Raw genomic sequence first — 42518 nt, 5'->3', positions numbered from 1 at the left:
TGAGAGAATCTTACGATATTCGGGACTCTCACTCAACATACAAAACAGTGAATTATCATTATAAATCAATATGTTGTCATGATAAAACAAAACTATGCTTTTGTGAAAAAATAAACATAAGAAGAGAGGCTAGAGGCAATAAAAGCGCAACGTGGATTGTATCTATGGGGGCAATAGATCGGTCTATTTCTAAAGATTGGGATTAAAAGGGAAATGAAGTGGCTGCCTCTCTCATGGGAGAATAATGATGTTGTAGAAGGTGGAGGTGAGGTGAAGTTTGGTGGGGTGGTGGATTGTTTTTAGTCGTGGAGGGATGTTTTTGAGAAAAGGAGGGGAAAAGAGCTTTGGGGTGGGGAAAGAGGATTGAAGGGGGTGGGGAGCGCTTGTTGCGCCGCATGGATGGTCAATCGGTGGGGGCTGAAGATTTGTTTTTGAGGGGAGATTAGATGTGAAGCCGTTTGGGGGGGAAGAGGTGATGTTTTTAAAAGAGCAGAGTTTGTAGGAGGGTGTGAAGCCCTGTCAGGGGCGCGCTAAAAGGTTAGGGGCGCTTTGAGTCACTGGATATCGGTGTGAGGGGAGAGGTTGTTTTTTCTGTCTTCACTTGGGTGAAAAAGCGTTTTTATATGTGGGCGTTAAGGTTTGCTAGCGTGGTCCCATTAATTGGATGACATGCCCCATTTTGCGGTGAGGGTGAGCAGTGCTTTTGCCATATAAATGGATCGAGGTGCGCTCTTGCGTGAGAAAATATTTTAACGTGCTCAAATTGTTACCAAGAAGATTTGTCATTTGGCAATCGCTATGGCGATAGGAACTGCCTAAGGAAAGTCCGCAAATAGCACGGATATGCTGTTCAAATTGTGAAGTTATGCATGCTTTTTGTGTCCAATGACCAGAATTATGGACACGCGGCGCTAATTCATTTACTAAAAGATGACCATCCGTTAAGACAAAAAACTCAACACAAAGAACACCAACATAATCGAGGGCATCCATTACTGTTAGGCTGATTTCTTGGGCTGCTTTTTGCACGTCAAGTGGAATATGTGATGGAACAAAGGATTTATAAAGAATCCCGTTTTTGTGTTGGTTTTCAGGGCAATCATAAAAAATATGTTCCCCTTGTTTTGTGCGAGCCGAGAGAACCGAAATTTCCGATAAAAAAGGAATTATTTCTTCCAAAATACAAGGTTGCTCCTGAAAAGTTTTTAAGGCTTCGTCAAGGGTTTGTTCATTGGGGCGATCAAGCTTGATCTGGTTTTTTCCATCATAACCAAAACGACGCGTTTTTAAAAGACCACGTCCGTCTAAGGCATCGAGCGCAGAAAGAAGAGAAGAAGAATCGTCAACAGCATACCATGAGGCGGTGCCAATCCCTTGATCACGTAAAAACTGCTTCTCAAAAAGTCGATCTTGCGTGATCCCTAATGCTTTGGAAGAAGGATAAACAGGCTTACTCTTCTCTATATATTGAATCGTTTGAAGCGAAAGATTTTCAAATTCATAGCTGACAACATCACACTGAGAAATAAAATGATCTAAAGCTGATGTATCATCATAGGAGGAAACAATATGGCTGTTTGCTGTTTGAGCGGCTGGGCAATCGGCCTCAGGGCAAAAAATAATTGTTCGAAATCCTAATTCTGCGGCCGCTATGGCGAGCATCCGTGCTAACTGTCCACCGCCCATTAAACCAATGACGCTGCCTGGAGGTAACATATTAGGTGAGGGGATGTTGGAGGAGGGAGGGGTGGAAAACGGTGCCATTTTAAACCTCCGTTACAGGCGTTTGGGCGACATTGGCTGTTTGTTGTTGACGCCAATCTTGTAAACGTTGAGCGAGATCATGATCATAAATGGCCATAACGGCTGCGGCTAAAAGTGCTGCATTAATTGCGCCTGCTTTGCCAATTGCTAATGTGCCAACGGGTATCCCTGCTGGCATTTGCACAATTGAAAGCAAAGAATCTTGACCAGAAAGAGAATGAGAATGCACTGGAACGCCAAAAACAGGAAGAGGAGTAAGGGCTGCTAGCATACCAGGAAGGTGCGCTGCACCCCCTGCACCGGCAATTAAAACTTTAAACCCTGCTTCTTTTGCTTCTTTTGCAAATTGATAAAGGCGTTCAGGGGTTCGATGTGCTGAGACAATATGCGAACTATGAGAAATACCAAGATTCGTCAAGATATCTGCACTATGGCACATCGTTTGCCAATCCGATTGGCTCCCCATTAAAATCGCGACATCACATGATTTTTTCATCATTTACCATCCTTTTCACAGGTTCAATGCGATTCTTTATCATTATTTTTTAAAGTTTTATATTCTCTTTGCAAAGCCAATTGATGATAGAGAAACAGTTATTTTTCAAATAAGATGGAAAGCTAAAAATTTAAAGAGGGATCTCGAAAGATGAAAAACTAAAGTATTGGAGGTTATGAAGCACTTTTTTTGAGGGGGAATGAAGGAGTGATGTTGGACCATAAGGCTGTTGAGCTGCGGGATTGTTGTTTATTTAAGATAAGAGGAAAAATACATTGGGGGAAAGCCATTGATTGTAAGTTTTTTTAAATGTTTCATTTTTTATTTGCTAAAATAAACACGATCACCTATTATACGAAATCTGTTTCAATTTGAAATACTGCTTATGAGAAAAAGAGATGGATATTTCTCGATTTCAAAGGCTATTCATTTTGCTGTTCAAATAATTCTTTTATGAGTGGGGGGAATATGCTCTTTATAATCGTTGATATATCTTTAATAATGGCTGATATAAAGGGAAGCGAATAATCAACGCTTTTGTGCTTTTGTTGAGATGTGTTTTTTAGCGATTATATGGTTCTGCGTTTTTTCACTTACAATATAATGACAAGAAAAGGGGATGACGAATTGTGCATAATAAATCCATGGTCTCTTTTTTGCCTAATTTTATAATATGGTGAACGCTGAAGTAAATTAAAAGTTAAACACTGGATGTAAAGGAGATTTAAAAGCCATGTTTTTTCCATTTTTAATCGCTTTAGGTACTGCAATAACGACTATGTATGGCAAAAAAAATATAAGTTATGTTTTGTGGGCAATTTTATTCGTTGTCATTCTTCTCACTTTTAATCATCACGCAACTTCTACTTTAAATTTATCTTTTTAAGAGAATAGCCATGGAACATGTTGAAAAAAATCCTCACTTCATCATATTTATGAATACGCTAGGACTCATTGGATTATCCATTGTCTTGGTGGTGGCTTTTTATTATCAATTGGTAAAGTTTGAGTTACCTTGTCCCCTTTGTTTGCTGCAGCGCGTTGGATTGATTCTGGCAGGGTGTGGGTTCTTGCTCAATATTCACCATAAGGTGAAAAATACCCATTATGGTATGGTTATTATCGGTTGTATGGTAACGAGTGCCGTTGCAGCACGGCAAGTATTTTTGCATATCACACCCGATGATTTGGGATATGGTTCAACATTCTTTGGATTGCATTTTTATACTTGGGCTTTCATTATTTCTGTTCTTTGTATCTTTGCTGTTTCATTTGTCATGATTTTAGGCGAATTGGCACATAAGTTCAAAGAATTTTCTCCTTTTCCATTCTTGAGTAAAACGGCAAGTTTCTTATTTGTGTTTTTGATTGCGGCAAATTTGGTTTCTACCATACTGGAATGTGGTGGTGGACAATGTGCCGATGATCCTGTAAGGTATGAATTGTTATCAAATTGGTTCCCTTCTCAGTCTTGAAATTTTTTAATAATCCCTCATCATAATTTTTATTGTTAAAGAGGCGGAAGTATTTAACCGCTTCTTTTTTATTTATTGGGAAGACGTTTCAGTAAGATTTTTGATAATTTGATCTTTTATGCTGACGCTGGCTTTTATGAGCGCTTGCGATTGATATTTTTTAAGCGAAGACTTGCTCTGTCAACCTTTTATACTGTCTTTTGAGGGAGATGAAGGGATTGGTTGGAGGCGTTTGTAGAGCAGCTCCAGATTGTTGAGTTGCGTGGGCTAAGAAGCCTCCTTTTTTAAGGCGCATTAACGATAAAAAATTTTTATTCTTGATTTTTTTTAACGTTGTACTAAATAAGTTTTTGTATTCATTTTGAAGCTTCTAAAGCATCTTGGTGCTTCTAAAGTATCTTTACTGTTTCTAGAGGGATTAATTTAAAATTTCGAAAATTATCTGAATAATTTTCTGCAGAGGTTTGTTTATTAAAGGCAAACCTTTTTTTTTTATCTAATTTTTAGATGTTTTCTTTCAGTGTGAAGCCTTTTTTAGAAAAAGGTAAAGCGTCTTGATGATGACTCTCTTCTTTGTTAATATATTGATTTATGGTGGTAAATTATCATTTTCAACGTGAAGCACAACGCTGAATATAATAAATTTTCTCATCACCAGTTCTCTTATATTGAATCAATTAAAATTACTTTCTTGTCCATCATAAGTGGGTGGGCCATGTGGATAAAAACTGTACAAGAAAGGCATGCCTTTAATGAATCGTCTTTCGAACCAAAGGCTTTCCGCAACATGGGGGGCTGGCGGGGTTTTTGTGATGGTGCTGTCGTGTTCTTCCATAAGCGTAAAGATAGAGGGCTGAATGGATTTTATATACTTCATGGGGGCTTTACCATTTCTTCACGGATAGCGTTCGCGAAATAGGTGTGACGAGCGTTGAAAGATCTGTCTTTAAAACAAGCGTGTGAATAGGCAACGCAAGTATATTCCTTTTGGCGCGTTTTGTATTACAAAAAAATATTGACTTATAAGGATAAGTGATCGTTGCGGATGTTGAATGAGAAAAACGAAAAGGTTTTCTCGTTTCAAATTTTCTTATAGTCAATCAAGTTACAAGAAAGCATTGGATGTAAATAAAAATTCTTTTAAAAGTCGTAAAATGCTTCTTATGAACCCTTTTGATAGCTAGAATTTGTTGAAAAGTTTATGCTGGTCAATACAATAATAGGGCGATTTATATCTATGATTTAAGTGAAATAGGGGGATTTAAATGAAAAGGGAGGCAAGATTTTAAAGACAGTTGTTGAAAAAGTTATTGTGGAATGCATTTTTACAGATTTTCTACTTTCTGTAAAGACGTAAAAGCGTAAAAACTGGAATGTGCAAAAAAAGGAAGCTGGGACTTTATGCGTGGTGTATGATTTTATCGTGGCATGGAATGTGGAGAGAAGATTGGGACGTGAAGATGAAGAGTCTATGGAGGGAGGGAGAAGTTGGGATGAAGAGGGGTGTTAAGCACGTTGATTGGAGAAGAGTGTGTGGGGAATATTTTAGGCTGGACTTATCTTTCTTGTCCGATAAAACAGCATTCTTTGTGGTGTCGTGATCTGAGATCAGCAGGGAAATTCGTTAGAGTAAGAAGCTGTATTGTTGACAGACTTGTGTTTACAAAGCGGTGCAAGGGGAATTTGAAAATCTCATTTGGCTTTATTCTGTAATGACGTAAAAGCGTAAAAACGTATATTCGTGAAAAAGGAGTAGAGGATTTGTGCATTGTGTATGCTTTTGTCATGGCATGGAATGTGGTGAGATAAATGGGGAAAACAGTCTCTGTGAATGGAGGGGGAAGTTGGGATGAAGCCGAGAGAAATTGACGAGAGTAGAGAGTGTGGGGAATGGAGGGGGAAAGTTTCGTTTTTGAAGAGCGATTGACCGGCGCTTTCAGTGATCTTACTTTAGGGTGGTGAAGGGGCAAGAATATTTTAGAATAGGACGTATTTGTCGTGTCTGATGAAACGGCGTGATTTAGAGGGGGGATCTGAAGTTTCTAGGGGGTGTTGGATATATTGGCAAATAATGTTGATGGTGCGCTTTTGCTTAATCAGAAATCAGCCACAAGATTGCTTTTTGTTTTTTCGGCTGGAGCTCTCTAAAGTTTTTTAAAAGGGTGTGTTCTTTTTCGCTGTATGTTTCTTGATCATAGTGTGCGGCATGTGTTGAAAGATTTTCTTTTGTGCCAATGTCTGCATAAAAAAAGCTCATGGGAACTTCTAGTTTTTGAGCGATTTCCAGCAAACACCCTGCGCTTACACGATTTAAACCTTTTTCGTATTTCTGGATTTGTTGAAAACTGACGCCTAAATAGTTTCCTAATGCTTTTTGAGAAAGCCCTATAGCAATTCTTCTTTGACGAATTCTTTTCCCTATCAAAATATCGATAAAATTTGGATTTTTGGTTTGCACTTCAAGCCCCCCTCCGGTTGCGAGCGCCCTCGCATTAGTATTCCGGGAGTTAAAGGTACTGAATCCGAGTCAGCTTTTTGCTTTTAGTGCTTAAAGCACCTGGACATAGCAAAATCTCCCGGAATCCCGGGAACCCCACAAGAGTGGGTTCATTTTTACGCTCGGATTTAGGACCTTTAATCCCTCTTGATCGGTGCGTAGACGATCAAAATTACAGTATTCCTTCATAAGGCAATTTCAGGAGATTGGCAAGAAAAATCAAAAACTTTCTATTCTATTATGCCGTAAAACACTGCTCTTTGAGAGGTGTGGTGTGTTGGTTTGAATTTGACTTAAAGGGGGTATATGAATGGAATAATGTCAATTGTTGCGCTTTTGCTTAATCAGAAATCAGCCACAAGATTGCTTTTTGTTTTTTCGCTTTGAGTTCTCTAAAGTTTTTCAAAAGGGCGTGTTCTTTTTCGCTGTATGTTTCTTGATCGCGGTGTGAGAGAGTTTCTTTTGTTAGGGTATCTTCTTTTGTAGCAATGTCTGCATAAAAAAAGTTTACGGGGACATCGAGTATGTTGGCGATTTTGAGTAAACATCCTGCGCTTACACGATTTAAACCTTTTTCGTATTTCTGGATTTGTTGAAAACTGACGCCTAAATAGTTTCCTAATGCTTTTTGAGAAAGCCCTATAGCAATTCTTCTTTGACGAATTCTTTTCCCTATCAAAATATCGATAAAATTTGGATTTTTGGTTTGCACTTCAAGCCCCCCTCCGGTTGCGAGCGCCCTCGCATTAGTATTCCGGGAGTTAAAGGTACTGAATCCGAGTCAGCTTTTTGCTTTTAGTGCTTAAAGCACCTGGACATAGCAAAATCTCCCGGAATCCCGGGAACCCCACAAGAGTGGGTTCATTTTTACGCTCGGATTTAGGGCTTGTTTTCCCTCTTGATCGTTGCGTAGACGACCAAAATTACACTTTAAGTGATAAAGTAATTTCAGGAGATTGGCAAGAGAAATCAAAATAATCTCTAAGACTATAAGATTGGGTACTTTTTAAAAAAGTGCGAAATATGGATTATAAATCGCGTTTTTTGCTTAATCAGAAATTAACCAGAAGATTGCTTTTTGTTTTTTTGGCTGGAGTTCTCTAAAGTTTTTTAAAAGGGCGTGTTCTTTTTCGCTGTATGTTTCTTGATCGCGGTGTGAGAGAGTTTCTTTTGTTAGGGTATCTTCTTTTGTAGCAATGTCTGTGTAAAAAAAGCTCATGGGAACTTGTAGTTTTTGGGCGATTTTGAGTAAACATCCTGCGCTTACACGATTGAAGCCTTTTTCATATTTTTGGATTTGTTGGAAACTGACACCCAGATGGCTTCCTAATTCTTTTTGGGAAAGCCCTATTGAAATGCGTCTATGACGGATTCTTTTGCCTATCAAAATGTTGATAAAATGTGGATTTTTAGTTGGCACTTCAAGCCCCCCTCCGGTTGCGAGCGCCCTCGCATTGGTATTCCGGGAGGTTGAAAATACTGAACCTAAATCAGCTTTTTGCTTTTAGTGCACAGATGCACTTGGACATAGCAAAAACTCCCGGAATCCCGGGAAACCCACAAAAGTGGGATAAATTTATGTTTAGGTTTCGGGTCTTCAACTCCCTATTTGATCGTTGCGTGGACGATCAAAATCACAGGACTATCAATAAAGTAGTTTCAGAAGCTTGGCAAGAAAAATCAATATGTCATAAAACGCCGTGATTTGGAGGGATGGTGATATCAGGTATATCAATTTATCACGATGTAGAGTGTGTGGTGAATATTTTAGACTGGATTTCTTTGTCTTGTCTGATGAAATAGTCTCGTTTGAGGGGGGATGATCTGAAGTGCGTGGGAGGGGGAGATGGGCTAGGCAAGAAGCTGGGTTGTAGAGCCTTGTTTACAGAATAGCGCGGGTGGGGTGGAAGTTTCATTTGGCTGCTTTCTGTAATGACGTAAAAGCGCGAAAACGGAAATGTGCAAAAAAGGAAAGGCTTTATGTTGTTAGGGGCGTTGTGGTTAATGATACGGAAGGTATAGGGATCGTGTTCTCAAAAGTGGGGAGAGCAACATAAAGAGGGTGCCTTAGATGAAGTGTGTGGAGGAAAAATGAGTCAGGCTGGAAGGGAAATGCATAGAAAGTGGAGAGAGGTTGTAGAGCATATCGTGGATGGATGTGGGAAGAATGAAGGATGTTTTTGAAAAAAGGAGGGGGCTTCTGGATGGGGGAGAGGTGTTTGCCTTTATCTAAATGGCGCATGTTTAGGGTGTGGAAGGTGAGGAAAAGTTGGAGGGATGATGATTGTTTGTAAGTCGTGGAGGATAGTCAGAGGCGTTGGGAAAATGCTTGAGGGAGAGAAAATTTAGCGTAATTTCTCGTCACTCTGAAACCAATATAATCATAAAAATTGGAGAAAATGGGCAGGTAAAATTGGTGGAGAGAAAGTTTTGAGTCTCAATGTGTGTGTGGTGATGTTTTTTGAGAACATGAGAGACTAAACTTGAAAAACCTTTCCCTTTTTGTTGAATTTTTATTCACAAACTTAAGAAAATAGGATATGAACGCTGGAATAACGCACAGCTTAACAAAAATGTGCACTGTAAAGGAAATGTTTGTTTATGTCAAAAGAAGAAGTTTTAGAATTTTCTGGTATCGTTACTGAACTCTTACCTAACGCAATGTTTCGCGTGAAATTGGAAAATGATCATGAAATTATTGCGCATACTGCTGGTAGAATGCGGAAAAATCGTATTCGAGTGTTGGCAGGTGATAAAATCATGGTGGAAATGACACCTTATGATTTGACAAAAGGGCGCATTACATATCGCTATAAGTAGCCTAATGGGTGGCTTGCGCTTCTTTCTAAAAGCCATCATATTATTTCTATTATTTTTCAGCAGTTTTTTAGCTTGCTTTTCATGAGTGAAAAAAGGTGAGTGTTTGAATGCCCTTGAAAAACTGTAAATTAATGCGGAAAAAGGATAAGGAGACCAATAGCGCTTAAAATGGGGCACTTAAAAGGGGGCGAGAGGGAAGTCGATTGTGAAGGGGTGGAAATGAAAAATATAAGAGAGTGGGGGAAAAAACGTTTGGCAGATACTCTTACAGAAGAAATTCATTTGGTGCTTGCTTCTGCTTCGCCAAGGCGTTTAGCGCTCTTAGCACAAATAGGGATTGATCCTCAGCAAGTTTGTGCAAGCGATATTGATGAAACGCCAAAATTAAAAGAACATCCTGCAAATCTTGCCAAACGTTTGGCAAAAGAAAAAGCGCTGAAAGCCCAAGAAATTTTGCGCTGGTACAATCAGAATGGTCAAGAAGAGTTGCAGAATGGTCAAGAAGAATTATCTGAACAGAAAATGATTATCTTGGCCGCTGATACGGTGGTGGCTGTGGGGCGTACCATTCTTCCCTCACCAGAGGGTGAAGATGAGGCTTATGAATGTTTACGATACCTTTCAGGACGGGCGCATAAGGTCTATGGCGCCGTTTGTGCGCTCAATGAACGTGGAAAAATAACCGTAAAATTGGTTGAAAGTCGTGTTCGTTTTAGACGCTTAACCTCTTCCGTGATGAAGGCTTACCTTGCTTCTGGTGAATGGCAAGGGAAAGCTGGTGGCTACGCTATCCAAGGAAAAGCAGGGGCTTTTGTTGTCTATATTACGGGTTCTTATTCCAATGTTGTGGGATTGCCTTTGGCTGAAACAGTTGATCTTTTGACCGCTTATCACTATCCAGTTTTTACTCACTGGGCTGAAGAAACGCATTAGAAAAACTTTAAGGCAAGATCAATGCAAGGTGAAAAGCAACAAAAAGAGAAAAGCAAAAATAAAAAAAAGGAACAGAAGAAAAATTAATGAAGGAGCAGATGACAAAGGTGCGCCAAGAAAAAAAAGAGCTAAATTTGCAAAAAGAGACTCGTCCTCCGCATCCTTGTCCGATTTGTGGTCAAATGTCACAACAAAATGCTTATCCTTTTTGTTCCACAAGATGCCGAGCCATTGATCTTAATCGTTGGCTTTCAGGCGCTTATATTTTACCACCCCCGCCGCAGAAAAGTGATGAAGAAGAATAAAGGGGCATTCCTCTTGAGAAGAGAGGCTCAGAGCGTTTTTTGTGTTGGAGCTGAGGGGAAGGCGCGCGGGATTATCGTAATTGGATTCAAGGGCTGGATTAACGGCTTGATTATTGTCATCATTCGCAGAGACGCAGATTAAGTTCAATCAATGATGGAACTTTTAATACATATCTAAGACGTATCACCAATGGTTTTGTTATCATTGATAATTATAAATTGCTTTTTTGCAGGAAGGCTGTCGATGCCTTTAGGGTGCAGGCAAGAATTGATCATCCAATCAGTATGGCTAACAAAAAAGAAGGAGGCGTGTTTTGGTGCAAAGAGACGGGGCAATAAAATCGCTTGTTGGTGCCTTTGCGGGGTAATGGCATGGTGTTATTTGGGGCTGGATTGGTTATATCATGATTTTGACCGTGTATCTGCGTTCACCTAGAAAGCTGATCAATATGATGTCGCGGCAACATTATGACCTAGTGTCGTTCTGTCTAAGCCAATTGGAATGTTGGTAAGTCATCATTATATGATAGATTGGTTGCGGGCATCGTTGTTGTTACAAGCCGGCTTATGTACTGTCGTTTTATTGATGGCGGCGAGTCTGCAAGGATTTATTATACTGGCAGTTATTCGAGCGACTTTCAATAGTCTAGCCATTTCAGCAATTTCCGTTTTCAGTGCAAATTCTGTGCCTGAAAAAGAACGTACTCATTGCTATTGTGTGCTTAACATGATCAATAGCATGGCGAAGATGAAAGGACCTGCTTTGGGGAGTACGCTCTCTGCGTGTTGTTATCAGATACATAGACTTTATTGTTTTCTGGATTTCTGCCATTGCTAGGCTGTATGGTGTTTTGTTGTCTTTGTGCACAACCTGTTTTTGTCACTCATGATAAAAACAGAGAACACCATGAAATTACAGCATAGGTTTTTGGGACAACTTGGTATGCCTATGTGGCGGTGATGTTTGTGTATTTTGCCATGATCTTTAGGTGAATAATCAGTTGCCTGTCATCTTTAATGCATTGAAAATGAATAAACAGGCTCTTTTGATGTTGGTATCCGTTTCGGCGATTGGTAATTTTATATGGGTTTTGGAGTGTGCAACAATCAAAGCATCAACCCCTTATGGGCAAAATATCGGAGTTGTTAATGCTTGCAATGTCAACAATGGTTTGTTTTGTACTGATTTCAGTGTGCTTTTTTACTTTGATTTACTCCGTATTGAGATTTTGTTTTTCTGTTCTTTTTTTATTGGAATGGTGAGTGCCTACTTTTCCATATCTTCTAACGTTTATCTGGTCACCAATTTCAATGAACAGATTGGGGTGGCTTCTGGATGGGTGCAGTCTATACAAAATTTAGCTATGTTGTTGGCTCCCTTTGTTGGAGCGTTTGTTTTAGGTCACACTTCGGCTGGGCCGTTGTTCCTTTTTTCTGGTTTGTGTGGATTATTCTGTTTGTTGGGGATCAGGATATTGGTGAACCGTTCTTTGTCAATTGTTCGTTCTGAATGATTGGCTCATCAACAAAACATGTGTTTTAATTCATTTTTCTGAGATTCAGGAGGGGTGTGGGAATTCCCCAACATAGGGCAGCTTTTTCAACGTTATAAGTTTAATCTTTGATTTTTACTTAACCGCTCATATGTTTGTTTTTTCGGGTGTTTGTCTCCTTGATACTGTTCTACCGTCTCGTAAACTCAATCGGTGGCATGGTTTTGAGCAACAATTTCATTTTTGTTCGACTCCACTTTGCCACGAATAGTCAAGTTTTAACCCCCCGCTGCTGATCTTCAATTAGCTTGACTTAAAGCGATAACGGAAACAGAAAACGAGCTATAGTGTGAATTATCCTATATGCCGTCAAACCTCACTCTTTGAGGGGGGTGGTGATATCAGGTATGGGAAACTTTAGGCAGGGGGGGATATATTGATGGGTGCGCTTTTGCTTAATTAGAAATCAGCCACAAGATTGCTTTTTGTTTTTTAGATTTGAGTTCTCTAAAGTTTTTCAAAAGGGCGTGTTCTTTTTCGCTGTATGTTTCTTGATTATGGTGTAAGAGAGTTTCTTTTGTAGGAATATTTTCTTTTGTAGCAAGGTCTGCGTAAAAAAAGCTTATAGGGACATCCAGTTTTTGGGCGATTTTGAGTAAACATCCTGCGCTTACACGATTGAAACCTTTTTCATATTTTTGGATTTGTTGGAAACTGACGCCTAAATGGCTTCCTAATTCTTTTTGAGAAAGCCCCATTGCAATGCGTCTGTGACGGATTCTTTTGCCTAGCAAAATGTTGAAAAATGTGGATTTTTGGTTTGCACTTCAAGCCCCCCTCCGGTTGCGAGCGCCCTCGCATTGGTATTCCGGGAGTCTAAAAGTACTGACTTGACTCAGCTTTTTGCTTTTAGTGTTAACGCACCTGGACATAGCAAAATCTCCCGGAATTCTGGGATATCCGCAAAGCGGGTTCATTTTTACGCTAGGGTTTAGGGCTTGTCTTCCCTATTGATCGCTGCGTAGACGATCAAACTTACAGTATTTATTCATAAGGCAATTTCAGAAAATCGGCAATCCAAATGAAAACATTTGGAAAATGAAAATATTTTTGGATCTCAACAATTATCCTGTTCTGCTGTATTATGCTGTATTATGCTGTAAAAACTACTCTTTAAGGTTTGATATTGGGTATATAGATTGACAATTTGGGTGTTTTTTGTGCACGTGTGTGTGTTGAATATTTTAGGGAGGACTTGTTTGTCGCGTTTTTTAAAACACTGTTCTTTGGGGTGTGATGATATCAGATGGGAAACTTTAGGTGGGGATATTTTGACGACAGATTAGAGTTTCTTTGCTGTTTAAGCAAAAGATGAAGGATGCATAAACGCACTGCTTGCCTCATTTTTTCAATGATGCGTGTTTTTCGGGTATAATCAGGTATATATTCCGGTATGAAAACGAATATATTTTACAATTCCTTACGTTTAGGATTAGCCTTATAGCTCTTTGCCAATTTTAAGAAAGTAATTGAATTTTTCATTATTTTTATATATATTCAATAACGATACCTGTACGAAGAGGATTTTTCTATGGCTTCATTAACTGTTACAGCAAAAGGACAAGTGACGCTGAAGCGGGATTTACTTCAGCACCTTGGTGTTAAACCAGGTGAGCGGATCAACTTTGACAAGTTACCAGGTGGTGAACTTCGTATAAAAGCAGCACAGCCTACAAGCACAATTGAGAGCTTTATCGGACGATTTGCTGGAAAACTAAAAAAACCACTGACCATTGAAGAAATGAACGAAATTGCTGCTTCTGGTTGGGCGGGGAAAAAATGAAGATTTCTGTAGATACAAATGTTCTAGCCCGCGCTGTTTTACAAGATGATAAAAAGCAAGGTGAAATAGCAAGTAAGATCTTAAGAAAAGCTTCTCTCATAGCTATTTCTTTGCCTTGTCTTTGCGAACTTGTTTGGATACTTTGCCGCGGGGCAAAATTATCAAAAGAAGATGTCGCTTTGATGGTCCGTGATCTGCTAGCAACTGGTAAGGTTGTCATGAATCGACCTGCTGTTGAAGCAGGACTTGCTATGCTTGAGGCTGGTGGAGATTTTGCTGATGGAATTATATCTTATGAGGGGCATTGGCTAGGCGGTGAAACCTTTGTTTCATTTGATAAATTAGCAATAGACCTGTTAACCCAAAATGGGCAGTCAGCAAGACTCCTGTCCTAACACGTAAGTTAAGATCGTGATGGTGTCATTGGTATGGGAATGAGTGGGGTATAGGAATGATTGATCTCGCTTTTTTAACCTTATAGCATTTTTCTCTTAAATGACCTATATTTTTTGAAGTTTTTTTAATTTAGTTAAGTCATGCTTTTTTGACATTGTGTTGGTATTCAATGTTTAAATAGCCTCTGTTTTCAAGCTTTCTGTGTTATCTGAGGGCTTCTTTGTTAAACGGCAGTTATTTGATTGTTCGCAATACTAGACAATATCTCAAGATTTTTTTGTTAAGACACTGTTCTATGATAAATTTATCCAATCATACCCTAAAACACTGCTCTTTGGAGTCGATATCAGGTATGGGATACTTTATTAGGTGGGGGGATTTTGAACACTGATTGGGCGTTCCTTTGAAGTTCATATCACCAATTGTATTGAAGGGAGTGTAACTTTAACTGTAGAAAAGTTTAATATCGGGTGGGTGATATGAATTTATTTTTAGAAAAGAGTCCATTAGCTCTTTTTTTCTCTCTTTATTTATAAAGTTGGCGACTATGCTTATGAAGTTGTTTTTATTTTACTTGTCTTAGAATTAACAGATAACTTCTTTTTTTACAGGTCTTGTATATTTTTTCGATTTATCTCTTTTCTCCTTTTTGGACCTATAGGCGGTTGGTTAGCGGATAATTTTCTCTGAAGAAAAATATGATCTTAAGTGAATTGGTGAGACTATTCGCCTCATTATTCGTTCTTATAACCACTATAACAGGGACTGCACATATTATTGTTCTTATTTTTGCGGCAATATATACAACCATAGGAAGAAGTATTTTTCAACCAGGTTTTCAAGCTGCTATTCCCAGAATATTTTCAGCAAGGGGTCTTACAAAGGCAAATAGCATTGCTCAAATTATAGAGGAAACTGCATCCGTTATGGGTCCTTTGGTTTGTTCTCTACTGCTTTTTTTAGCAAAGAAATCGGCAGTACTCATTTTTGATTTTTTTACCTATTTTATATCTATTATCGTGTTATTTAATCTCATGAATTTAAATTCAAATGAGAATAACTCATTCAATTTTATAAAATTTATCGAGAAACGGCTTCCTATCTTAAATATATTTCTACAGAAAATAAACATTTATTTATTACGCTCGTTGGCTCGTCGTTTGCTATTCTCTTTACTGGTGCAATTTTAAGATTTTTAATTCCGGCTTTTGTTCTCTCTATAGGGGAGAGGAACGCTTTGTGAGTTCACTTTTTTCTCTCATGGTTGTTGGAACTATTGTCGGTGGTTTGTTATATAGTAAAATTATATTAAATATTACCTCGTTGAGGCTTATGGTGTTTTGGCTTCTGTATGGGGTTATTCTGTTTGTTATGCTTTTAACTTCAATCCTTTATTTAAAACTAATTTTAAGGCTAGCCTTTGTTTTAGGATTTATCGGTGTATTTGTTGATATTAGTTTAGTTTCAGCTATTCAATTATATTCTCGTCGTGAAGATTTTGGTAAGAGTTTTGGAACTTTTTCAACTTTAGCGAACTCTGCGGAAGCAGTGTTTGGCTTTATTGCTGGACTTTTTGTACTCGTGGGATTGATGAATGCTTTTTTAGCGATGTCTACATTAATTATTTCCACTGGAATGATTGGCGTTGTAAAAATTAAGAAAAATAAAGAGTTAACATCCCTTAACACGACAGTAGATGACGACCATTGATATATTTGATATCTCCCTGCCGTTTCTTTTTTCTAAGACGGTTCGTTAATTATCCTATTATGCCGTAAAACATCGCTCTTTGAAGGGTGTGATCTGAAATGAATGAGTGGTCGGTGGTGGAAACTTGCTAGGCAAGCATTTAAATTATTTACAGACTATTGTTTATGGAGCGGTGCGGGGTGGTAAACCTTTCGTTTGGCTTCATTCTGTAAAGATGTAAAAGCGTGAAAATGTGAATCTGTAAAATGATGCGGAGGATTTGTGGATTTATATGTTGTGCGTGTTTTTTGTCATGTTGGGCTTTTGTCTGGCATGGAATGTGGTGCGAGGATTGGGGGGTGTGGAAGAGACTGTGATGGTGGGGGGATGATGGTGAGGTTATAGGGGAGTTGCAGTTTTTATTTAAAAATGACAGTGCGCCTTTCTCTCCCTCTTGCTATAGAGCTTGTGAGGACCCATATTCTTTTTAGCACTACGGTTCTTCTTTATGCGGCATCATTTGCGGTGTTTGGTGGGGATTGGTTGGTCCTTTGAAGATGTCTCTTTTGTGAAATGTTGGGGGAGTTTAAAGTGCGGTGGTGGTTTGAGATTTAAGGAAAAAAAATGAATTTGGAAAAATATAGCGAACGGTTGCAAGTTTTTTTACAATCAGCACAAAGTGGTGCCCTCTCTTCTGATCATCAGCAGTTTATGCCGGAGCATCTGTTGAAAGTGTTGTTAGACGATTCTCAAGGGTTGGCAGCATCATTGATCCAAAAAGCGGGTGGTGATCTTACTCTCATTCGAAAGGCGCTTAACGAAGCACTTGATGCTTTGCCTAAAGTACAAGGGGGAAATGGACAGCTCTATTTGTCTCAGCCGTTGGCAAAAGTCTTTAACATAGCGGAAGATCTGGCAAAAAAAGCTGGTGATCAGTTTGTGACTGTAGAGCGTGTGTTGCAAGCGCTGCTCATGGAAAAGACCGCAAAAACCGCTGATATTCTCACAAGTGGAGGGTTGACAGCGCAAGCGCTTAATCAGGCTATTAATGATTTGCGGAAGGGGAAAACAGCAACAAGCCCCCATGCCGAAAGCCAATATGATGCTTTGCAAAAATATGCTCGTGATTTGACAAAAGATGCTCGCGAAGGAAAACTTGATCCTGTTATTGGGCGGGAAGAGGAAATCCGCCGCACTATTCAGGTGCTTTCACGGCGTACCAAAAATAATCCTGTGCTGATTGGTGAACCAGGGGTGGGGAAAACAGCTATTGTGGAAGGATTGGCATTGCGCATTGTTAATGGTGATGTGCCTGAAACTTTGCGTGATAAACAGCTTCATGCGCTCGATATGGGAGCGCTTATCGCTGGTGCAAAGTATCGTGGGGAATTCGAAGAGCGCCTTAAAGCGGTGCTGGCAGAGGTACAAGCTGAAAATGGTCAAATTATTCTCTTTATCGATGAATTGCATAATCTCGTTGGTGCTGGAAAATCCGATGGTCCTATGGATGCTTCCAACTTGCTAAAACCTGCTCTCGCACGCGGAGAACTCCATTGTGTGGGGGCTACTACTTTAGATGAATATCGAAAATATGTTGAAAAAGATGCTGCTCTTGCACGCCGCTTCCAGCCTGTCTTTGTGCCTGAACCCTCTTTAGAGGATACTATCTCTATTTTGCGCGGTATTAAAGAAAAATATGAACAACACCACAAAGTGCGCCTCGCAGATAGTGCTTTGATTGCGGCGGCGCGGTTGTCTAACCGTTATATTACGGATCGCTTCTTGCCTGATAAAGCTATTGATCTTATCGATGAAGCGGCTGCGCGGTTGCGGATGCAGGTCGATTCAAAACCTGAAGAACTCGATGCTCTTGATCGGCGTATTTTACAGTTGAAAATTGAACGTGAAGCTTTGAAAACAGACGTCGAGCCAACAGCAAAAGAACGTTTGAAAAATGTGCAGGAGGAACTCAAAACATTGGAACAACAGTCTGCTGAGATGACAACGGCTTGGCAGGCTGAAAAGCAAAAATTAGGACATGCGGCCGATTTGAAAAAACAACTCGAAGAAGCCCGCAATGCTTTGGCTATTGCACAACGTGATGGACAATTCCAGAAAGCTGGTGAGCTCGCTTATAGCGTTATCCCTGAACTCGAAAAACAATTGAGTATCGCTGAAAACGATGATCAACAAAATCATCTCGTTGAAGAAACTGTCACTGCTGAACATGTGGCACGGATTGTTTCACGCTGGACTGGTATTCCTGTTGATCGGATGCTGGAGGCAGAACGAGAGGCGCTGTTGCGGATGGAAGATGAAATTAGCAAACGTGTGATTGGTCAGGGAGAGGCTGTTCAAGCTGTTTCCCGCGCTGTGCGTCGCGCCCGTGCGGGGTTGCAAGATCCCAATCGCCCGCTTGGCTCTTTCATGTTTTTGGGTCCTACCGGTGTAGGAAAAACTGAATTAACCAAAGCTCTTGCGGCTTTTCTTTTCCAAGACTCCAATGCCATGTTGCGCATCGATATGTCTGAATATATGGAAAAGCATGCTGGTGCGCGGCTGATTGGGGCGCCGCCTGGATATGTCGGATATGAAGAAGGTGGGGTGCTGACCGAAGCTGTACGCAGAAGACCTTATCAGGTCATTCTGTTCGACGAAATTGAAAAAGCACATCCTGATATCTTTAATCTCTTGCTACAAGTGCTGGATGAGGGACGTTTGACCGATAGTCAAGGACGTACCGTTGATTTTCGCAATACCTTGTTGATTATGACTTCTAATCTTGGTGCTGAATTTTTAACTGCTTTGTCTGAGGGACAAACAACCGATCAGGCAAAAAATGATGTCATGAATGTCGTCAAAGCGGCTTTTCGCCCTGAATTTTTAAACCGTATTGATGAGATTATTCTCTTTCAAAGATTGCAACGCCACGATATGGAAGCGATCGTTGATATTCAGATAGAACATTTGCAAAATTTGCTTAATGAACGCAAAATAACCTTGCAAATCGAACCAGAGGTAAGAAAATTTCTTGCCGATAAGGGCTATGATCCTCTCTATGGTGCACGTCCGCTTAAACGGATTATCCAAAAAGAAATTCAAGACCCACTGGCGGAAAATATCTTATTTGGAAAAATTCACGATGAAACAACGGTGAAAATTACAAAACAAGGCGATCGGTTGGAATTTTTGCCTGAAGATTAAGTTTGGAGAAATTCACGCTATAAAGGGCGGTGATAATCCTATTATGTGATAAACACCGCTCTTTGAGGCGTGCTGATTTAGAAAATTCACGATGAGACAACGGTGTTTTATTGCAAAGCAAAGGGAGTGGTCGGTGTTTTTGCATGTTAAATGAGCGTTCTCGAATATCGTAGGATACTTTTACTTCTGTTTGTAGTGAAAGCTATTTTCTTGCAATGTTATAAGTGAAGTCACAAGCGGGATTGCTTTATTGCTTTGTGCGTAAAAGCGTTAAAGAGAAATGCTGTTTATCCGCCGTAAAACATCGTTCTTTGAGGGGGCTGATCTGTGGCATGGGGAATTTTAGACGAAGATATTTTGACGATGGATTGGAGTTTTGCTGTTTAAGCAAAAGGTGGAGGATGCGTAAAACGCTTTGCTCTCTCATTTTTTCGGTGATGTGCGTTTTTCTGCTTTAAAATTTTGCTAAAAATTTTTTTTAATTGTTTGATTGATTGCAACTTTATGTTGGTGGTTAATAGAGGATGGAGCATGATTATCTGCACAATCAAGTTTGCTCCTTTGCCATTTTTTAATCAAGACAAAGGCTTAAAAAACAAGACCCATAACCTGTTTTTGGTTAAAATTTTCGCTATTCCTATTACAAAGGCAAATTTAAGTGGAGGTGTATATTAAAAATATCATCTATATCTTAATTTAGTTTACTTATTTATCAGTAAACTAAAAGATGATAAATATTAAGTTAAGTAAAAGAAACAGATAATGAATTTTTCAAGAATTTTAATAAAACTGTATTGGAGTTTATTGATAAAAAGGATCATTTGAAATTTAAGCGGGGGGTGTAATCTCATGAAATTAGCCACAAACAAGGAAATAATTAACAGCTGGTTTGCAGAGGGAGTGAAGAGTTATAATTAGCATATTCCAGAAGGCTTAAAGGATTTCTATGAGGATAGGAAAGATTCGTTAATAAGTGATAGTAAACTTCAATAGGAAATTGTGGCATCTTTAATACAGGATATGTCGTTAACATCGGATGATTCCAATCCATTAAAGTTGTTTCTTCAACAAGACATTTCTTTTAGGAAGGAGCAAGGGGCGAGAGTTTTTGATCCTATTAGAGGTGAGCATTAGATATCTGTTAAAAGTGGAGAAAGCGTTGATCGATTTAAAGTGAATGATCCAGAAATTGAAGCATCATCTATATCAGAAAAATGAGAAGATAGCTATACATTTCCAATGATGTGTGAACAAAGAGAGCGTGCTTTTAAAGAAGGGCATGGGTTGGATAATCTTTTAGAAGAGATCAGATCGTTCTTCCTAGAGCAGGATAATATTAAGAGTTACAATTGGTTAGAAAAGCTTATTGATAGTGCATTAAACAATAAAGTTGCACCGTTGCGCGAAACACAAGAAATCTACATTCCAGATATTCGTGATCTTCATTTAGATGAACAATCATATGAGCCTCGCTATAGACATCATTCGACGAGCAGTCAGCCGTCTTGGAGTTCACTAAAAAAGACTAATTGAGGCATTCAAAAGTCATTGGAAAATTATAAGTGACAACAAAAATGCAGCTGATTATCCTAGTTTGCCGTAAAACATTGCTCTTTGAAGGGGGGGGTTGAATTTGACTTAAGGGGAATATGAATGGAATAATGTTGATTGGTGCTCTTTTGCCTAATCAGAAATTAACCACAAGATTGCTTTTTGTTTTTTCGATTTGAGCTCTCTAAAGTTTTTCAAAAGGGCGTGTTCGTTTTCGCTATAGGTGTATTGATCGTGGTGTAAGAGAGTTTCTTTTGTTGAAAGATCTTCTTTTGTGGCAAGGTCTGCATAAAAGAAGTTTACGGGGACATCTAGTTTTTGGGCGATTTCCAGCAAACATTTTGCGCTTACACGATTTGAGCCTTTTTCATATTTTTGGATTTGTTGGAAACTGACACCTAAATAGCTTCCTAACTCTTTTTGGGAAAGCCCTATTGCAATGCGTCTGTGACGGATTCTTTTACCTATCAAAATGTCGATAAAATGTGGATTTTTAGTTGGCACTTCAAGCCCCCCTCCGGTTGCGAGCGCCCTCGCATTGGTATTCCGGGAGTCTGAAAGTACTGAGCTCTAGTCAGCTTTTTGCTTTTAGTGCTTACTGCACCTGGACATAGCAAAATCTCCCGGAATTCCGGGACACCCACAAGAGTGGGTTCATTTTTACGCTAGAGCTTAGGGCTTTCAGTTCCCTCTTGGTCGTTGCGTATACGACCAAAATTACACTTTAAGTGATAAAGTAATTTCAGAAGCTTGGCAAGAAAAATTAATATGTCATAAAACGGCGTGATTTGGAGGGATGGTGATATTAGGCATATCAATTTATCAAGTGTTTTTTGTGAGAGGGTGTGGGGAATATTTTAGGCTGGACTGTCGAGTCTGAAGAAGCGCGTCTTTTGAGGAGGGGTAATAAGTGGTTGTTCAAGTGAAATTTGCTAGGTAAGAAGTTAAATTGTAGAACATTGTTTTCAGAGCAGCGGAGGGTAGTGATGTGGAAATTTTATTTGGCTTTATTCTGTAATGACGTAAAAGCGTAAAAACGTATATTCGTGAAAAAGGAGTGGAGGATTTGTGCATTGTGTATGCTTTTGTCATGGCATGGAATGTGGTGAGATAAATGGGGAAACAGTCTCTGTGAATGGAGGGGGAAGTTGGGATGAAGCGGAGGGAAATTGACGAGAGTAGAGAGTGTGGGGAATGGAGGGGGAAAGTTTCGTTTTTGAAGAGCGATTGACCGGCGCTTTCAGTGATCTTACTTTAGGGTGGTGAAGGGGCAAGAATATTTTAGAATAGGACGTATTTGTCGCGTTTGATGAAACATCATCCTTTGAGGAGAGGTGATCTGAATTTTATATTTTAGGGTGCTGGATATATTAGCGAATAACGTTGATTAGTGCGCTTTTGCTTAATCAGAAATCAGCCACAAGATTGCTTTTTGTTTTTTCGATTTGAGTTCTCTAAAGTTTTTTAAAAGGGTGTGTTCTTTTTCGCTGTATGTTTCTTGATTGTGGTGTGAGAGAGTTTCTTTTGTTGAAAGATCTTCTTTTGTGGCAAGGTTTGCATAAAAAAAGTTTACGGGGACATCTAGTTTTTGGGCGATTTCGAGTAAACATTTGGCACTTACACGATTGAAGCCTTTTTCATATTTTTGGATTTGTTGGAAACTGACTCCCAGATGACTTCCTAATTCTTTTTGGGAAAGTCCTATTGAAATGCGTCTATGACGGATTCTTTTGCCTATCAAAATGTCGATAAAATGTGGATTTTTGGTTTGCACTTCAAGCCCCCCCTCCGGTTGCGAGCGCCCTCGCATTGGTATTCCGGGAGGTTGGATTCACTGAACTTAAACAGTCTCTTGTTTTTAGTGCTTATAGCACTTGGACATAACAAAAGCCCCCGGAATTTCCGGGATAGCCATAATTGTTTATGTGTTAAGTTTTAAGGAATCCAACTCCTTATTGACCGTTGCGTGGACGATCAAAAACACAGATCAATTCATAAAGTAGTTTCAGGAAATTGGCAAGAAAAATTAAAATAATATCAAAGACTATAAGATTGGGTACTTTTTAAAAAAGTGCAAAATATGGATTATAAATCTCGTTTTTTGCTTAATCAGAAATATCGATAAAATGTGGATTTTGGGTTTGCACTTCAAGCTCCTCTCCGGTTGCGAGCGCCATCGCATTAGTATTCCGGGAGTTAAAGGTACTGAGCTCTAGTCAGCTTTTTGCTTTTAGTGCTTACTGCACCTGGACATAGCAAAATCTCCCGGAATTCCGGGACACCCACAAGAGTGGGTTCATTTTTACGCTAGAGCTTAGGACCTTTAATCCCTCTTGATCGTTGCGTAGACGACCAAAATTACACTTTAAGTGATAAAGTAATTTCAGAAGCTTGGCAAGAAAAATCAAGAATTTTCTATTCTATTATGCCGTAAAACACTACTCTTTGAAGGGGAGTGAAGAGCTAGAATATTCACGGGATAGGGCTTGATTTGTTGCGCCTGATGAAGTGCTGTCGGTTGAGGAGGGTAGTCTGAAAACTGTAAGGGCTACTGGGCAAAAAGCTGGGTTCGTTTATAGACCATTGTTTATAGAGCGGTGTGGGGTGGTGATGTGGAAAATTTATTTGGCTTACATTCTGTAAAGATGTAAAAGCGTGAAAATGTGAATCTGTAAAATGAAGCGGAGGACTTATGGATTTATGTATTGTGCGTGTTTTTTGTCATGTTTGGCTTTTATCATGGCGTGGAATGTGGTGACAGGATTGTGGGGAAGTGTCTTCGTGAATGGAGGAGAAAGCTGGGAGGAAGAGTGCTGTTCGTGCGTTGGCTGGAGAGGAGGAATTTGGGGGAATGGAGGATGGAGAGAGTGCGCATGGATGATAAGATGGAGAGTGTGGATAAGAGGGTTGGGTGGTGCGAAGGGAAGAAGGGAGGGCGTGTGAGGAGTAGATACCCCTCCCTAGAATGGAGAAAGAATGAAAGGGGGTGGGGATAAGCTTGCTGTGGAATTAAGTGGTGAAGTGTTTTGTTTTTATCAAATTGTCGCGTGGTATTTTGGAAATTTCATTCGTTGTTTTAGGGTAGAGCTTCACAATTGTCTCAAAAACACATAAAACAGCTAATGATGAGAGTAAATATCGACCCCAAAAAAGAAATAATATCGGTACAAATTGGTAGACAGTGGGAGAAGTCGGCATCTAAATGCCCAGTAAAAAACCAAATATTCAAATAATAATTACTCTTCGATCAAGTGATAATTTCAATATTATGGGGATAAAAAATATCATTTTATTTCTTAGAAAGTTATCCAATGTCTGTACTTCTTTACTGATAAATCTGTCTTAAATAATATGTAATACAACACATCATGAAAGTAAGTATACATATATTAAATATATACTACGTGCTTTACATGTGTTTTGTGTACTTTTAACATATATATTTTGTGTGTTAAGCATAAGCTTTGAGTACTATGAGAGATGGTGGTCGTTTTTTTTAACAAGTGAGAAATTGATTCACTAACGCTTGATAGTAAAGCAATATGTTGTTAGTGCTACTCTTAGAAAGGATGCTCTTATTTCTGGTGTAGGAGCTTCTCAAGAGAGGATGCAATTAATAGGGGAGTTAAGATGTCAAAATATTTATTTCCGTTACCTCTTGTCTTGGTGGCTGGTTGTGCATCTATCAATAATTATTCATCAAGTTATGTTAGTCCAAATATTACGAAAGATGATATAAAATTAATTGCTAACGATTTTTTTCGGAATCTTAAAAAACCTTTACCGCCCGCTACAACAACACTTATTGTGAAAAAAAGTAACACAGAAGACAACTTTACTCCTGTATTTATTGATTTGTTGCGACGGAATGGATATAACGTGATCTATACAGATCAACCCAAAAAACAGCAAAACGGTGTCACTTTGACTTATAGAATAACACCAATAGATATAGGTATCCTGTCTTTTGTTTCTTATGATGAGGCTGGAGTAACGCGTTATTATATACGTACTTATAATAGATAAAACCCCTTTGCCGGTTTGTCTCAAAGAAGTAGATAATGGAGAAATGTGTTTCAGGGGAAATGTTGGGATTGAATTAATCAATAAAAATTTACATACGTAATATTACATATTCAGTCGACAATTATCCGTCGTCTTGTTTACAATTTCAGTATTGTAATGAAAAAAGGTATCGTTTTATCGGTTCGCAATTCTTCATGTTCTGCCTCAGTTATGTAGCGCTTTTATCGTTTCTGTCTTATAGAAAATTACTTTCTGTCCTACGGCTCTATATGCCAATTTAATAGTCAGATCTGATCATTCAAATTCATATAAACTCTTTACAGAAATCTGTTGTTTGAGATTGTTGGAAAGGTGTTTTGTTTTTATCAAATTGTTGCGTGGTATTTGGAAAATTTATTTGGCTTCATTTTGTAAAGATGTAAAAGCGTGAAAATGTGAATCTGTAAAATGATGCGGAGGATTTGTGCTTTGTGTATGCTTTTATCATGGCGTGGAATGTGGTTAGAGAACTAGGGGACGTATTTGTGAATGGAGCGGGAAAACGCTGGGATGAAGAGTGTTGTTGAAGTGTGTTGGCTGGAGAAGAGTGTGTGGGGAATATTTTAGGGCAGGGTTTATTTGTCTTGTCTGATGAAACAGCATTCTTTGAGGTGTCGTGATAGCCATAGAAATAATCAGCAGGGGAATCTGATAGACGAGAAATCAGATTGTTGCAGACTAGTGTTTACAAAGCGGTGCGGGGTGGTGAACCTTTCCTTTGGCTTCATTTTGTAAAGATGTAAAAGCGTGAAAATGTGAATCTGTAAAAGTGAAGCGAAGAACTTATGGATTGATATATTGTGCATGTTTTCTGTCATGGTATAATGATAAATCCATTGAGCACTCCCTATCTTTATGCTTATGAAGAAGCAAGCCGGCACTATCATTATATTTGCTAGCTCGTGGGTGTTGCGACAGCTCTTGGCACTTGAGATGGTTCATAAGAGCCATTTTTATTCCTTTCTTAATCGTTTTTTATCCACACGGGGCTCCTCTCGCTTTTGATGTGCAAGCGAATGATTTTGATTGATTCAAGATAAAGAGATTTGAAATGAGAGAATCTTACGATGTTTGGAACTCTCAATCAATATCAATAACGCTAAATTATTTCTTATAAATCAATATATTGTCATGGTGTGGAGTGGTAACAAGATTGTCGGGAAGAGTCTTCGTGAATAAAGGAGGAAAGCTGGGATGAAGTGTGCTGTTCGTGCGTTGGCTGGAGAGGAGAGTGTGGGAATGGCTGTGAACAGATTGCAGGGGTGAGGTGTAAGGAGATGTGAAGAGAGAAAAATCGTGGTTGGCTTTTATATTCTATGCGGAATTTAACAATTATATTTGCATATATGTTTGTGTGGGGAATATCCGTGAAATGGGTGTGAGAAGCATTGAGAGATGTTTTTTCTAATAAGTGGGTGAATGAGAAATACAATGGTCATCCTATTTAGGGGCAATCTTATTTTAACTTTTGTTGTTTTGGACATTGTGTTTTTTATGAGGGGCATTTTGCAGGAGAGGTGTTTTGAGGGATGTGGCTCCTTTAAAGAAAAACACAAAAATATCAAAAGAAAAATATAAAAACTTGACAAGATAAATGTAAAAAGGTATCATAATGATACAATCGGAATTGTGCGTTTAAATCAGATGAGATCTCTTGATGAAATTCTGTGAGAGTGGTGAAGTGTTTTCCCAAGGTTTTGATGTTTGTTATCCGATGATGCCGTAAACTGTTTTTTGAGGGGCGGTGATATCAATCAGGTAAAGCTTTAGATCGATGGGGATATGAGCGAGGGATCTCGATTGGTGTGCTTTTGTCTAATCAGAAATCAACCACAAAACTGCTTTTTGTTTTTTCGCTTTGAGCTCTCTAAAGTTTTTTAAAAGGGCGTGTTCTTTTTCACTATAGGTGTCTTGATCACGCTGTAAGAGAGTTTCTTTTGTAGGAAGTTCTTCTTCTGCAAAAATATCAGTATAAAAAAAGTTCATAGGAACTTCTAGTTTTTTAGCAATTTCGAGCAAACACCCTGCGCTTACACGATTTAAGCCTTTTTCATATTTTTGGATTTGCTGAAAACTGACACCTAAATAGCTTCCTAACTCTTTTTGAAAAAGCCCCATTGAAATTCTTCTATGACGGATTTTTTTACCTATTGAAATGTCGTTGAAATGTGAATTTTTAATTTGCACTTCAAGCTCCCCTCCGGTTGCGAGCGCCCTCGCATGAGTATTCCGGGAGGTTGAAAGCACTGAACTCAAATCAGCTTTTTGCTTTTAGTGCTCATGGCACTTGAACATAGAAAAAACTCCCGGAACTCCGGGACACCTACAAAGTGGGGTAAATTAACGTTTGAGTTTTCGGGCTTCAACTCCCTATTGATCGCTGCGTAGACGATCAAGGCACCTTTGGAGTGATAAAGTAATTTCAAGGGATTGGCAAGAAAAATTAACAGATTTGGAAAATGAGAGCATTTTTTTGTATCTTAAAAATTATCTCATTATCTTCTTATGCCTTATGCTGTAAAGTATTGTCATTTGAGGTAGGGTGAGATGGGGGCATTAGAGGCAAGGATATGCCGTTGATGGACCTTCAAGCATATCAATTTATACGGTGCTTTTTGTGAGAGTGTCTGAATATTGGAGGGTAGGGGTTATCTGTCCGTTTCTGGTGAAACATCATTCTTTGAGGGGTGGTGAGAGGTGGTTGCCCAAATGCAATGTACGCGATAAAAAGTGGAATTGTTAACAGACACTTGTTTATTGAGTCGTGGGCTGGTTTGGAAATTTCGTTTGGCTGCTTTCTGTAAAGATGGAAAAGCGTAAAAACGGTGATCTGTAAAAACGGAGCAGAGGCTTTGTGCTTTGTGTATGCTTTTATCATGGCATGGAATGTGTTCAGAGAACTAGGGGGACGCATTTGTGAATGGAGCGAGGAAAGCTGGGATGAAGAGGGATGTTAAGCGCGGTTGACTGGAGAAAAGTGTGAGGGAATATTTTAGGGCAGGGTTTATCTATCATGTCTGATGAAACAGCATTCTTTGAGGTGTCGTGATCTGAAGCTTATATTTTAAGGGTGTTGGATGTCGATAGGTGTGCTTTTGTCTAGTCAGAAATCAACCACAAAACTGCTTTTTGTTTTTTCGCTTTAAGTTCTCTAAAGTTTTTTAAAAGGGCGTGTTCTTTTTCACTATAGGTGTCTTGATCACGCTGTAAGAGAGTTTCTTTTGTAGGAAGTTCTTCTTCTGCAAAAATATCAGTATAAAAAAAGTTCATAGGAACTTCTAGTTTTTTAGCAATTTCGAGCAAACACCCTGCGCTTACACGATTTAAGCCTTTTTCATATTTTTGGATTTGCTGAAAACTGACACCTAAATAGCTTCCTAACTCTTTTTGAAAAAGCCCCATTGAAATTCTTCTATGACGGATTTTTTTACCTATTGAAATGTCGTTGAAATGTGAATTTTTAATTTGCACTTCAAGCTCCCCTCCGGTTGCGAGCGCCCTCGCATGAGTATTCCGGGAGTTAAAAGTACTGAGTTCAGTCAGCCTTTTGCTTTTAGTGCTGAGAAGCACCTGGACATAGCAAAAGCTCCCGGAATCCGGGAGATACCCACAAAGTGGTATCGATTTTTATGTACTGAACTTAGGGCTTTTAACCCCTCTTGGTCGTTGCGTAGACGACCAAAATTGCCTCATTAGTAAAGTAATTTCAGAAGATTGGCAAGAAAAATTAAAATGTTTGCTATACGGTTATATTGTAAAATAGGGATTCTTTGAGGGGCGGTAATCTGATGTTAGTAGAGGAATTTATTGGGTAATAGGTTGGATTATAGTTTAAAACCGGTGCGGAGTGGAAGCTTTATCCAGCAGAGGAAATTTGCTTTTTGAAGTCGAATTGTAGATCAGAGCTTAGTTGGTGTGCTTTTGTCTAGTCAGAAATCAACCACAAAACTGCTTTTTGTTTTTTCGCTTTGAGCTCTCTAAAGTTTTTTAAAAGGGCGTGTTCTTTTTCACTATAGGTGTCTTGATCGTGGTGTAAGACATTTTCTTTTGTGGAAATATCTGCTGTTAAAAGGTCCGCATAAAAAAAGTTCATAGGAACCTCTAGTTTTTTAGCAATTTCGAGCAAACATCCTGCGCTTACACGATTTAAACCTTTTTCATATTTTTGGATTTGTTGGAAACTGACACCTAAATGGCTTCCTAATTCCTTTTGAGAAAGTCCCATTGAAATTCTTCTATGACGGATTTTTTTACCTATTGAAATGTCGTTGAAATGTGAATTCTTAATTTGCACTTCAAGCTCCCCTCCGGTTGCGAGCGCCCTCGCATTGGTATTCCGGGAGTAGTAAAGTACTGAGCTCTAGTCAGCATTTTTGCTTTTAGTGCTTATCACACCTGGACATAGCAAAATCTCCCGGAATCCCGGGACACCCACAAAGTGGGTTCATTCTTACGCTAGAGCTTAGGGCTTTACTATCCCTTATTGATCGCTGCGTAGACGACCAAAATATCCTTTGAGTGATAAAGTAATTTTAGAAGATTGGCAAGAACAATTAAAAGATTTTCTAGTCTGTTATATTGTAAAATAGGGATGTTTAGGGGCGGTAATCTGATGTTAGTAGGGGAATTTACTGGGGCAGAGGTTGGATTATAGTTTAAAACCGATGCGGGGTGGAAGCTTTATCCAGCAGAGGAAAATTTACTTTTTGAAGTCGAATTGTAGATCAGAGCTTATCTGGCGTGTTTGATGAAACAGCCTTCTTTGAGGTGTGGGATAGCCATATGAAATAATCAGCAGGGGAATCTGATAGACGAGAAATCAGATTGTTGACAGACCCGTGTTTACAGAGCGATGCGGGGTAATGGTTTGGGAGTTTCATTTGGCTTTGTTCTGTAATGATGTAAAAGCGTAAAAACGGTGATCTGTAAAATGATGCGGAGGTTTTGTGCTTTGTGCGTGTTTTTTATCTTTTAGGGTGTGTCCCATTTTTTTTAAATTTCTGGTTGTTTTTGAGGCTTTGGTTTCTCTTTAGTTGGAAGGAACATGATGATGGTAGATGAACATTGTCTTCCCTTACGTCGAAGAGGGCGGAAAAAAGGGGCTTTGAATAAAACAACAAAGCGATTTAATGAAGCTCTTCTTACAGCGGCGGAGCAGGCTGGCTATCACTATGGTGAAGATGGGCTGGTGTCTTATCTTCAGTATCATGCTCTGAATAATCCCGTTCCGTTTTTTTCGCTTCTTGCAAAAGTGTTGCCTCTTCAGGGGACTGGAGAAGGGGAGGTTAAAACAGTTTCGCGTATCGAGATTGTACCAGTGAATGCAAAAAGTATCGAACCGGAGAAGCGTGATCCTTCGGCAACAGAGGCTTGAAGAGGGAGCTGTGATGTCTGGGCGTTTACTGGAGGGCAGAATATTTCGGTGGGAGATGTTTGGGCTTCCTACGTGGGGATGCCGGCTTCTTATGGGTGAGGGGCGTGAAATTTGAGAGAAGTGTTATGCTTGCGGGATGCACGTGTTTTGGTGGGGGTATCTTGGGGGATAGACAAGTGTAAGGATTGGTGATGTTTGAGAGGCATGATATTTGAGGATGTTGGGCTTTGGATATGCCTGAGAGCGTGTGCTGAGGCTATGATTTGGTTGGGGATACCGCGCTTTTGGTTGGGAGATGACAGGCGCGGTGTTTGAGGGGCGGTGTTGGGGTGGTGAATAGGGGGACCCCTTTTTTGGGGGATATAAGGTAACTTGGGGCGTATATCGTGTATATGCGGGGTCAAGGGGTCAAGGGGTCAAGGGGTCAAGGGGGCCCTTATGCAAAAAAGTGAAATTCATTGAGTATTAGGATGAAGAGAAGATAAAGCGCTGCTTTTGAGAAGGGCGTTTTTCGTTCAATTGCTCTTTTCATTCAATTGCTTTGGGATCATTAAATTTGGGATAAGCAAAAGGGTGAAGCGCAATTATTGCTAAAGTATGAAAATTTATAATGAAAATTGTTCAGAAAATTTCTCAAAAAATGGAGCAGAAAACGGCTCAAGTGGCTCTTATTCCAAAGCTTATTCCTGTTTTTACTGGAAAAGCAGATGTGCGAGCTGCTTGGGGAGGACGGGGTTCTGGAAAAACACGTTCTTTTGCTTTGATGTCGGCTGTGGTGGGATATCGCCATGGAATGGCTGGAGAACGGGGTATTATTCTTTGTGCAAGGCAATTTCAAAATTCTCTCAATGACAGTTCTTTGGAAGAAATTAAACGCGCTATCGAATCTTATCCTTTTTTACAAGACTATTATGAAGTCGGCGATAAATATATTAAGTCAAAAGATGGACGGATTGTCTATGTGTTTTCTGGGCTTGATCGCAATATCGCAAGCATTAAATCAATGGGGCGCGTTTTCCTTTGTTGGGTCGATGAAGCCGAGCCCGTGACAGAAACTGCTTGGCAAACACTTATTCCAACTTTGCGCGAAGAAGGAAAAGATTGGAATGCAGAATTATGGGTGACATGGAACCCGTGCCATGAAAATGCAGCCGTGGAAAAGCGTTTCCGAAATGTCGATAATCCTTATATCAAAGGGGTGGAAATCAATTGGCGTGATAATCCGCAATTTCCTGAAAAACTCAATCGTGATCGAATGGACGATTTGCAGCAAAGACCAGAGCAGTATAACCATATTTGGGAAGGCGAATATCTCCAAGCTGTCCAAGGGGCGTATTATCAGAAATGTCTGCTGGAAGCCGAAATGGAAGGGCGGATTACCACTGTTCCAAGGGATCCTTTGATGCAGGTGAGAATCTTTTGGGATATTGGGGGAACAGGCGCAAAGGCTGATGCTACCGCATTGTGGGTGGCGCAGTTTGTTGGACGGGAAATCCGAGTGCTCGATTATTATGAAGCTCAAGGACAGCCTCTCTCAGAGCATGTGGGCTGGGTCTTTCAAAGGGGATATGAAAAGGCTCTCATGGTTTTGCCTCATGATGGCGCAACAAAAGATCGTGTCTATAATGTGAGTTTTGAAAGTGCCCTTCAACAAGCCGGTTTTCAAACTAAAGTAATTCCTAATCAAGGAACAGGCGCTGTGAAAATGCGTATCGAAGCCGTAAGGCGATTGTTTTCTGCACTATGGTTTAATCGTGAAACGACATGTGCGGGCAGAAAAGCACTCGCTTGGTATCATGAAAGGCGCGACGAACAGCGCAATATCGGACTAGGCGCTGAACATGATTGGGCAAGCCATGGGGCCGATGCCTTTGGACTGATGTGTGTGGCTTATGAACAGCCAAATGCTAAAGCGCGAAAAAAAACTTATCGCTCGTTTCACCATTCTCAAACTTCATGGATGGCTTTTTAATGAATATTTCTACAGATTCTTCTTTTTCTTCTTTTGATCAAATCGAAACGCTTGAAAATCAAGCACTCTTTAAAAAACTCGTGGGTTGGTATCAGGATGATATTGCTCATGTCGAAAAATGGCGAAAAAATGCCCAAGAAGATTACGATTTTTATAATGGACGGCAATGGAATGAACAAGATCTTGCTGTCTTAAACGAACAAAACAGACCGGTCATGACTTTCAACCGTATTGCGCCTTTAATTAATGCCGTGATTGGGGCTGAGCGCAATAATAAAAGACAAGTTCAATTTATTCCACGACAAGAAGGAGCAGCTTTTGCGAACCAGATTCTGACAGGGGCGGCTGAGTGGTTTCGTGATGAAGCCGATGGAGAATACGAAGATTCCGATGCCTTTCAAGATGCAATTATTTGCGGAATGGGGTGGACAGATACACGCCTTGATTATGAAGAAGATCCACAAGGAAAACCAATTATTGCACGCTTAGACCCTATGAAAATGGTGTGGGATGCAAGTGCTGTCAAGACCAATCTTATTGATGCACAACGTTTATGGTATATTGATGAAAAACCTCTTGCTGTGGCTCAGGAAATGTTTCCCAATGTTCATTGGAGCGATCTTAATGCTGATTGGGTTAAACATCAGAGTTTTTTACACTCAACCAGCAATGGGATGACACAAAGTTATCAGGTTGAGAGGGGGGCTCAGGGAGAGTGGGAAGAGGGAGGGACCTATCAACGTCCTAAAATGGTGACATTGGTAGAATGTCGCTGGTTTGAACGCGAGGTGGTTTATAAAGTTCTCGAGCCTCAAAGTGGAAAGTTTATTGATTATTCAGAGCAGGATTTCCAAAATTTAAGTAAAACCTTTCCTCATGTTCAGGCAACAAGGTTGAACAGAAAAATTGTCAAACGGGCATTTTTGGGCAGAAAGCTGCTCGAAGCGCCTGATAAGCCCTTGGTTCCCCCCAATCAATTGGGATGGGAATGTATTACCGGTACTTTTGATAAGTTAAGCCGGCACTTTTACGGACTTGTTAAGCCAACAAAAGATCCCCAACGGTGGGCAAACAAATATTTTAGTCAAGTGATGCATTTGCTCAATAGCCAATCAAAAGGCGGAATTATGGCAGAACGCGATGCTTTTGATGATGATCGACAAGCCCTCGAGAGTTGGGCTAGAGCCGATAGCATTACTTGGTTGAAAAGTGGTGCTGTGTCTGGCGGAAGAATCCAGCCTAAACCCGTGGCACAATTTCCACAAGGGTTTTTCCAATTGTTTAATGAAGCAAAGAGCGCACTCGAACAGGTGACGGGATTGTCTTCTGAATTTATTGGGACGCGAGCTGTCAATCAGCCTGGCATTCTTGAACAACAACGGCGACAATCGTCACTTAATCTTTTGGCTTCCTTTTTTGATGGGTTGCGTCGATATCGGCAACGACAGGGAAAAATTATTCTCTATCTTATTCAAAATTATCTGTCCGATGGGCGGCTGGTCCGTATTGCTGGTGATGAAAATGCCCAGTATGTTCCACTGACACGTGAAATGGTGACAAGTTTGGAATATGATATTGTTGTGGATGATGCGCCAACAAGTCTTAATGAAAAAGAGCGTACTTTTGCACTGATCATGCAATTGCTTCCTTTGATGCAAAATTTTGCAACACCTGAGATTATGCTTGATCTCTTACGCTATTCGCCTTTACCGGCTTCACTCATTCATAAAATTGCGATAAAGGCACAAAATTCTCTCCAAGAAGAGCAAAATGCTTCAGCGCAGATGGGGAATAATGTGGGAGCAGAGCAGATAATGCAGATGTTGCAGACAGGAAAGGCTCAAAGATAGGATGCTTTATGATGTGCTCTCTCAGATGAATTTCATCTATCAGAAGTTGCTTATCTAAACAATTTCCATAGTTACCCATGTTGCTTATGTCGTGCAATGTCGCCTCTCTTTATCTCAGAAGAGCTGTTTTATTGGACAGTGCGTTTTGGGGAAAATGTTCGATAGAGTCTTTTCGTCATGGTGGGGATATGGTGGGAAGTTGTTTTGCCGTCATGGGGGGGGAGAGAGCATGTGGGTGCATTGCTGGAGCCCAAGTGATGGATAGGCATTAAGGGGATAAATGGTCTCAGGCTGTTTTATCTGAAAAATTTAATTTTATTGTTTAAAAAAGAGAAGGCTAACGTCATGGATCAAGAACATTTAACGCCAGCAGAACAAAACCAATTGAAACAGGATTTTCTGGTCTCAACACAAGAGGGAGAAGATGGTGAAATTGGAAGAGAAGAAAAAAACCTTGAAGATAATTTCCAAGGGCAAATGCATCAAAAACAGGACTCTTCACAAAAGGCAGGAAAAGAAGTTCAAGGGGGAGAAGATGGTCCGCCAGATCCACAAAAAGACTTTATGGGCTATATGCAATGGTTGGGAAAAACACTCCAAAAACAAGGACTTGTTAATGAAAAACAACAACCTTCTCTTGGTTTGGAAGCAGAACAGTTGCATGCGTTTTATCAGCAGTCTGTTGCAAGTGTTAAGCAAAAGTATCATGATTTTGATCAAGCAGCTGATTTTATTTATGAAACGCGGGCTAAACAGTTGGCAGCTTGCGCTTCGCTCTATCCTGAGATGGCAGATCCTAAAAATATTGATGCGTTGATTGGTGATGAGTTGAAACAGATCTTGCACGATTGTGCTCAAAAAAATCAAAATCCGGCTGAAGTGATTTATTCTATTGCACAAAAAATTGGCTACACAAATGTTCCCAATAACATGGGTGAAAATTTACAGGAAAGACAAAATTCTGCACGTACACTTGCTGCTTATAACGGCTTGACACCAAATGGGCCGATTTCTTTGGATATGCTTGATAAAATGTCAGAAGCAGAGTTTAGCGCTTGGGTTTCTGATCCTAAAAATAAAGCTGTTTTTAATCGTTTAATGGGGGGAAGAGAATTTTAAACACAAGAATGTGGCAGGTGTTTTTTGGGGGAACGTGAGAGGCTTTTAGCGCAAGGAATGCGGGGGGGGGTGCGGAAACGCGGAGGGCTGCGGGCGGAGAGGGAAGAGGGGATTTCTCAAAGAACGGATGTGGTGAGGAGAGCTCTTATAGGGGGAGGCAGACGCTAACAGAAATGAGATAAATCACACGAACAACCTATTCACCATCTGAAATGAAATGTGGTGTTTTAACAACCGGCGCTTTGCCGGGTTTTTTATGTCAATAAAACTTTTAGAGGATAAAATGACTGTAACTTATATCGGACTTAATGACCCAATGGCAGTGCGCACATGGTCTAAATTACTAAACCAAGAAGTCTCAAAAGCAATTCCGATTGCACCGTTGATTGGAAATGATTCAAACAGTATTGTACAATTAAAGGATGAAACCACGAAAGCAAGTGGTGATGCCATTAGCTTTAATTTGCGTGTGCAGTTGCTCGGCGATGGGGTGAGTGAAGGGCAGACATTAGAAGGCAATGAAGAAGCTTTACAGTTTCTCAATGATCGCTTGGCAATTAATGAACTCGTTCATGCCGTGCGTGTCAAAAATGAGGGAACGATTGATCAACAACGAATTCTCCATGATTTGCGCACCGAGGCAAAAAATGGTTTGGTTGATTGGTATGCAGACCGTCTAAGTATGATGTTCTTCATTCAAGTGTGTGGGTATACTGCAAAAGCTATTAACTTTGAGGGACGTACGATTACTCTTAAACCTGTCCATTATGGTTTTAATGCACCAACCGCGCCAACCGATAAACGCGTCGTGCGCCCTAATGGAAAAACAAAAGATGAAGACTTAAAATCAAACGATGTTTTTGATCTCAAGCTCATTGATAAAGCTGTTGAACGGGCTAAATTGGCAAATCCAAAAATTAGACCCGTGCGGATTGATGGGGAAAATGTCTATGTGCTTTATCTCCATCCAACCCAAGTGACGCAATTGCGAACTAATACAGATGCGGGGCAATGGCTTGACATTACCAAGGCAATCTATAATGGAAGTCGTATCAAAAATCCGCTCTATGATGGATCTTTGGGTATGTATAATGGTGTGGTTTTGCGCGAAGCTGAACATATTACCGAAGGAGTTGAATCTGGGACGGCAAATAAAGCTGTACCAAATGTGCGTCGTGCTGTTCTACTTGGTGCGCAGAGTGCTGTGATTGCTTTTGGTAAAGATCGAGGGGCGACACGTTATAAATTGGTGGAAGAACTCTTCGACTATGAAAGAGAATTCGGGGTCGCGGCAAAAACCATTATTGGTATGAAAAAAACTTGCTTTACCTTGCCAGGAAGTACGCAAGGCGCTCAAGATTTTGGCACTATCGTCATCCCAACTTATGGAGCACCTGCTTAAAACGCATGTTTGCTAACTTCCCCCAACAAGAGGGATCTGTTGGGGGAAAAATTTAAAATGCTTCCAGAAAAAGGACAGGCTTATGACCACTTTATCCACTGATCCCAAAAATCTAAACCTTACACATTCAGATCATTCTAAAACTTTTGCTTATATGGTCGCGCTTATTCAAGATGAAATTGACGATACAACAGCGGAATATTCCCTGCAAATTCAAGATTCAATTTTTACAGCTTTGCGTTTGTGTGAATGCGAACCCTTTTTCTTTAATGAAAAAAGAGAAAGGACGTTTAAAACACAAAGTGGTAAAACATGGTATGGACAAGAAGAGGGGGTTTTTATTGAATCAGAAAAGAGTTTGGAGGGCGTCTTTTTAGCAACAAAAAATGCAACACCAACAAAGTTGTTCTTTAAGCCCTTGGAAGTGTTGCATCAACAATATGGTATGCATCCTGCGCTAGGAACGTCATTCTTTTATACGTGCCTTGATCAAAAAATAGGACTCTTTCCAACACCAGAACATGTAGAAACTGTACAGCTTTCTTATGCTCCTGTTCATTTTGCCGATGAACAGCTGAAAGAGAGCGATAATCCTTGGTTGATTTATGCTTTTGATCTTATTAAAGCACGGGCAAAATATGAACTTTATAAAAATATTCTTAAAGATCCTGAATATGCTGCCGTTTCTTTCAGAGATTTTCAAGAACAGCTTCAAGCTTTGCGCATTGAAACATCGCGCCGAAAAGGTTCTTCAAAGATTCGCCCAATGAGTTTTTAAAAGGCTTTTTTCCAAATCGTTTATGGCTGGTTTGTCCCTTATGGTTGGATGAGCGTTGCGTATTGATGATGAAGGGTTGGTGGATGGCGTTGGGTCCGTCATTATTTATGGTGTTGTTTTTTCGACGCGTTAATCAACTTAAGGTTGTGTATTTTGTTGAATTTTATGCCTTTAGAGTTTTAAGGGTTTTTGTGGTTTCAATTAATAAGCCTTGGTGTTTTGAATGGCACTAGGCTCTTCAAGGATTTTATGGGGGTCTTGATGGCTTTTTTCCCAATCGCTGATTATCGACCCGATGTGGCGGATATCAATGGAATTTTTACCGATGAACTTGTTAATGTGCTACCAGCTGATGGCTCCTATATCCCTATGCCAAGTTTTGAACCTTTATCAGAGCCTTGTCCTGCGCCCATTTTAGGCGCTCTTGCGGTTAAAACAAAAAATGGGGTTTCTATTATTGTTGGGACAAGAGAAAAAATCTTCTTGCTTGATAATACAACAATGAAGTGGAAAGATATTAGCCAAAAAGGAAAATCTTATCTTGCTAATATCGATGCTCCTTGGTCTTTTGCTTTATTTGGTGATTTTATCATTGCTGTGAATGCTAATGATAAACCACAAGTGATTGATATTAATCATGATAAAACATTTAGAAATTTAGGGGGAAATCCACCACAAGCAGGGATTGTTCGAATTTGGGGAGATTTCGTTTGTTTGATGAAATTAACCGAGCATCCAAGACGGGTTCATTGGTCTGGATTAAATGATGCTGAATTTTGGACCGTGGGGAAAAAAAGCTGTGATTATCAAGATTTTCCTGATGGCGGATTCGTCCAAGGGGCAACCGAGACAACAAATCCAATTATCTTTATGCGTTCTGCAATCTATGCCGGTTCTTTTATCCCTGGCTCTAAGATTATTTTTAGTTTCCAAAAAATCCACGATAAACGAGGCGCAAAAAATGCTGAATCGATTGTTTGTCGGGGCGATTTAGCATTCTTTGCCGATGAGGGCGGGTTTTATCAAATCACAAATGAGGGACAGATTATATCCATTGGGTTCGAAAAAGTTGATCGAACGATGACTGCAAAATCAAGGCAGAATGATCTGTATACTATGTTTGCGGCTATCGATGGGGTGTATAATCGTGTTTATTGGATGATTGATTCTGATGAGAACCTTCATAAACGTATCTTGCTCATTTATGATTGGGGATTGCAAAAATGGACAAAAGCTCTCGTGGATATCAAAATGATATTGCCTATTTTCTTAGCAGGAACAACCCTAGAAGGTCTTGATTTTGTGACTAAGAATATTGATGATTTATCCTTTTCTCTCGATAGTAAAGCTTGGAAAAATGAATCGCCCATTCTGGGGGCATTTGATCAACAGGGGAGACTCGGTTCGTTTTCTGGGTGTCCTATGGCTTGTATAATGACATCACAAGAAATGGGGCAGACAAATGGCATGATAACACGGGTGAAAAATATTATGCCTCAAGTCAATAGTGGAAAGTTTTATTTGTCTGTGGGAATGCGCTTTCGACAATCTCTTGAAGAGGAAACTGTTTGGTTGCCAGAAAAACAGCCCTCTTATAATACTGGACAAATTCATTGTCGCGCAAGGGCACGGTTTTACCGCTTTAAACTGCGTATTCCTGAAGGGGTGAATTGGACTCATGTTACCGGATTTGATGTGGAATTGACGCAGGCCGGAATGCGATAGTCCTCAGGCCTCTATTATTAAATAACAAATGCCCCATAGGTCCTCCAAGCCTTTATAAACAAGGGAACAATGTGGTGCGTTATGTTTCATGCTTGCCTGCGATAAAGGAAAAATAGTCTGCACAATGGTTTATTTTTATAAAGAAGAAAGTTTTCTATTTGTTGTGACAAAGGGATAATGGGCTTCTCTTCTTTTGTTGTATCCTTCTTTTTGAAAGTTGTGCGGTAAGAATGGAACGTGTGAAATGCGTAGGGGGATGTTATTTAAGGGGGGATGAGTGATAAAGCTAAAAGAGCCAAAATTATGATGCAAGAGAGTCAAGATTTGTATTCTGCTCATTTGACAGAGCAATGGTCATGGGAAAAAATAGCTCCTTATCAAGAGGCACTCAATGCTGCATTGAAAAAATATGCTCAACGCTTTCCTGATGATGTTTGTCTGGAAAAAATTGCTGAAGAAATCGCTACAGGACAAGCACAATTGTGGCTGGTCTTAAAAAATAAAATCCAATTTAGTGCTTTTGCAATAACCAAAGTTGAAATAGCCCATACCGGAAAAAAATGCGTCGTTCTCTCAGATCTTGCTGGAGAGGGAGGGTTGAAATTGGTCAAATTGATTGATGAAGTTGAAAAATGGGCGCGAACAATTAATGCTGAAGAAATGCACATGTTTGGAAGAACTGGCTGGGCGAAAAGGCTCGCTCATCACGGATATTCTCGTAATCTTATTCAATATAGAAAGGTTCTCAACCCATGAGTAGAAAAACCACACCTCAAGTTCAGACAACAACACAAACAAATGCTCCACCTGCGTGGGCGGCTGATATTCTTAAACAAACGAGTGCTGATGCACTTGGACTTTATAATAAAGGAATTGGTGGAAACGTTTATCAGGGAGACAGAGTCGCTGGTCTTAGCGATATGACAAAAAATGCTCTGACCGGTTTACAACAAGCGGCAGGGCTCTATAACAATCCAACGGTAACGCAATGGTTGAATGCACCAACCAACAGCGCTACAAATCTTTCCAGTATGGCTAAGGGAAGCTGGATTGGAAGCAATAGTAAATTTAATAATGCATTGCAAAATGCCCTGAATAAAACTTCCGATGCAATTAATCAATCGATGTCTGGGGCAGGACGTTATGGCTCTGGGGCTCATACCGGTGTGTTGGCCGATGAACTCGGGGCGTTGGCAACAAATGCTGCAGCACAGCAATATAATCAAGATATTAACAATATGATGAATGCAAACCAGATGATTGATCGCTCTCAGAATGATCAGGTTAATGCGGCAAATAGCTATTACCAAGGACAGAGTAACGTGCAAAGCAATGCTTTGAAAGGGGGCATGTTTCAAGATATAAACCGTCAAAATGTCTTAGATGCTGAACGCCAAAAATGGTCAGAAAAAGATAATCAAGATTGGAACCGATTGGAACGCTTGTTACAGATAGGAACACAGGCTGCTGGAAATTACGGAACAACTTCAGGAAAATCCACGACAATGCCTTCTGTGACAAAAGATCCATTGCGTGATGCGCAGCAAGTACTTGGATTGGTTGGAGGAATTTTAGGGCTTTGTGATGTGAGAGCAAAAGAAAATATTATCCCTGTGGGGCAGAAAAAGGGTTATCCACTTTATACCTTTAATTATAAGGGAAATCCACAACGTTATCAGGGTGTTATGGCGCAAGACGTGTTGCGTGTGAAGCCTGAAGCTGTTTATGTCAATGCAAAAACAAAATTATTGCATGTTGATTATGACAAAATAGGCCTGAAAATGGAGAAAATACCGGCATCTAAAAATAAAATTGCGGCTTTCTTTTCTGCATTTTTTGCTCGTTTTCCATTTTTGCAAAAAGAGTACCTTCTATGAGTTCGATTTATGATTGGTCAATTATCGCATCAGAAAATGCTTATGTCGACGAGAGTATAAACTGGGCAGAAGGGCAACCGCCAAGCTCAGTTAATGATAGCGCCCGTGCTATGATGCAACGTATCAAAGAATATTTGTTGGATAATGGGGGGGGGATTGAAACACAGTTTACTGTCGATGTGGAAAACGAGAGGACATCACTTCGTTTGGCAACAAAGTCTTTTTTTGAGACTTATATGGATGGCATTGTTGTGCGCTTTAAAGCACAAGGCGTTAACAGAGGAATAACAAATGTTTCTTTAAATCATTTGCTTCCACGACCAACTTATATGGCAACTCCAGAGGGTATCGTGCCTTTAAAGGGCGGAGAAATTCAGAAGGGGGGACTTTATGAAATCGTCTATACCTGTGATATTGCTGGAAAAAATGCTGATGGCTGGTTTTTAACCAATCCTACTATAAAACTTCCTGAAATTCCTCCCTTTCCTCCTTTGCCTGAAACTTTTTCTTCTGGATTTATTGGGACTTTTGCTACGGAAAAAATACCATCTGGATGGCTGCTATGTGATGGTAAAGAATATTCGCGAAAGAACTATGCAAATCTCTTTGCTGTTTTGGGGGAAACATGGGGAAAAGGAGATGAGAGAACAACATTCAATGTCCCCGATTTGCGTGGAATGTTTTTACGGGGGCTCGATAGTGGAAAAGAAATTGATAAAGGACGTCTCTTGGGAAGTCGACAAGAGGAGTCTTTTAAATCTCATACCCACGAAGGAAAAACAGATTCGACAGGCAAACACCAGCATAGTATGCCAATAACTAAAAATGTAGTTTTTCTTACGAATCACGGTGAATATCAAAGAGATATGGCTCAAGTTATCAGTCAAAATGGGTTAACGAAGGCTGCGGGAGAGCATGAACATAAGATCTTGTTGCAAAAAACAGGGGGTGATGAAACGCGTCCTGTCAATATGGCGGTGGTTTATGCTGTCAAAGCCTGAGAATGAAAACTGTGTGAGAGAAAGATAAAAATGATTGCAAAATGTTTGTGATGAGAAAAAAGTTTTATAGAATATATTGTGCAGAAAGTTTTTAGGCGCTTTAGAAAAAACTTAACTCTCTCTATTATTTTATTTTTTGTGCTGCCTTTTTTGGATGTATATAAAGTGAGTTTGCCTATAGTTCTTTAGAGGAGCAAGACAGTGATTATTGCAGGTAGGGTAAAAGAGAACAAAAAATCTTTCTTTATTCATGTAGTTTTTTGCTGAGGAATAAAGATTTTATCCAAAATGTCTCTCTCTTGTGGTATCGTGATACATTATTTCAAGCGCTGGGTTTAAAGCACTGCTGTGCGATGACAAAAAGCCTGTGGATAAAATTTTAATCCTATTATGCCGTAACATAGCGTCATTAAAACACTATTATTGAAGGTGGTGATATAAAGAGAATAAGACATACAATACTTGATCTACTTAAGTATTGAAGAGACATACATTTCAAAATGGGCGCTCTGTTGGCTAGAGCAGATTGGCGATGCGTTGTAAACACATGGTGAGTCATTGAACTCTCTTAGATGGTGTTTTGTACTTGAGTTTATTCCGTTGTGCCGTAAATACCATTGTTTGAGGTACGGTTAAAACTTTATGAATGGGGTGTTTTTCGTTTGTGAGTATTCTTAATTTTTTGTAGAATAACTTTAGACAAGGATGGATTTGAAGGGGGAAGCTAAGTCAAATCCGTTAGATAAGAAGCCAGATTGTTTACAGACTGTTGTTTATCGATTGGCATTGTTTGAAGATCGGTTTAGGTGGAAAACAGAATATAATCTAAAAAAATACCTTGTAAAAATTTTCGATGAGGAACTTTTTTCAAAAGTCTTTCTCATGGTTG

The 42518-nt window shown here is 39.7% G+C and carries 38 protein-coding genes and 2 pseudogenes; 29 read left to right on the top strand and 11 right to left on the bottom strand.

The window, feature by feature from the left end:
- Positions 1-642: 642 nt before the first annotated feature.
- Together ACFIJS_RS06990 and purE are read right to left on the bottom strand one after the other, a co-directional pair.
- Complete coding sequence (locus ACFIJS_RS06990) at positions 643-1764, bottom strand: 5-(carboxyamino)imidazole ribonucleotide synthase (RefSeq protein WP_375650851.1); 1122 nt, start codon at positions 1762-1764, stop codon at positions 643-645.
- 1 nt (position 1765) lies between these two features.
- The gene (gene purE / locus ACFIJS_RS06985; RefSeq protein ID WP_375650850.1) at positions 1766-2263 is read right to left on the bottom strand and encodes a 5-(carboxyamino)imidazole ribonucleotide mutase; all 498 of its coding nucleotides are present in this window, start codon (positions 2261-2263) and stop codon (positions 1766-1768) included.
- A gap of 730 nt (positions 2264-2993) precedes the next feature.
- Here purE and ACFIJS_RS06980 point away from each other — a divergent pair.
- The 4 genes from ACFIJS_RS06980 to ACFIJS_RS06965 all read left to right on the top strand — a co-directional run bounded on the left by ACFIJS_RS06980 (position 2994) and on the right by ACFIJS_RS06965 (position 5245).
- Positions 2994-3146 carry a DUF5993 family protein gene (locus ACFIJS_RS06980; RefSeq protein WP_375622466.1) on the top strand — a complete coding sequence of 51 codons (153 nt, stop codon included), beginning with the start codon at positions 2994-2996 and terminating at the stop codon, positions 3144-3146.
- Between the two features lie 10 nt (positions 3147-3156).
- Positions 3157-3735 carry a disulfide bond formation protein B gene (locus ACFIJS_RS06975; RefSeq protein ID WP_375650848.1) on the top strand — a complete coding sequence of 193 codons (579 nt, stop codon included), beginning with the start codon at positions 3157-3159 and terminating at the stop codon, positions 3733-3735.
- Between the two features lie 715 nt (positions 3736-4450).
- Complete coding sequence (locus tag ACFIJS_RS06970; protein WP_375650847.1) at positions 4451-4654, top strand: hypothetical protein; 204 nt, start codon at positions 4451-4453, stop codon at positions 4652-4654.
- Between the two features lie 456 nt (positions 4655-5110).
- Positions 5111-5245, top strand: coding sequence for a hypothetical protein (locus tag ACFIJS_RS06965; protein WP_375650846.1), 135 nt, complete (start codon positions 5111-5113; stop codon positions 5243-5245).
- A 582-nt stretch (positions 5246-5827) separates the two neighbouring features.
- Here the strand turns inward: ACFIJS_RS06965 and ACFIJS_RS06960 are convergent.
- The 3 genes from ACFIJS_RS06960 to ACFIJS_RS06950 all read right to left on the bottom strand — a co-directional run bounded on the left by ACFIJS_RS06960 (position 5828) and on the right by ACFIJS_RS06950 (position 7652).
- Entirely contained in the window at positions 5828-6193 is a 366-nt protein-coding gene (locus ACFIJS_RS06960) for a helix-turn-helix domain-containing protein (RefSeq protein WP_375650844.1), read from the bottom strand.
- Positions 6194-6572: 379 nt separating this feature from the next.
- Positions 6573-6944 (bottom strand): helix-turn-helix domain-containing protein, encoded by a 372-nt coding sequence (locus ACFIJS_RS06955; RefSeq protein ID WP_375650843.1) that lies wholly within the window; start codon positions 6942-6944, stop codon positions 6573-6575.
- A gap of 336 nt (positions 6945-7280) precedes the next feature.
- A complete protein-coding gene (locus tag ACFIJS_RS06950) occupies positions 7281-7652 on the bottom strand; it encodes a helix-turn-helix domain-containing protein (RefSeq protein WP_375650841.1) in 372 nt (123 codons plus the stop codon).
- Between the two features lie 1181 nt (positions 7653-8833).
- Between ACFIJS_RS06950 and infA the strand changes: the two genes are divergently transcribed.
- The 5 genes from infA (at position 8834) to ACFIJS_RS06925 (ending at position 11804) form a co-directional block, all read left to right on the top strand.
- Positions 8834-9052, top strand: coding sequence for a translation initiation factor IF-1 (gene infA / locus ACFIJS_RS06945; protein ID WP_004857577.1), 219 nt, complete (start codon positions 8834-8836; stop codon positions 9050-9052).
- A 219-nt stretch (positions 9053-9271) separates the two neighbouring features.
- Positions 9272-9985, top strand: coding sequence for a Maf family nucleotide pyrophosphatase (locus ACFIJS_RS06940; RefSeq protein ID WP_375650855.1), 714 nt, complete (start codon positions 9272-9274; stop codon positions 9983-9985).
- 98 nt (positions 9986-10083) lie between these two features.
- Complete coding sequence (gene yacG, locus ACFIJS_RS06935) at positions 10084-10290, top strand: DNA gyrase inhibitor YacG (RefSeq protein ID WP_375622490.1); 207 nt, start codon at positions 10084-10086, stop codon at positions 10288-10290.
- 147 nt (positions 10291-10437) lie between these two features.
- Positions 10438-10629, top strand: a complete 192-nt coding sequence (locus ACFIJS_RS06930) for a TylF/MycF/NovP-related O-methyltransferase (RefSeq protein WP_375650854.1) — start codon at positions 10438-10440, stop codon at positions 10627-10629.
- 689 nt (positions 10630-11318) lie between these two features.
- A complete protein-coding gene (locus ACFIJS_RS06925; protein ID WP_375650839.1) occupies positions 11319-11804 on the top strand; it encodes a hypothetical protein in 486 nt (161 codons plus the stop codon).
- Positions 11805-12238: 434 nt separating this feature from the next.
- On the opposite strand, the pseudogene ACFIJS_RS06920 reads toward ACFIJS_RS06925, so the two are convergent.
- Positions 12239-12609 (bottom strand): annotated as a pseudogene (locus ACFIJS_RS06920) (helix-turn-helix domain-containing protein).
- Between the two features lie 765 nt (positions 12610-13374).
- Between ACFIJS_RS06920 and ACFIJS_RS06915 the strand changes: the two are divergent.
- The 6 genes and pseudogenes from ACFIJS_RS06915 (at position 13375) to ACFIJS_RS06890 (ending at position 20448) form a co-directional block, all read left to right on the top strand.
- Entirely contained in the window at positions 13375-13626 is a 252-nt protein-coding gene (locus tag ACFIJS_RS06915; RefSeq protein WP_375622477.1) for an AbrB/MazE/SpoVT family DNA-binding domain-containing protein, read from the top strand.
- Complete coding sequence (locus ACFIJS_RS06910; RefSeq protein WP_375622478.1) at positions 13623-14021, top strand: type II toxin-antitoxin system VapC family toxin; 399 nt, start codon at positions 13623-13625, stop codon at positions 14019-14021. The genes ACFIJS_RS06915 and ACFIJS_RS06910 overlap by 4 nt, the downstream gene beginning before the upstream one ends.
- A 480-nt stretch (positions 14022-14501) precedes the next feature.
- Positions 14502-15732: pseudogene (locus tag ACFIJS_RS06905) on the top strand (MFS transporter).
- Positions 15733-15993: 261 nt separating this feature from the next.
- A complete protein-coding gene (locus tag ACFIJS_RS06900; protein WP_375650838.1) occupies positions 15994-16116 on the top strand; it encodes a hypothetical protein in 123 nt (40 codons plus the stop codon).
- A 219-nt stretch (positions 16117-16335) separates the two neighbouring features.
- Positions 16336-18915: an ATP-dependent chaperone ClpB gene (clpB, locus tag ACFIJS_RS06895; RefSeq protein ID WP_375650837.1), complete on the top strand. Its 2580-nt coding sequence runs from the start codon at positions 16336-16338 to the stop codon at positions 18913-18915.
- 1239 nt (positions 18916-20154) lie between these two features.
- Positions 20155-20448, top strand: coding sequence for a hypothetical protein (locus ACFIJS_RS06890; protein WP_375650835.1), 294 nt, complete (start codon positions 20155-20157; stop codon positions 20446-20448).
- A 150-nt stretch (positions 20449-20598) separates the two neighbouring features.
- Here the strand turns inward: ACFIJS_RS06890 and ACFIJS_RS06885 are convergent, their stop codons facing one another.
- Positions 20599-20970, bottom strand: a complete 372-nt coding sequence (locus ACFIJS_RS06885; protein WP_375650834.1) for a helix-turn-helix domain-containing protein — start codon at positions 20968-20970, stop codon at positions 20599-20601.
- A gap of 898 nt (positions 20971-21868) precedes the next feature.
- Positions 21869-22240 carry a helix-turn-helix domain-containing protein gene (locus tag ACFIJS_RS06880; protein ID WP_375650853.1) on the bottom strand — a complete coding sequence of 124 codons (372 nt, stop codon included), beginning with the start codon at positions 22238-22240 and terminating at the stop codon, positions 21869-21871.
- 1856 nt (positions 22241-24096) lie between these two features.
- Between ACFIJS_RS06880 and ACFIJS_RS06875 the strand changes: the two genes are divergently transcribed.
- Positions 24097-24492: a hypothetical protein gene (locus ACFIJS_RS06875; protein ID WP_375650833.1), complete on the top strand. Its 396-nt coding sequence runs from the start codon at positions 24097-24099 to the stop codon at positions 24490-24492.
- Between the two features lie 1854 nt (positions 24493-26346).
- On the opposite strand, the gene ACFIJS_RS06870 is transcribed toward ACFIJS_RS06875, so the two are convergent.
- A complete protein-coding gene (locus ACFIJS_RS06870) occupies positions 26347-26718 on the bottom strand; it encodes a helix-turn-helix domain-containing protein (protein WP_375650830.1) in 372 nt (123 codons plus the stop codon).
- Positions 26719-27356: 638 nt separating this feature from the next.
- Between ACFIJS_RS06870 and ACFIJS_RS06865 the strand changes: the two genes are divergently transcribed.
- Complete coding sequence (locus tag ACFIJS_RS06865) at positions 27357-27488, top strand: hypothetical protein (RefSeq protein WP_375650832.1); 132 nt, start codon at positions 27357-27359, stop codon at positions 27486-27488.
- 142 nt (positions 27489-27630) lie between these two features.
- Here the strand turns inward: ACFIJS_RS06865 and ACFIJS_RS06860 are convergent, their stop codons facing one another.
- Together ACFIJS_RS06860 and ACFIJS_RS06855 are read right to left on the bottom strand one after the other, a co-directional pair.
- Positions 27631-28002, bottom strand: a complete 372-nt coding sequence (locus ACFIJS_RS06860) for a helix-turn-helix domain-containing protein (RefSeq protein ID WP_375650830.1) — start codon at positions 28000-28002, stop codon at positions 27631-27633.
- 454 nt (positions 28003-28456) lie between these two features.
- Positions 28457-28825 (bottom strand): helix-turn-helix domain-containing protein, encoded by a 369-nt coding sequence (locus ACFIJS_RS06855; protein ID WP_375650828.1) that lies wholly within the window; start codon positions 28823-28825, stop codon positions 28457-28459.
- Positions 28826-29578: 753 nt separating this feature from the next.
- Between ACFIJS_RS06855 and ACFIJS_RS06850 the strand changes: the two genes are divergently transcribed.
- From ACFIJS_RS06850 to ACFIJS_RS06795, 12 genes are all read left to right on the top strand, one after another.
- Positions 29579-29905: a hypothetical protein gene (locus ACFIJS_RS06850; RefSeq protein ID WP_375639170.1), complete on the top strand. Its 327-nt coding sequence runs from the start codon at positions 29579-29581 to the stop codon at positions 29903-29905.
- 610 nt (positions 29906-30515) lie between these two features.
- On the top strand, positions 30516-31877 hold the full coding sequence (locus tag ACFIJS_RS06845) for a PBSX family phage terminase large subunit (protein WP_375650826.1): 1362 nt from the start codon (positions 30516-30518) through the stop codon (positions 31875-31877).
- Positions 31877-33727 carry a portal protein gene (locus ACFIJS_RS06840; protein WP_375650825.1) on the top strand — a complete coding sequence of 617 codons (1851 nt, stop codon included), beginning with the start codon at positions 31877-31879 and terminating at the stop codon, positions 33725-33727. Before ACFIJS_RS06845 ends, ACFIJS_RS06840 begins: the two co-directional genes overlap by 1 nt.
- Before the next feature lie 131 nt (positions 33728-33858).
- The gene (locus ACFIJS_RS06835) at positions 33859-33999 is read left to right on the top strand and encodes a hypothetical protein (RefSeq protein WP_375650824.1); all 141 of its coding nucleotides are present in this window, start codon (positions 33859-33861) and stop codon (positions 33997-33999) included.
- Positions 34000-34072: 73 nt separating this feature from the next.
- Positions 34073-34846 carry a hypothetical protein gene (locus ACFIJS_RS06830; RefSeq protein ID WP_375650822.1) on the top strand — a complete coding sequence of 258 codons (774 nt, stop codon included), beginning with the start codon at positions 34073-34075 and terminating at the stop codon, positions 34844-34846.
- A 24-nt stretch (positions 34847-34870) separates the two neighbouring features.
- Positions 34871-35014, top strand: coding sequence for a hypothetical protein (locus ACFIJS_RS06825; RefSeq protein WP_375650821.1), 144 nt, complete (start codon positions 34871-34873; stop codon positions 35012-35014).
- Between the two features lie 115 nt (positions 35015-35129).
- Positions 35130-36248 carry a N4-gp56 family major capsid protein gene (locus ACFIJS_RS06820; RefSeq protein WP_375650820.1) on the top strand — a complete coding sequence of 373 codons (1119 nt, stop codon included), beginning with the start codon at positions 35130-35132 and terminating at the stop codon, positions 36246-36248.
- An 82-nt stretch (positions 36249-36330) separates the two neighbouring features.
- A complete protein-coding gene (locus ACFIJS_RS06815) occupies positions 36331-37026 on the top strand; it encodes a hypothetical protein (RefSeq protein WP_375643938.1) in 696 nt (231 codons plus the stop codon).
- Between the two features lie 261 nt (positions 37027-37287).
- Positions 37288-38751, top strand: coding sequence for a hypothetical protein (locus ACFIJS_RS06810; protein WP_375650818.1), 1464 nt, complete (start codon positions 37288-37290; stop codon positions 38749-38751).
- A gap of 303 nt (positions 38752-39054) precedes the next feature.
- On the top strand, positions 39055-39507 hold the full coding sequence (locus ACFIJS_RS06805; RefSeq protein ID WP_375650817.1) for a hypothetical protein: 453 nt from the start codon (positions 39055-39057) through the stop codon (positions 39505-39507).
- A complete protein-coding gene (locus ACFIJS_RS06800; protein ID WP_375650816.1) occupies positions 39504-40628 on the top strand; it encodes a tail fiber domain-containing protein in 1125 nt (374 codons plus the stop codon). Before ACFIJS_RS06805 ends, ACFIJS_RS06800 begins: the two co-directional genes overlap by 4 nt.
- Entirely contained in the window at positions 40625-41629 is a 1005-nt protein-coding gene (locus ACFIJS_RS06795) for a phage tail protein (protein WP_375650815.1), read from the top strand. The genes ACFIJS_RS06800 and ACFIJS_RS06795 overlap by 4 nt, the downstream gene beginning before the upstream one ends.
- The last annotated feature ends 889 nt before the right edge of the window (positions 41630-42518 follow it).

It is taken from the genome of Bartonella sp. OT172YNZD (assembly GCF_042193725.1).
GTDB classification, from domain to species: domain Bacteria; phylum Pseudomonadota; class Alphaproteobacteria; order Rhizobiales; family Rhizobiaceae; genus Bartonella; species Bartonella grahamii_A.
The sequence above is the reverse complement of the archived record's forward strand: the minus strand, read 5'-3'. Positions and strand labels throughout refer to the sequence as shown.

Coding starts and splice junctions, on each gene's coding strand:
- ACFIJS_RS06990 (WP_375650851.1), bottom strand. CDS start 1,764: ATGGCACCGTTTTCCACCCCTCCCTCCTCCAACATCCCCTCACCTAAT.
- purE (WP_375650850.1), bottom strand. CDS start 2,263: ATGATGAAAAAATCATGTGATGTCGCGATTTTAATGGGGAGCCAATCG.
- ACFIJS_RS06980 (WP_375622466.1), top strand. CDS start 2,994: ATGTTTTTTCCATTTTTAATCGCTTTAGGTACTGCAATAACGACTATG.
- ACFIJS_RS06975 (WP_375650848.1), top strand. CDS start 3,157: ATGGAACATGTTGAAAAAAATCCTCACTTCATCATATTTATGAATACG.
- ACFIJS_RS06970 (WP_375650847.1), top strand. CDS start 4,451: ATGTGGATAAAAACTGTACAAGAAAGGCATGCCTTTAATGAATCGTCT.
- infA (WP_004857577.1), top strand. CDS start 8,834: ATGTCAAAAGAAGAAGTTTTAGAATTTTCTGGTATCGTTACTGAACTC.
- ACFIJS_RS06940 (WP_375650855.1), top strand. CDS start 9,272: ATGAAAAATATAAGAGAGTGGGGGAAAAAACGTTTGGCAGATACTCTT.
- yacG (WP_375622490.1), top strand. CDS start 10,084: ATGACAAAGGTGCGCCAAGAAAAAAAAGAGCTAAATTTGCAAAAAGAG.
- ACFIJS_RS06925 (WP_375650839.1), top strand. CDS start 11,319: ATGAATAAACAGGCTCTTTTGATGTTGGTATCCGTTTCGGCGATTGGT.
- ACFIJS_RS06915 (WP_375622477.1), top strand. CDS start 13,375: ATGGCTTCATTAACTGTTACAGCAAAAGGACAAGTGACGCTGAAGCGG.
- ACFIJS_RS06910 (WP_375622478.1), top strand. CDS start 13,623: ATGAAGATTTCTGTAGATACAAATGTTCTAGCCCGCGCTGTTTTACAA.
- clpB (WP_375650837.1), top strand. CDS start 16,336: ATGAATTTGGAAAAATATAGCGAACGGTTGCAAGTTTTTTTACAATCA.
- ACFIJS_RS06890 (WP_375650835.1), top strand. CDS start 20,155: ATGATGTGTGAACAAAGAGAGCGTGCTTTTAAAGAAGGGCATGGGTTG.
- ACFIJS_RS06875 (WP_375650833.1), top strand. CDS start 24,097: ATGTCAAAATATTTATTTCCGTTACCTCTTGTCTTGGTGGCTGGTTGT.
- ACFIJS_RS06850 (WP_375639170.1), top strand. CDS start 29,579: ATGATGGTAGATGAACATTGTCTTCCCTTACGTCGAAGAGGGCGGAAA.
- ACFIJS_RS06845 (WP_375650826.1), top strand. CDS start 30,516: ATGAAAATTGTTCAGAAAATTTCTCAAAAAATGGAGCAGAAAACGGCT.
- ACFIJS_RS06840 (WP_375650825.1), top strand. CDS start 31,877: ATGAATATTTCTACAGATTCTTCTTTTTCTTCTTTTGATCAAATCGAA.
- ACFIJS_RS06830 (WP_375650822.1), top strand. CDS start 34,073: ATGGATCAAGAACATTTAACGCCAGCAGAACAAAACCAATTGAAACAG.
- ACFIJS_RS06820 (WP_375650820.1), top strand. CDS start 35,130: ATGACTGTAACTTATATCGGACTTAATGACCCAATGGCAGTGCGCACA.
- ACFIJS_RS06815 (WP_375643938.1), top strand. CDS start 36,331: ATGACCACTTTATCCACTGATCCCAAAAATCTAAACCTTACACATTCA.
- ACFIJS_RS06810 (WP_375650818.1), top strand. CDS start 37,288: ATGGCTTTTTTCCCAATCGCTGATTATCGACCCGATGTGGCGGATATC.
- ACFIJS_RS06805 (WP_375650817.1), top strand. CDS start 39,055: ATGATGCAAGAGAGTCAAGATTTGTATTCTGCTCATTTGACAGAGCAA.
- ACFIJS_RS06800 (WP_375650816.1), top strand. CDS start 39,504: ATGAGTAGAAAAACCACACCTCAAGTTCAGACAACAACACAAACAAAT.
- ACFIJS_RS06795 (WP_375650815.1), top strand. CDS start 40,625: ATGAGTTCGATTTATGATTGGTCAATTATCGCATCAGAAAATGCTTAT.